49 protein-coding genes (1 of these 49 running past the window's edge) are annotated in these 57,671 nt (G+C 44.6%); 19 read left to right on the top strand and 30 right to left on the bottom strand.

Features of this window, described 5'->3' with window-relative positions; translation table 11 throughout:
• On the bottom strand, positions 1-460 hold the beginning of the coding sequence (hldE, locus tag CXF86_RS00275; protein ID WP_102038056.1) for a bifunctional D-glycero-beta-D-manno-heptose-7-phosphate kinase/D-glycero-beta-D-manno-heptose 1-phosphate adenylyltransferase HldE. 971 nt of this gene lie to the left of the window's left edge; 460 of the gene's 1,431 nt are visible here — the first part of the coding sequence; the start codon lies at positions 458-460; its stop codon lies off the left edge, out of view.
• A gap of 119 nt (positions 461-579) precedes the next feature.
• On the opposite strand from hldE, the gene CXF86_RS00270 reads away from it, so the two are divergent.
• The 6 genes from CXF86_RS00270 (at position 580) to zapE (ending at position 10,234) form a co-directional block, all read left to right on the top strand.
• A complete protein-coding gene (locus CXF86_RS00270; protein WP_102038055.1) occupies positions 580-1,506 on the top strand; it encodes an LpxL/LpxP family Kdo(2)-lipid IV(A) lauroyl/palmitoleoyl acyltransferase in 927 nt (308 codons plus the stop codon).
• 356 nt (positions 1,507-1,862) lie between these two features.
• On the top strand, positions 1,863-4,157 hold the full coding sequence (locus tag CXF86_RS00265; protein WP_101092490.1) for a nitric-oxide reductase large subunit: 2,295 nt from the start codon (positions 1,863-1,865) through the stop codon (positions 4,155-4,157).
• A 168-nt stretch (positions 4,158-4,325) separates the two neighbouring features.
• Positions 4,326-5,867 (top strand): nitric oxide reductase transcriptional regulator NorR, encoded by a 1,542-nt coding sequence (norR, locus tag CXF86_RS00260; protein WP_101092491.1) that lies wholly within the window; start codon positions 4,326-4,328, stop codon positions 5,865-5,867.
• A gap of 122 nt (positions 5,868-5,989) precedes the next feature.
• On the top strand, positions 5,990-7,453 hold the full coding sequence (locus tag CXF86_RS00255) for a M16 family metallopeptidase (RefSeq protein ID WP_257985230.1): 1,464 nt from the start codon (positions 5,990-5,992) through the stop codon (positions 7,451-7,453).
• Positions 7,453-9,003 carry a M16 family metallopeptidase gene (locus CXF86_RS00250; protein ID WP_257985229.1) on the top strand — a complete coding sequence of 517 codons (1,551 nt, stop codon included), beginning with the start codon at positions 7,453-7,455 and terminating at the stop codon, positions 9,001-9,003. Before CXF86_RS00255 ends, CXF86_RS00250 begins: the two co-directional genes overlap by 1 nt.
• A 34-nt stretch (positions 9,004-9,037) precedes the next feature.
• Positions 9,038-10,234, top strand: a complete 1,197-nt coding sequence (zapE, locus tag CXF86_RS00245) for a cell division protein ZapE (protein ID WP_102038053.1) — start codon at positions 9,038-9,040, stop codon at positions 10,232-10,234.
• 101 nt (positions 10,235-10,335) lie between these two features.
• On the opposite strand, the gene CXF86_RS00240 is transcribed toward zapE, so the two are convergent.
• The 7 genes from CXF86_RS00240 to glnE form a co-directional block, all read right to left on the bottom strand.
• A complete protein-coding gene (locus tag CXF86_RS00240; RefSeq protein WP_102038052.1) occupies positions 10,336-10,614 on the bottom strand; it encodes a putative quinol monooxygenase in 279 nt (92 codons plus the stop codon).
• Between the two features lie 38 nt (positions 10,615-10,652).
• Entirely contained in the window at positions 10,653-11,033 is a 381-nt protein-coding gene (locus CXF86_RS00235; RefSeq protein ID WP_101092494.1) for a DUF3224 domain-containing protein, read from the bottom strand.
• Positions 11,034-11,145: 112 nt separating this feature from the next.
• A complete protein-coding gene (locus tag CXF86_RS00230; protein WP_102038051.1) occupies positions 11,146-11,613 on the bottom strand; it encodes a nuclear transport factor 2 family protein in 468 nt (155 codons plus the stop codon).
• A 167-nt stretch (positions 11,614-11,780) separates the two neighbouring features.
• A complete protein-coding gene (locus CXF86_RS00225; RefSeq protein ID WP_102038050.1) occupies positions 11,781-12,485 on the bottom strand; it encodes a class I SAM-dependent DNA methyltransferase in 705 nt (234 codons plus the stop codon).
• Between the two features lie 391 nt (positions 12,486-12,876).
• Positions 12,877-13,251, bottom strand: coding sequence for a hypothetical protein (locus CXF86_RS00220; protein WP_101092497.1), 375 nt, complete (start codon positions 13,249-13,251; stop codon positions 12,877-12,879).
• A gap of 123 nt (positions 13,252-13,374) precedes the next feature.
• A complete protein-coding gene (locus CXF86_RS00215; protein WP_101092498.1) occupies positions 13,375-14,064 on the bottom strand; it encodes a DUF4347 domain-containing protein in 690 nt (229 codons plus the stop codon).
• Positions 14,065-14,297: 233 nt separating this feature from the next.
• On the bottom strand, positions 14,298-17,105 hold the full coding sequence (gene glnE / locus CXF86_RS00210) for a bifunctional [glutamate--ammonia ligase]-adenylyl-L-tyrosine phosphorylase/[glutamate--ammonia-ligase] adenylyltransferase (RefSeq protein WP_257985255.1): 2,808 nt from the start codon (positions 17,103-17,105) through the stop codon (positions 14,298-14,300).
• 372 nt (positions 17,106-17,477) lie between these two features.
• On the opposite strand from glnE, the gene CXF86_RS00205 reads away from it, so the two are divergent.
• The 8 genes from CXF86_RS00205 (at position 17,478) to CXF86_RS00170 (ending at position 24,312) form a co-directional block, all read left to right on the top strand.
• Positions 17,478-18,437: a hypothetical protein gene (locus CXF86_RS00205; protein ID WP_101092500.1), complete on the top strand. Its 960-nt coding sequence runs from the start codon at positions 17,478-17,480 to the stop codon at positions 18,435-18,437.
• 13 nt (positions 18,438-18,450) lie between these two features.
• Entirely contained in the window at positions 18,451-19,350 is a 900-nt protein-coding gene (locus tag CXF86_RS00200) for a DUF350 domain-containing protein (protein WP_101092501.1), read from the top strand.
• A gap of 71 nt (positions 19,351-19,421) precedes the next feature.
• Positions 19,422-21,143 (top strand): polyamine aminopropyltransferase, encoded by a 1,722-nt coding sequence (locus CXF86_RS00195; RefSeq protein ID WP_102038048.1) that lies wholly within the window; start codon positions 19,422-19,424, stop codon positions 21,141-21,143.
• Positions 21,144-21,235: 92 nt separating this feature from the next.
• A complete protein-coding gene (locus CXF86_RS00190) occupies positions 21,236-21,649 on the top strand; it encodes a YjfI family protein (RefSeq protein ID WP_101092503.1) in 414 nt (137 codons plus the stop codon).
• Positions 21,650-21,661: 12 nt separating this feature from the next.
• Entirely contained in the window at positions 21,662-22,351 is a 690-nt protein-coding gene (locus tag CXF86_RS00185) for a PspA/IM30 family protein (protein WP_101092504.1), read from the top strand.
• An 11-nt stretch (positions 22,352-22,362) separates the two neighbouring features.
• On the top strand, positions 22,363-23,016 hold the full coding sequence (locus tag CXF86_RS00180; RefSeq protein ID WP_101092505.1) for a DUF4178 domain-containing protein: 654 nt from the start codon (positions 22,363-22,365) through the stop codon (positions 23,014-23,016).
• Between the two features lie 107 nt (positions 23,017-23,123).
• Positions 23,124-23,453 (top strand): hypothetical protein, encoded by a 330-nt coding sequence (locus tag CXF86_RS00175; RefSeq protein ID WP_101092506.1) that lies wholly within the window; start codon positions 23,124-23,126, stop codon positions 23,451-23,453.
• A 64-nt stretch (positions 23,454-23,517) separates the two neighbouring features.
• Positions 23,518-24,312, top strand: a complete 795-nt coding sequence (locus tag CXF86_RS00170; RefSeq protein WP_102038047.1) for a potassium channel family protein — start codon at positions 23,518-23,520, stop codon at positions 24,310-24,312.
• A gap of 47 nt (positions 24,313-24,359) precedes the next feature.
• On the opposite strand, the gene CXF86_RS00165 is transcribed toward CXF86_RS00170, so the two are convergent.
• The gene (locus CXF86_RS00165; RefSeq protein WP_101092508.1) at positions 24,360-25,847 is read right to left on the bottom strand and encodes a CYTH domain-containing protein; all 1,488 of its coding nucleotides are present in this window, start codon (positions 25,845-25,847) and stop codon (positions 24,360-24,362) included.
• Positions 25,848-26,079: 232 nt separating this feature from the next.
• On the opposite strand from CXF86_RS00165, the gene CXF86_RS00160 reads away from it, so the two are divergent.
• From CXF86_RS00160 to putA, 4 genes are all read left to right on the top strand, one after another.
• Positions 26,080-26,760 carry a TIGR00153 family protein gene (locus CXF86_RS00160; protein ID WP_101092509.1) on the top strand — a complete coding sequence of 227 codons (681 nt, stop codon included), beginning with the start codon at positions 26,080-26,082 and terminating at the stop codon, positions 26,758-26,760.
• Between the two features lie 24 nt (positions 26,761-26,784).
• The gene (locus CXF86_RS00155; RefSeq protein WP_101092510.1) at positions 26,785-28,053 is read left to right on the top strand and encodes an inorganic phosphate transporter; all 1,269 of its coding nucleotides are present in this window, start codon (positions 26,785-26,787) and stop codon (positions 28,051-28,053) included.
• Between the two features lie 163 nt (positions 28,054-28,216).
• A complete protein-coding gene (locus CXF86_RS00150) occupies positions 28,217-28,792 on the top strand; it encodes a TIGR04211 family SH3 domain-containing protein (protein WP_101092618.1) in 576 nt (191 codons plus the stop codon).
• 265 nt (positions 28,793-29,057) lie between these two features.
• The gene (gene putA, locus CXF86_RS00145) at positions 29,058-32,252 is read left to right on the top strand and encodes a bifunctional proline dehydrogenase/L-glutamate gamma-semialdehyde dehydrogenase PutA (protein ID WP_180960971.1); all 3,195 of its coding nucleotides are present in this window, start codon (positions 29,058-29,060) and stop codon (positions 32,250-32,252) included.
• 192 nt (positions 32,253-32,444) lie between these two features.
• On the opposite strand, the gene cydC is transcribed toward putA, so the two are convergent.
• The 4 genes from cydC to CXF86_RS00125 all read right to left on the bottom strand — a co-directional run bounded on the left by cydC (position 32,445) and on the right by CXF86_RS00125 (position 37,139).
• Positions 32,445-34,184, bottom strand: a complete 1,740-nt coding sequence (gene cydC / locus CXF86_RS00140) for a heme ABC transporter ATP-binding protein/permease CydC (protein WP_101092512.1) — start codon at positions 34,182-34,184, stop codon at positions 32,445-32,447.
• Entirely contained in the window at positions 34,184-35,998 is a 1,815-nt protein-coding gene (cydD, locus tag CXF86_RS00135; protein WP_102038046.1) for a heme ABC transporter permease/ATP-binding protein CydD, read from the bottom strand. The genes cydC and cydD overlap by 1 nt, the downstream gene beginning before the upstream one ends.
• Positions 35,999-36,385: 387 nt before the next feature.
• Positions 36,386-36,736 (bottom strand): DUF3622 domain-containing protein, encoded by a 351-nt coding sequence (locus tag CXF86_RS00130; RefSeq protein WP_101092514.1) that lies wholly within the window; start codon positions 36,734-36,736, stop codon positions 36,386-36,388.
• 196 nt (positions 36,737-36,932) lie between these two features.
• A complete protein-coding gene (locus CXF86_RS00125; protein WP_101092515.1) occupies positions 36,933-37,139 on the bottom strand; it encodes a DUF3565 domain-containing protein in 207 nt (68 codons plus the stop codon).
• A 380-nt stretch (positions 37,140-37,519) separates the two neighbouring features.
• Here CXF86_RS00125 and CXF86_RS00120 point away from each other — a divergent pair, with 380 nt between their 5' ends.
• Complete coding sequence (locus tag CXF86_RS00120; protein WP_101092516.1) at positions 37,520-38,953, top strand: DEAD/DEAH box helicase; 1,434 nt, start codon at positions 37,520-37,522, stop codon at positions 38,951-38,953.
• 72 nt (positions 38,954-39,025) lie between these two features.
• On the opposite strand, the gene CXF86_RS00115 is transcribed toward CXF86_RS00120, so the two are convergent.
• From CXF86_RS00115 to CXF86_RS00035, 17 genes are all read right to left on the bottom strand, one after another.
• On the bottom strand, positions 39,026-41,503 hold the full coding sequence (locus tag CXF86_RS00115; protein WP_102038045.1) for a S9 family peptidase: 2,478 nt from the start codon (positions 41,501-41,503) through the stop codon (positions 39,026-39,028).
• A 103-nt stretch (positions 41,504-41,606) separates the two neighbouring features.
• Positions 41,607-42,179, bottom strand: coding sequence for an anthranilate synthase component II (locus CXF86_RS00110; RefSeq protein ID WP_101092518.1), 573 nt, complete (start codon positions 42,177-42,179; stop codon positions 41,607-41,609).
• A gap of 248 nt (positions 42,180-42,427) precedes the next feature.
• Positions 42,428-42,883 (bottom strand): ClpXP protease specificity-enhancing factor, encoded by a 456-nt coding sequence (locus CXF86_RS00105; RefSeq protein ID WP_101092519.1) that lies wholly within the window; start codon positions 42,881-42,883, stop codon positions 42,428-42,430.
• Positions 42,883-43,512 carry a stringent starvation protein SspA gene (gene sspA, locus CXF86_RS00100; RefSeq protein ID WP_101092520.1) on the bottom strand — a complete coding sequence of 210 codons (630 nt, stop codon included), beginning with the start codon at positions 43,510-43,512 and terminating at the stop codon, positions 42,883-42,885. Before sspA ends, CXF86_RS00105 begins: the two co-directional genes overlap by 1 nt.
• Positions 43,513-43,621: 109 nt before the next feature.
• Positions 43,622-44,317 (bottom strand): cytochrome c1, encoded by a 696-nt coding sequence (locus CXF86_RS00095; RefSeq protein ID WP_102038044.1) that lies wholly within the window; start codon positions 44,315-44,317, stop codon positions 43,622-43,624.
• The gene (locus CXF86_RS00090; protein ID WP_101092522.1) at positions 44,317-45,531 is read right to left on the bottom strand and encodes a cytochrome b; all 1,215 of its coding nucleotides are present in this window, start codon (positions 45,529-45,531) and stop codon (positions 44,317-44,319) included. Before CXF86_RS00090 ends, CXF86_RS00095 begins: the two co-directional genes overlap by 1 nt.
• The gene (gene petA, locus CXF86_RS00085; RefSeq protein ID WP_101092523.1) at positions 45,531-46,121 is read right to left on the bottom strand and encodes a ubiquinol-cytochrome c reductase iron-sulfur subunit; all 591 of its coding nucleotides are present in this window, start codon (positions 46,119-46,121) and stop codon (positions 45,531-45,533) included. The genes CXF86_RS00090 and petA overlap by 1 nt, the downstream gene beginning before the upstream one ends.
• Before the next feature lie 416 nt (positions 46,122-46,537).
• Positions 46,538-47,416, bottom strand: a complete 879-nt coding sequence (gene hflC / locus CXF86_RS00080) for a protease modulator HflC (protein ID WP_102038043.1) — start codon at positions 47,414-47,416, stop codon at positions 46,538-46,540.
• A 3-nt stretch (positions 47,417-47,419) separates the two neighbouring features.
• A complete protein-coding gene (gene hflK / locus CXF86_RS00075; RefSeq protein WP_101092525.1) occupies positions 47,420-48,559 on the bottom strand; it encodes an FtsH protease activity modulator HflK in 1,140 nt (379 codons plus the stop codon).
• 48 nt (positions 48,560-48,607) lie between these two features.
• Positions 48,608-49,903, bottom strand: coding sequence for a ribosome rescue GTPase HflX (gene hflX / locus CXF86_RS00070; RefSeq protein ID WP_101092526.1), 1,296 nt, complete (start codon positions 49,901-49,903; stop codon positions 48,608-48,610).
• Positions 49,904-49,923: 20 nt separating this feature from the next.
• Positions 49,924-50,202: an RNA chaperone Hfq gene (gene hfq / locus CXF86_RS00065; RefSeq protein ID WP_101092527.1), complete on the bottom strand. Its 279-nt coding sequence runs from the start codon at positions 50,200-50,202 to the stop codon at positions 49,924-49,926.
• Between the two features lie 95 nt (positions 50,203-50,297).
• On the bottom strand, positions 50,298-51,224 hold the full coding sequence (gene miaA, locus CXF86_RS00060; RefSeq protein ID WP_101092528.1) for a tRNA (adenosine(37)-N6)-dimethylallyltransferase MiaA: 927 nt from the start codon (positions 51,222-51,224) through the stop codon (positions 50,298-50,300).
• Entirely contained in the window at positions 51,217-53,073 is a 1,857-nt protein-coding gene (mutL, locus tag CXF86_RS00055; RefSeq protein ID WP_102038042.1) for a DNA mismatch repair endonuclease MutL, read from the bottom strand. The genes miaA and mutL overlap by 8 nt, the downstream gene beginning before the upstream one ends.
• Positions 53,074-53,098: 25 nt before the next feature.
• The gene (locus CXF86_RS00050; RefSeq protein ID WP_101092530.1) at positions 53,099-54,418 is read right to left on the bottom strand and encodes an N-acetylmuramoyl-L-alanine amidase; all 1,320 of its coding nucleotides are present in this window, start codon (positions 54,416-54,418) and stop codon (positions 53,099-53,101) included.
• Positions 54,402-54,878 (bottom strand): tRNA (adenosine(37)-N6)-threonylcarbamoyltransferase complex ATPase subunit type 1 TsaE, encoded by a 477-nt coding sequence (gene tsaE, locus CXF86_RS00045; RefSeq protein ID WP_232775159.1) that lies wholly within the window; start codon positions 54,876-54,878, stop codon positions 54,402-54,404. The genes CXF86_RS00050 and tsaE overlap by 17 nt, the downstream gene beginning before the upstream one ends.
• 81 nt (positions 54,879-54,959) lie before the next feature.
• Positions 54,960-56,441 (bottom strand): NAD(P)H-hydrate dehydratase, encoded by a 1,482-nt coding sequence (locus tag CXF86_RS00040; RefSeq protein ID WP_101092532.1) that lies wholly within the window; start codon positions 56,439-56,441, stop codon positions 54,960-54,962.
• A 189-nt stretch (positions 56,442-56,630) separates the two neighbouring features.
• Positions 56,631-57,086: a hypothetical protein gene (locus tag CXF86_RS00035; protein ID WP_101092533.1), complete on the bottom strand. Its 456-nt coding sequence runs from the start codon at positions 57,084-57,086 to the stop codon at positions 56,631-56,633.
• Positions 57,087-57,671: the final 585 nt, after the last annotated feature.

Genomic DNA, 57,671 nt, shown 5'->3' with positions numbered 1-57,671 from the left:
TAGCGTAATCAGACAGCACTGCCACATCGACATTGTCTAACTGTGAAATGGTTTTTGCTAGCAGCGCATCACTTTCTACTTTCGAGTAACTCTCTTCAAAATCCAAACGCAGCAATTGCTGATTGCGCGACATCACTCGTAGTTTAGTGATCGTCGGCTTGCCAGCAACTCGATGCCAATTAGGCTCAACGCCGAATGCTTGCACACCAATGGTCAATGCGTCAGCCGTTTCATCAACACCGACGATGCCAGCAAGACTCGCTGCGCCGCCTAGCGTGGCAATGTTAATCGCCACATTCGCCGCGCCGCCAGGTCGATCTTCAATCTGTTCGACTTTAACAACGGGGACGGGTGCTTCAGGAGAGATACGCGCAGTCGTGCCCGCCCAGTAGCGATCTAACATTACATCACCAACGACGAGTACCTTGGCGTTTTCAAATGCTGGCAGAGAAATCTTCATAATGGCCGTGTGTTTTGCAAATTTACTGATGATTGTACCTAATTTTTAATGATTTTGAGTGAGTTTGAGTGAGTTTGCGTTAGAATAATGAGTAATTTTTCAATGTATTCGAGTTTTCCGTGGTAGAAAAAGCCCAGTTGTCATCTCATCTTTATCATCCTAAGTACTGGCCCCTGTGGCTAGGCGTTGCGATGATGCGCTTAACACAAGTGTTGCCATTACCTCTCCAAATGAAGATTGGCGCGGCTATTGGCAGAATTGCCATGAAGTTTGCCCGCAAACGGGTTAACACTGCCAAGCGTAATTTGCAGCTGTGCTTTCCTGATATGGGCGAAGCAGAACAGCAAACGCTATTACGCGAAAACTTTGAACAAACAGGCAAAGCGATCTTCGATACCATCAATGCATGGTGGTGGTCGGATGAAAAAATTCAACAACATATGAGTATTAAAGGTCAAGAGCATGTCGAGCAAACCCTGAACAGTGGCCAAGGGGTCATACTGTACGCCGTTCACTGCCTGCCTTTAGAGATGGGTGCTCGTATCTTTGGCCAGTTCCAGCCAGGAGTGGGCGTTTACCGACCGCATAATAATGCCGTAATTGAGTATCTGCAGGTCAAAGGTCGATTACGATCTAATAAAGCGCTAGTGCCCAAAAGAGATTTACGCCAAATGGTGCGTAGCTTAAGAGCCCCCAACGTCATTTGGTACACTGCCGATCAAGATTTTGGTCGTTCGAGTGCCACATTCATCCCTTTTTTCGCGGTTAAAGAAGCCGCCACCATTACCGGTGCCACCACACTGGCACGGCTGGGTAAAGCCAAGGTTCTGCCCTTTTTTGTTGAACGAAACAGTACAGACACAGGCTATAACATCGAAGTCCAAGCGCCGTTAGAAGACTTTCCAGGCGAAAACGAGATTGAAGATGCCAAGCGGGGTAATCGAATTATTGAAGACATTATTTGCCGTAATAAAGGTCAATATATGTGGCTGCATCGACGTTTTAAGACCCGCCCAAAACCTGAAGACCCGTCCTTATATAAATAACCCCCTAGCCCTTTGCAGCATTTGCAAAGGGCTTTGTTTAGCTCACTTTCGTTCAACAAGTAGCCCTTTCTACATTCTCATACTCCAATGTCCTCATGCTTAGCCATACTCGACATTCTCAGCCCGATAAGTATTTATTTCCACACGATTTCCTACGTCGATTACTTTTCGAACGCCACGCTAATGTCAAAAAGACAATTAGGTGTCATAAGGACACTTAAGGCGCTGTCCTTATGACATCGCTACTATAAATAAAAACAACAATATCCTTTTAAAACAGCAGCTTCAACTATTGGCATGCTATCTGCTATAGCAAGCTACGCCTGAATAATAATACCGTTGCGCTAAGAGGACTTATGAGCAAACAAAGACTAACGGCAATTGCACTACTACTGGTGCTAATTGCTTCATTTACTGTACTACTGAGTATTGGTAGTGAAATCTATCGAGAAAAGCCGCCAATACCGACAGCTTTTGTTGATAGCCAAGGACAAACACTATTTAGTCAAAATGACATCGAACAAGGACAATTGGTTTGGCGCTCTATGGGGGGGCATCAACTGGGTTCTATATGGGGACATGGTTCATATGTTGCTCCAGACTGGACTGCAGACTGGTTACATAAAGAAGCTCAGGCTTGGCTAGATATCACCGCAAAGCAGCGTTTCAAGATCCCGTTTACGCAACTAAATACCCAGCAACAAGCAGGACTAGAGCAAGGCTTGCGCGAAGATATTCGCCGTAATACGGTTGTTGAGCAAGCTAATGGTGATACCTATATCACTCTTTCAGACACGCGTATTGCAGCCATTAAACAGGTAGAGCAACATTATTTAGCGCTATTTGGTGATGACCCAGAGTTATCATCTCTTAGAGAACAATATGCAATGAAAGAGGGTACCGTTCCGAGCTTAGATCGCCGTGAAAAGCTCAATGGTTTTCTATTTTGGGGCGCTTGGGCTGCAATAACAGAACGTCCAGATGCCGATTATACCTACACCAATAACTGGCCATTCGATCCACAAATTGGTAATACGCCAACATCAGACAACGTGGTTTGGTCAATCTTAAGTTTTGTGACTCTTATTGCGGGTATCGGTGCATTAGTCTGGCATCACGCGAGCTGTAAACATGACAGTTTGCCAAAGCCTGCCGAACAAGACCCACTCTTCTTCACTAAACCCACTAAATCACAACGCGCTGTAGGGAAGTACTTCGTTACTGCGATAGGCTTGTTTCTATTGCAAATATTACTCGGAGGGATCACCGCACACTACGCGGTTGAAGGGCAAAATTTTTACGGTATTCCACTGTCAGAAATTCTCCCTTACTCCGTCACGCGTACTTGGCATACACAACTTGCCGTATTCTGGATTGCAACGGTTTGGTTAGGTACAGGTCTTTATATTGCCCCTGCATTATCGGGCTATGAACCTAAGTTCCAACGCATCGGTGTAAACGTACTTTGGGTTGCACTTCTGGTAGTTGTGCTCGGCTCTATGGCAGGGGAATGGATTGGTGTTCAGCAGTATTTTGACCTAGACATGAATTTCTTATTCGGTCATCAAGGTTATGAATATATCGATTTAGGCCGAGTGTGGCAGATATTACTGCTGGTAGGATTATTGATCTGGCTTGCCCTTGTGACAGCAGCAATGCGCCCTGCGTTAAAAGTTAAAGGCGAGATGCGCCCGGTTATTTGGGTACTGTACGCCTCGTGTGTAGCGATTGGTTTATTCTATGGTGCAGGCCTATTTATGGGTAAGCATACCAACCTTGCGATTGCTGAATACTGGCGCTGGTGGGTGGTTCACTTATGGGTAGAGGGGTTCTTCGAAACCTTCGCTACCTCTGTGGTCGCCTTAATGCTTGTACGCCTTGGACTTATCCGTGCTCGCAGCGCAAATGCAGCGGTACTCTTCACCACGGTTATTTTCTTAACAGGTGGTTTAATCGGCACCTTGCATCACTTGTACTTTACCGGTACACCAACCTCAGTGATTGCATGGGGCGCGATTTTCTCGGCTCTAGAAGTGGTACCACTGGCACTGATTGGTTTTGAAGCGGTTGAAAGTTATCGCTTACGTGCAGCAAGCCCTTGGATGATCCGTTACAAGTGGGCGATTATGTTTTTCGTTGCAACCGCATTTTGGAACTTAGTCGGCGCTGGGATCTTGGGTTTCCTCATCAATCCACCTATCGCGTTGTACTTTATCCAAGGTCTAAATACTACCGCAACTCACGCCCACGCAGCGTTCATGGGGGTATATGGAATGCTAGGTATGGGACTGATGTTATTCTGCTTACGTGGATTAACAGGACAAATGCAGTGGAATGAGAAGCTTCTAAAAGGCGCCTTCTGGACCATGAATATTGGCTTAGCCGCCATGGTATTTATGTCTCTACTGCCCGTTGGCATAGTGCAGTTCTTTGCCGTTATCGACAATGGTTACTGGTTTGCTCGTTCACCAGAAGTGATCCATAGTCCACTGGTTGAAACACTGGTTTGGATGCGTATGCCTGGTGATATTCTATTTGGCTTTGGTGGCTTATTTATGGGCTACTTCTTCTTTGATATTATCAAAAAAGCCATTGTTAAGAAGAAAACAGCGAGCGCACTAGATGACAGTCAAGCATCAGCTAACGCTTAACAACGTTAAATGATACAGACTCAAGGGCGCTATTTGTAGCGCCCTTTTCTTTATCTAATACACGGTACATTTGACACTGTTCATCATTCGCATTAATGTCAAAAAGACAAACACCTCCCATCACTCAGAAAGTATGAGTTTTGTTGTAATACTTTATGGAAATTCTCTATGTCTTTAAGCCAAACTGATCTTACCCGCATCGCCTTAGATATTACTGCTGGGCTTTCTGATCATGATAGATTCTCGCGCTTACTCGATACCATAAGGCAAACCTTGCATTGCGACGCTGCCGCACTACTGCAATTTACCGGACAACAATTTAACCCTCTGGCAATTGATGGCCTCAGCCCAGATGTACTCGGGCGACGATTTATTATCAGCGAACACCCAAGACTCGAAGCCATTGCACGCGCTGGCGATATCGTGCGCTTTCCAGCTGACAGTGAACTGCCTGATCCTTACGATGGCCTGATCCCTCACCAAGGTGATAACTTAGTGGTGCACGCTTGCATCGGACTCCCCTTGCTTGCTAATGGCGACCTGATTGGCGCTGTCACCATCGACGGTTTTGACCCTAAGCAATTTAACGATTTTAGTGACAATGAGCTGCGCACACTCAGTGCGCTTGCGGCAGCTTCGCTTAACAATGCCTTGATGATCGATAAACTCGAGAAACAGGCTGTCCAGTCACAGGAAATACCCTCTGCGAGCCGTATTAACGCTGATACTCGTGTAGAAATGATAGGCCACTCAATGGCGATAAATTCACTTAAAAATGAGCTTAACGTGGTCGCGAATACCGATCTAAACGTGCTTATTTTAGGGGAAACAGGTACAGGTAAAGAGTTGGTGGCAAAATCGGTGCATCAACTTTCGCATCGTGCAAAACAGCCTCTCGTCTACTTAAACTGCGCAGCGTTGCCAGAATCCGTTGCTGAGAGTGAGCTATTTGGTCATGTTAAAGGCGCGTTTACCGGTGCAATAAGTCATCGTAGTGGCAAGTTTGAAAAAGCTGACAACGGCACCTTGTTTTTAGATGAAATTGGCGAACTGCCATTAGGGTTACAAGCCAAGTTATTAAGAGTATTGCAGTACGGCGACCTACAGAAAGTAGGTTCTGATAAGAGCTTGAAAGTTGATGTGAGAATCATTGCCGCAACCAATAAAGACCTTAAAAAGGAGGTACTTGCAGGACGCTTTAGAGCCGACCTTTACCACCGACTCAGTGTATTCCCAATCGTCGTACCGCCCCTAAGAGAACGTGATGGTGATGTCACTTTATTAAGCGGTTTTTTTGTAGAACGCTGTCGCCAAAAACTAGGCCTTAAAAGCCTTAGATTAGATGCAAGCAGCCTTGCCATTCTCAATGGCTACGACTGGCCCGGCAACATCCGAGAGTTAGAACATGTGCTGCACCGAGCATCGGTGCTATCTCGCGCCCAATCATCATCGGACAGCTGCCTTATCTCGCAGCAACATTTTGACTTCCATGTGGAGCCGCAAACCAGCGTCACTAACACTAAAATAGTCCCTAGCCATACTGCGCACCCCAGCCATCAAACGTTAAAGCAAGCTACCGCAACTTTTCAATCACAGTATATTCAGCAAGTATTAACTGAAAACGAAGGTAACTGGGCGGCAACAGCGAGATCCCTTGCACTCGACTCTGGCAACCTCCACCGACTCGCTAAACGCATTGGGATAAAATAATAAGTTAAACCACATCAAAATGCCCATTGGGGTTAATGACAATAACTGCTATAAATGAGTGTAAGAGATAAATCCGCCGTTGCTTTAATGGGTTATGTTACGTTGCAAAAGGATGAAGCACATTGAGAAAATCGGCAAATAAACACCTTTTCATCGGCCTATTTTTTGCCGTAGGTTTTATCTCAAACAGCGCTATTGCTGCAGAGCAACAACCTTTAACTGCCATTGAGCACAGTTGCGATCTAACCACCCAAGCAGCTCCGCTTTATCAAACCGAAAAGCGTATTCAGTATCGTCAATTAAGCAACGGCTTACAGGTGAGAACCTTAGCGATCGCTGACTCATCATCAATTTCAATCGCCAGCCAGTTTGATGTTGGCTCTCGAAACGAAATCAAGGGGCAAACGGGTTATGCGCACCTGTTTGAGCATATGCTCTTTAAAGGCAGTCAGCATGCCCCCGGTGACCGTTACACTCAAACTATGAGTGAACTCAGCGGCCAGTTTAATGCCAGTACCTTTTTTGATTTCACTAATTATTACTTAACCATTCCCGCCCCAGCACTGGAGCTAAGTTTATGGTTAGAAGCCGATCGTTTTAGGTATCCAGCACTAACGCCTGCCACCGTTGCTAACCAGCAAGGCGCAGTGCTCGAGGAGATGGCCACCAGCATTGATAACCAACCTTATGTGCGTAAAGCAATGGAGTTTTTGCTAGCACAAGTTCAAGGTACGCCCTATGGACATGCGGTTATTGGTAGCATTGCTGACGTAAAAGCTGCGACACCTGAATCGCTCAATCAGTTTCATCAGCGTTTTTATCGCCCCGATGCAATGCAGTTAAGCTTAGTGGGTAACCTCCCCGCAAACACCAATACCTGGATAGATAATAGTTTTGCCAGCTGGCAACAGCCGCTTGCCGCTAAAGTCGCCATGTCAGATCTCATCATTGACACAAAGGCGGTTCACGGTGAAATAGTTGATGAACGCGGCCCGTGGCCAGCGGTGTTACTCGCTTGGCATACAGCAGGAACTGATTCGCCAGATGCCGCTGCACTGGCGTTACTCGAAGCGTACCTGTTTCAAAATAAAAGTAGCTTGATTGAACGCACCAGTCTCAGCGATCCCGACCAACTCCTTAGTTATTCAATTCCACTCAAAATGCAGCATCATGGCGTGACCAATCTGGTATTAGTCCCCCGAGCCCGCACTTCACTCGATACCTTAACCGAGAACGTTGAAAAGTTAATTGGATCGGTAACTGTAGAACCCATACCTGCGCAACAACTTTGCCAACTAAAGCAGATATGGCTAGATAAAAAGCTCTCAATATTAGATAGCCCATCGGTACTGGCTCGAACCCTTTCAGCGACGCTACCGCAGGATAGTTCAGCACCATTAACAGCCCAATGGCAGCGAATAAATGCTGTCACGGCTGCGGATCTACAGCGCGTAAGCGAGCATTATTTTAAGCACAAACGCGTCCGGCTCGACTTGCTCCCTCCTTGGCACATACGTGCTGCCAAAACGATTCTAGAGTGGTTGCCAAAGGGAACAGCGGACGATCTTGAAGAGAGTGTAATGTGATGAAACATCGGATACGCATTATCTATATAAGAGTTGCCAGTGTAAGTTTAATGGTTTACTTAAGCCTATACCTACTGGGCTGCCAACAGACTCAAATAGACTTTACTGCGACAGCTGCAACCAGTCTCCCAAAGTTTAACCCCATTCACGGGGCACCGAGCCTTGAGTCCATGCGTTTTGAGCAAACACAGAGCATTCAACAACAAATAATGCCTAACGGCAGTCAGTTATTTAGGGTTAACGATCCAAAATCAGGTTTAGATCACCTCACTCTCGTGGCTTATAGCGCTCGACAGCCGTTTAAAAATGTAGACGTGTTGATGAGAGCATTTGAAGAAAAGCGCCGTTGGCTGGTCGCGAGCCAAGCGCAGAGTTGCGCCGAGAGCCTAACGTTTAGCCCGTCACTCCACAGTATCGCGATTGGTATTAGTTGCCACCAACTTCCCACAGAGGCCACTGAGCTGCTAATGAGTTTTTGGCGCCCACACAGCTTTGATGACATCGACATTGCTAATGTTAGGCGGCAATTAAAGCTCGCTAAACATATCAATGCTTTTAGTGGCGCAGAGATCAATACCGTCTGGGCGAGAACCATTCTCGGCGAAGAACATATCTATAACCAAGCGCTCAACGATAGTTCACTTGCCGATAGCTTAACGCTTGATAGCCTTAATAACGTTAGAGAGCAGATATTATCTCAATCGAGTTGGGCTGTATTAGCTAACCAAAGACTAACTAATGCTAAAGGTAAGCCACCACAAGCATTACTCTCCCGCGCAGTGGCGTTAAATAGCACCACCAACATAACCCAAGATACCCATAATCATTCCAGCACACAGATAATGCAGAACATGCCTGTTGTTCCTTTAGGCAATAGCAGTAAAACGATCTACATTATTGACGCCCCTGGCAGTGTACAAACTCAAATCAGAGTAGGCTATCCAATGGTTAGAGACTTAAATGACACACAGGTAAATCAAGCATTATTACCCAGTGATGCAAGTGGCAATGCTCAAGATTGTCAGTTACTTGCAAGCTGGTTAGGGCGCAGTTTTTCGGGCCGATTATATTACGACTTACGTGAGGTTCGTGGTTTAACTTACGGTATTTACGGTCGCTGTTATGACAATCCTCTTTCGCGCTCTATCAAGTTTTATGGCAGTACTAAACTTGAGCACACTGGCGCCTTTATCGATGGTGTACTCAAGCACTTAGCACTGGCCGCTGAGAGTCCACCCAGTCAAGCAGAGTTAACCGCAGTAAAAACCTATAACACCAGTAAATTACTGCTGCGCCAAGATAACCCCATGGCGCTAGAGCTTGATACTATTAGGCAGCTCACCTCTGGGTACTCACCTTTATACCAGCAAGCATTCGCCGACAAAATCGAGGCGCTCACCGCGGAGCAACTGCAGTCCATTGCCGCCGATGTATTTAGTCGTCCACCCTATATTGTGATCCGTGGCGACGCAGAAAAAATCAATGCCGATCTTAAACAGAAGCTTCCTGACTGGCAGCTGATTGAAGTGTCTGCTAATGAGTCGTTATAATACGTGCAATTCTAATTAAGATACGATGACCTAGATGACATTGTTAAGCGCGCTAGCAGCAGACCCAAAAATAGAGCTTGAATCATTACAGGCTGGCCCACTTGCGCGCTACCAGCAGCAACTAGCACACACAGAATTTATCGATGACCCGAGCCAATACCAAGCGATTGAAGCCTTAGAGGCATTGTACCTTGCGCTCACATCCTCAAACTCAAGTCGCCCAGCTCATCAAGCGTTAACCGGGTTGTATTTATGGGGGGATGTCGGCCGTGGCAAAACGTTTTTAATGGACCTCTTTTATAACAGTATTGAAAATACCCCGAAATTGCGGCTGCACTTTCATCGTTTTATGGCTCGAATTCATCAAGAGATGATGGCGGAATCCGGTAACAGAGAACCGCTTGCCCGAATTGCTAAACGGATTGCTGGCGAATGTAAGCTACTGTGTTTTGATGAGTTCTTTGTATCTGACATTGGCGATGCGATGATCCTAGGTAAGCTATTTGAAGCCTTGTTTAATGAAGGGGTGACGCTGGTCACCACCTCAAATATCCCCATTAATGAGTTATACCGAAACGGCTTACAACGCCAACGATTTTTAGCCACTATCGACTTATTGAATCAGTTTACTCAAGAAATTCATCTCAACGGTGAAGCTGACCATAGGCTGCGTCACTCAGTTTATCAACAGCGCTATTTTATTAATCACACTGGCACTGCGCAAAGCCAACATCGTGCCTTCGCAGAGCGCTTTAGCACGATGACAGCATCGGCAAAGCCTTGCGCTGCCAAACTCGTGGTGCACAGCAGAGTGATTGATACTATAGAGTATACCGACAACATCGCTTGGTTTCGCTTTGATGCGCTATGCGATGGACCACGTTCTCAGCTAGATTATATTGAAATAGCCACGCGCTTTAACACCGTCATGGTATCAGAGGTGCCTATTTTAGGCGGTGAGCCAAGAAGCTGGATCCGTGCACGCGGCACAGAAGATGGCGTTATCGCCATCGAAACGGGTGAGCGACAGTTGTCGTATGCTGTAAATGATGATCCTGCGAGGCGTTTTATTAGCTTGGTCGATGAGTTATATGACCAAGGCGTAACACTCTATATCCAAGCTGATGTCGCGATGGAAGATTTATACACTGGCGGAGCGTTAAGCTTTGAATTTAGACGCACTTTAAGCCGACTAACCCAAATGCAATCCTTAGCTTACACGAACGATTAAGCTAGCAGCCGACACCCCCTAAGCCACCAAACCGTCGTAAAAGCTGATTAAAAAAGAGCTAGACTACTGGATTGTTCTCGGCTCATAGCCCGCTATGAATATTACTGGGGACTAATCTGATAATACCTTTCTACATTCACCGTCACCTCGCCCCACGTTGAATTTGCGACTCTAGATTGATGAGCAGCAAATGAAGCATGATCAACAAACTCCTCATAGACATTAAAACGACAGCTATCCTGACTATCTTGGGTCACTTCAAATATCAAGCAGCCGAGTTCCTGCTTTGTTAGCTCTGTATGCTGCAATAGCGCATCTTTTACCGTCGCTAACTCGGATATAGCCACCAAGATATAACCCGATAAAATAACCTTAGCCAATCGTTGTTCCTTACCGTACAAAGCCTGTTTACTGGGCGTTAAGCGTTAATGACATAATCAAAATGATAATGGTGCACTCCAGCTTCTATTTTTATCGTCATAGAGCCTGAAATTCCCGTTAACTCACCCGTTCCAGAATCAGGTACCACTAAAACTGACAAAGTATCAGCCCCTCGATTCATCACCCCAGTATGATGAAATGAGACCTCTCCCTTGAGACCGTTAATAACACCCGAGAAGGACTCCATGGCCACATAAGCCGCGGAGTTAGCGACAGAGGTACGCTTACTTAGCATTTGCCCTTGGCTAACACCGCTTATGTCGCCTTCAAATGTTTTAGTAAACGACATTCGTCCAGCATCAATAACGTCATCAGTTGCAGGTGTAAACGCTATTGAAAATTGTCCACTCACCATCATGTATTTCTCCAATCTTTAATTGAACCATTACTGATTAACCCGGTGTATTTACGCGACCGTTTCTATTGCTGCAATAACAACAATCCAGAAAATTACGCCATAGTGTTAAGGCCTACTCATGATATTTACGTATTACAGCCACTTTGCCATGTTCAATCTCTAACACTTCCATCATGGTTGATGTATATGTGATCGCTTGATTACTTTGTGGGTGGATCCCTTTCGCACTATGGCTGTAGCGGATCGCTATTGCGCTGTCATTAAAGGTAAATAGGTTAAGCAGTTCAGCTTTATATTCAGTATGCGCCCCAAGGTAGAATGTCATTCCTTTGCGCATACTTTGCTTACCATCAGCTGAACGAGAGTCGTCTGTTTCATAAGGAAGATGTTGATGGCCAACGTCATCCGTCAGCAGAGCTAGGTAATTTTCTAACTCTTTTTCTGTGGCATCAGGCGCTTGTGACGCAACCATCACCTCGAAATAGTTTTGAGCAATCTGCTCCATCTCACTTTGGTTGCTCTGTGCTTGTATTGAACAGACAACCAATAAACTTAATGCGATAACAACCAAACGTTTCATAACAAACTCCCTTTTGATGACGATTGAACCTCATAGCAGACAAATGCTTTAAGCTACAAACAAGCCATATGGCCTGTTGTAGTACCTTCAAAAGGTAGGTTCACCAGCCTTGGAGGCCTACCATAACACCCCTTTTATTTGTTATTCAATTGTTACATAAACAGTGATTATCGCGATGGATGGCACTTAATAAAGATGAAGTTGGGTCGATTGCTGAGCTTTTGATAAGTAACGGCGGAAATGCCTTTGACTTTTTCTAACACTTTCCCTTCGCAGATTTGGCTAATGACTAAGCCGTTGGATGTTATCGCATCGCTGATCTCAGTGAGTGAGCGACGGTAAAAGCTCACCGCAACAGGCTTACCTATGGTATTCCACTCTTGCTTAACTAACTCTCGTTCAAAATAATTGCCAGATTGCGAACATTCAAAATCAGCAAAGGGATGATGAGTTGAAAAGACCATATAGCCAGCTGGCTTTAAGACCCGGTGGATCTCTTTAAAAACAACGGTTAAATCTTCAACATAGTGCAGTACTAGTGGACACACAATAACATCGGCACTGGCAGACTTTTGCTGCGGCAACCCTAATGATAAATCTTGTACGTAAGCGGTGACTCGTTCTCCTAACTTGGCACGCACTATCTCAACCATAGATTCAGACACATCGACGCAGGTAAGTGACCTAACCCCTTGAGCGATAAAATACTGCGCATAAATTCCTGTACCACAACCCAAGTCAACGACATCGAGCCCTGAAAGGTCATCAAGTAACGCTTGTAAGGACGGCCGTTCTAAACACGCATTGTGAATATTGTCTTGTATTGCTGCATCATATTGCTCAGCATATTTTGAATACAATTCTGATTTCATAAGAGTCTCATCAAATGCAGTTAAACGGGGGCAAGTTTATCATTTACAATGACGATGAGTGGCTAAAGTAGCCGGGGAAATATCTAGATTAAAAGCCTATAGGAAATTTAAAGCTTATATTGGCAGGTTTTCCAGCACTTTCCATTACAGATTATAGCGGTTGTTGAACGCATTAAAACGAGCATCAACACCGCCACGAAGAACAACCAAAAATGGCTAATGCTCAGTTGAAGCTGTGCGTGTTAGCGAATACTATCAGGATATGATGCAGCTAAATAAATAAGAGATGAGGACGGTCATTACCCGTTCTAAAGCATAGGGTTAAACATATAGCTTTCAAATGTGGATATCAGAGTGCTATATGACAGAATCATGTACGACAAACGCGAGCTTAAACAAACATCGCAATCATGCCACCGATCGTCGCAGCGGCTTTTACATATTGGCCTACAGTGTACGAAGAGTCTTCCTTATCTTCTACTTGATCTGGATGATCTAAGCCTAACGCTCCAAAAGCAAAAGACTTTAAATCGGTTATCTCATCAGTATCCGCTGTAGCAGCCGTTTGTTGCTCAAGCATTAGCTTGTCTTTCGCCGCCTCTGAAAGCGTCACTGATGTATCAGGTGCATTCGATTGAGCCGCAGGCTCCACTCGCGGTTGCTTGGTCGTTTCGGTCATATTTGCGGCCGACAATCGGCTGTTAACGCTCGCGAGAGCATCTAAGTTATTAGCCAAATTACTGCTTACACCGCTGACGTATGTCATCAAATAGTCCTTTAAACAACTGCAGGTTATATTGGTGTGTATAGTAGCAGCAAAACGATCAAACCCTCGTTAATGAAAAGTAAAACATGATACAAAACGTATCCTTGTTACAGACTGATTTAACTAAAAAAAGCGTACAGTATGACGTGAAGACAGATAGTGGTGTTCAGTGTCACCATAGGCACTAATATCCAGCTGAGTCAGGCGCGTAATCAAGTGTAATAGTTGATCACCTTTTGGGTTGGCAATACTGTCGTTGGTCAAAATCATAAACTGACTGCTTGCGCTAAAGTGAGCCCCAAACTGGCTCACGCTGACGCGGTGATTAACCAGATACTGCTTATCAATCCAACGCCCGCCTAAATAAATTGCATCACTGGCCGCAGAAGCCACCATAACCACCCCAATATAACTCGGCTCGTTAGCGATAGCTTGATTGATTTGAGCAAATGGCTCTTGGCCCTCGTCAAGGATCAATAAGTGCACCTCTCCCCTAACGTTCTGCAATAACCCCTCTAGATCTTGCACTGTGTTGTCAACAATGACTAACACGGCTGAGTGCTCAACATTGAGCAAGGATGTTGTTGGGCGCTCATTCGCTGTAGCTTCATTAACAAAAAGGAGGCAACACAGCAAAATCAGCCACGTTAATGGGAACTGTCTAGGAAACTTAATCTCTGCAGATGCTGCTTTTATATCGAGTGCTGGATTGAGTTCAGAATCCAGTGTCGAGTCTGACGTATCAAATAAACTGAGATGGGTCAGGCTGTCATTGAAAGTGGAGTATGTTGAAATGTGCTTTAGGCTATCCATGTCAGGCCTCCTACATAGGCTTAGATTTCCTCGGTGTATGTAGGTAATGCATAGAACAAACCAGCTTTATAATTAGTTAAATTTCAGTTAGATAACTCAAGACCATCCAATGAATAGCAATACGTATCGCGATTTTTTCTATTTTGCAGTGCAATTTGCGATCAAAAAAAGACCAGACTAAGTCTGGTCTTTTTTTGTTTAATTAGCGCTATTAATACAGTGTTTTGATGTTATTAATTAAGAATTCCTTGGTAAATTTCTAGCACTTTTTCAGCATGCTGTTTCACTTCGCTGAAGGGTAAAGTCGTTGCTACCTGTTGCAAAGTTAATCGATGGCTTTCGTCACGAAGATGACAATAAGCCTGAGTTAACGATTGGGCGCTAGCGATAGGGATAAGTTCAAGCTCTGCAAGTTGTTCAAAAATACGCACATTGTCGGACCAAAAAGACAGCGACGGATACTCACTGGCATTAGCAAGCACAAGATATTGCGCAATAAACTCGATATCGGCGATACCACCGGGACTCTGTTTAAGATCAAACATGCCTTTACCCACCTTAAGCAGATGGTCACGCATTTTAAGTCGCATATCCCGCACATTTTTTGCCAGTACAGCATTATCACGATTCGACTCTAACACCTCAGATCTTAACTCATTAAAACGACTCGATAAGCTATTATCTCCAAACATAAAGCGGGCTCTTACCAGTGCTTGATGCTCCCAGGTCCACGCTTCTTTTCGTTGATAATCGCCAAAGTGCTCTATCTCGCTAACCAGTAAACCCGAAGCTCCAGAGGGACGTAGGCGCATATCGACTTCATACAACTCGCCCGATGTCGTGCGCGTCGAAAACAGGTGCAATATCCGCTGTGCCAGCTTTAAATAGAAGTGACCCACATCAATCGCTCTACCACCATTGGTTTGCCCACCCTGCTTAGCATTATGTAAGAACACTAAATCGAGATCAGAACCATAGCCAAGTTCTAAGCCACCAGCCTTACCGTAACCTATCACCGCAAAGCCCATCTCATTAGTCTTGAGGCCTTCGGGCACCCCATGACGAGTGCTCACCTGCAACCAAGCTTGCTGCACCACTTGTTCAATTATCGCCTCAGCTAGAAAAGTAAGATGGTCGCTCACTTGCATCACGGGTAAGACTCCCGTGACATCAGCCGCCGCAATTTTTAACTGTTGTGATAACTTAAATTGTCGCAACGCTTCCATCTGCTGCTCCATATCATCTTCAGGAACACGGAGCAGGTATTGCCTTAGCTCACTACTATAATCATCAAGCGAAGTGGTATCGTAGAGCTGCGCAGGATCAATAAGCTCATCAAGTAACATGGGAAATTTTGCTAACTGCTCTGCAATCCATGGGCTGGCACAGCAAAGACTGACGAGTTGTTGCCGCGCTCCTGGGTTTTCACAGAGTAACTCAAGGTATGTTGTGCGAGTTAAAATCTGATCTAGCACTTTAGAGACGGGTTCAAATGCTTTAGTGGGTTGCGAATGTAACGACAAGTCACACAATAATCTTGGCATCAGTTTGTCGAGTGTTTCTCTGCCGCGTGGCCCTATGGTCCTACGCACTACCGTGTCGTGCCAACGCTTTAACATGGGCCACAATTGCAACTCAACCTCTTGTTCATCTAAAATCGCGAATGCGGTTTCTTCCTCCTGCGCATCCCATAATTGCTGCGACCAAGTTTCACTTTTGTCATCTTGATTATCACCACCAACAGTCTCTTTGAAATGACGATGAATACAGGCCATTGCACCTTCAATTTGTTGCCTTAGATCCATCTCATTATCGGCATTTAAGGCCCAACATAAACGGTCCCAATCCAATTCTTTAACCGGCAGGGTTTGAGTCTGCTCATCATTAATGGCTTGCAGTAAATTTTCGACTCGGCGCAACATTAGATAGCTTTGCTTAAGTTCATCAAGCGCGAGATACTCAATTTGCCCAAGCTGATATAGCGTCTCAATAGCGGCGAATAAGCTTTGCTGCCTTAATGAAGGCTCTCGCCCCCCGCGAATAAGCTGAAAACTTTGTACCACAAACTCCACTTCGCGAATGCCACCAGCACCCAGTTTTATATTGTCAGTTAGCTTTCTACGTCGCACCTCTTGAGTGATAAGGCCTTTCATTTTTCGCAGTGATTCAATGGCAGAAAAATCAAGATAACGGCGATATACAAACGGTCTCAATAAATCATGCAGTTCATCGGAGTCGGCCGTCCAGGGGCCTAACGCACGCGCTTTTACCATCGCGTAACGCTCCCAATCCCGACCTTGCTCTTGGTAATAGTCTTCAAGGCCACTGAAACTAACCACTAAAGGTCCGCTTTCGCCATAGGGACGCAAACGCATATCGACCCGATAAACAAAGCCGTCAACCGTCACTTGATGCAACAGATTAACTAAACGTTGTCCCATACGGATAAAAAACTGTTGATTGTCAATTGAGCGTCGTCCGCCAATCGTTTCACCGTGTTCAGGAAAGGTGAATACCAGATCAATATCTGACGAAAAGTTTAGCTCACGGCCACCGAGCTTCCCCATGCCAAGGATCAATAGCTTTTGCGCCACCCCTTCGGGGCTTGTCGGTGTACCCAGCGTTGCGCACATATCGTGATATAGCCAATCACGCCCCGCAATAACCAATGCCTCAGCTAATACTGATAGATCTAATAAAGATTCTTCCAGCGAGGTGTATCCCATAAAATCTCGCCAGGCGATACCTACCATTTGGCGGTTACGATATTGACGCAAGATTTGCTTAATCTGCTCTTCGTCATTCACCGCACTTAACAATTCATGCAGATCGCTGGCGAAAGACTTTCGGTCAGTGCCATTAAGCTGAGATTCAAATAGCGCTGTTATCCATTGCGGGTATCGACATAGTTGCGCAGCAACAAAGTCACTTAACGCCATGATGGTCTTAAGCTCTTGTTGCTGCTCATTCGACAAGGAGGCTAGCGCCTCAGGAGAGGTATCGACGAATCTTTGCCAGTAGTTTTCAACGTTAGCAGCCATTTGAGTGGAAACTTCTTTTTTACCCCGTAAAGCCGCGCGCATAATAATCCCTAACAATTCTTACTATCGACATATTATGTCCACAGTGCTATAAAAATGTGATTGAGTTTTTTAAATGATGTTGGCTAGATGAGCAATTAAGTGCTTATAGCCCTTTGAAACATCAATCATTGTATTTTTGTGCTTTAATACAGAATACTATACCCAAAGCTGTAGTAATTGCAGTACAGCAAGGCTGTTTCTCTAGCAAATTCAATATTTCAGCACATGAAAGATTAATTTTATGTGCTTAAATATCAAGTTAAAAAGAGAATATAATCCCGAGTCGCTGCTAATCACTAGCGCTTACCTTAACTGATTTTTGGAGAAAGCATGGCAGGAATGCTAATTCGTGTTCTCACCGTTATATTGGCGTTATCACTCGCAGGATGCGGTGATGATAGACCAGAGCAAATAGCAAAGTACCAGCAGCTCAGTCAGCAACGCTTGGATACGCTTAGCACCATGCTCAATGACGGCCAAGTGCGTAATGCCAATTTATTGCAGCAATATACGCGTATTTTATCTCAGCAAAAACCTGATCTGGTGCCACTGCTTAATCAGCTCGCTACTGATGCGACAGCTCGAGGCCCGATGTTTACTTCGCTAACCCGCAGGTTAACTGAAGCTCAGAATGCAGCGAATTTTGTTGATCTCGATCAGCAACTCGCCGAAGTTGAAAACCTATATCAGGCAATGGACCCAAGTCTTTATAACGACATGCTGTCAGATCAACTCAATGTGGTTGCAGATATGTCTGATGGCGCGCTTGCCCGAGTCAATTCCATCAGTCGCGAAGCTGCTACTTTGGCGAATGGCTCTGAAGACTTTGGCGCTGGCAGCCAGTTAGTGGGCAACCCGTCTTACGGCAACTGGCAATCAGGCTCGAGTGGGATGTCAATTTGGGCTTGGTACGGCATGTACTCAATGTTCTCGAATCTAACCCGAGGTCCTATCGGATACGATCGCTGGTCAAGCCGTCGTAACTATAGCTATTACAATGATGTTGGCCGTTATCGTTATACCTCGCCTAAACAAGCCAGATCGCAAACTCAAACCTTTGAGCGCACCAAAAAGCAATTTAGTTCTCAAGGTAAGAAGTTTGATAGTCCATACGCCAAATCGCGTACGGGCTCTACCAGCTTGTCGAGACAAAGTACCAGCACGCCTAAAGCTAGTTCAACAGGACGCACTGCGAGTAGCAAGAGCAAGTTCCGCTCAAATTACTCTAAAGACAGTAGCTTTCGTAATTCAAGCAGTCGTACTACTCGCGGTGTTCGCCGAGGCAAATAATTAAGGGACTTTCATGACATTTTTTCAACACTACGGCATCACGCCAGAACTACTGATTATTTTGGCAATTGATCTAACCATTGCTGTGTTACTGCTGACATTAATGCGTTACCTGCAAGGCTGGACTATCAAGGTAAATAGTCGTAAAGAGCTTGCTGAAAACGACAACTTTGCTTTTGGTATCAGCACTGCTGGCGCGGTTGCGGCATTAGGTATTGTGCTGACTGGCGCCATCACCGGAGAGGCAGCTGAATCCTACCTAGTCGAAGCTATTGGCATGTCCGCTTACGGATTATTTGGGCTGATACTGATTAAACTAGGTCGATTTTTACATGACAAAGTGGCACTAAATGAGATTGATAAAAATGCCCTGATCATTAAAGGTAATGTCTCAGTCGCCATTGTTGATGCCACTGCAGCCATTGCAACCGCCATCATCATCCGCTCAGTGCTGATGTGGGCGGAAGACCTTACGGTTTATACCTTTATCGCTATATTTAGTGCTTTTGCTATCTCGCAGCTCATGCTAGTCGTACTGACGCGTGTGCGTGCCAAGCGCTATGCCGACCGTAATCAAAATGCTTCTATGCAAGCAGCACTGGCTCAAGGTCATATCGCTTTGGCTATTAGGCATAGTGGCTACATGCTAGCGATGGCATTTAGTTTTAATGCGGCAAGTCACTTTATTATTTTCAATCCAGAAGCTTATGTTGCCAATCTATTCGGTTGGTTAATGTTCTCTGTCATTATGCTGGTGTCCTTATCTATTTTGATAAAGATTGTCAAAAAGTTAGTCCTCGCCAACATTGATCTGTTTGATGAAGTAGAGAAGCAAAATAACATTGGTGTTGCTGCTGTTGAAATGGCAATCAGTGTTTCAATCGCGCTTATTCTCGCGGCGTTAATGGCCTAATGTAAGCCTAAAGATGGGAGCGGTTATCATCGCTCCCTTTTTCATACCATAGATAAACCAATAGACTCACCATGCCAAACACCTCTCACAGCGACACCTTAAATCCGAATACAATAAAGCCGGCAAAACTAGGCTGGTTTGATGATCTATTACTGCTAGGCATTATGGCCGTTTTGGCTGGCTGCGGCTTAATCTATGAGTATCTACTCTCACACTATGCTGGCCGCATACTCGGCGCGCTTGAAGCCGCTATTTACACCATGATCGGCCTGATGATCGTATCCATGGGTATTGGTGCCTTTGCCGCGCGGAAAATTCGCTGTGCCTTTACCGGCTTTGCCGTACTTGAGCTCAGCGTCGCGCTATGTGGCTCGTTAGCCATCTTGATCACCGCTAGTGTTATTGGCTTTGGCCAACAGCTACCGTTAATTGTGGCTCAAACACTCGGTCTTCCAAGCGATCAACTCCCTAATGGCGGGTTTATCGCAACCTTACAAAAACTCAGTGAGTACTTACCTTATTTTTGGGGAGTATTACTTGGATTAATGATTGGTATGGAGATCCCGTTAATCGCTAGAGTTCGCCAGGCTTTGTCTGACGAACACTTGATGCATAATGCGGGCACTATCTATGGCGCTGATTATATCGGCGCAGGCATTGGCGCAGCCATCTGGGTAGGCTTTATGCTTGCCATTGATATTCAGTTAGCCGCGTCGTTAACCGCCAGCTTTAATTTACTCGCTGGCTTTCTATTTATTTGGCGTTTTTGGACTAAAATCCGCCATGTAAAACTGCTGCTGGTCGGCCATATTGCTGCAACAGGTGTACTTCTCTTATTAGCACTGCATGGCCCTTCTTGGGAGCAAAGTTTTAATAACTTACTCTACAAGGACAATGTGGTTTACGCTAAAGCAACGCGTTTTCAGCAACTCACTTTCACTGAGCGCTTAAGAGGAAATGGACTCGGCCCAGTTCACTCGCTCTATATTAACGGTCGCCTGCAGTTTTCCAGTAGCGACGAACACATATATCACTCCTTTTTAGTCCACCCTACGCTTGCAGCCAGCGCGCGTCATGACAAAATTTTAATCATAGGCGGTGGAGATGGTTTAGGGCTTGCTCAAGTGCTTAAGTGGCAGCCTAAACAGGTCACATTAATGGACTTAGATAAAGAGCTGGTAAAGCTATTCAAAACGCCAAACACCGATATGCCTGCACATCTAACGAAAGCATTAATGGCACTCAATAAAGATGCACTGAATGACCCTAGAGTCAGACTGATATTTGACGATGCTTTCAATGGGGTAGACCAATTACTTAAAAATGAGGAAAAATTCGATGCCATTATCGTTGACCTTCCCGACCCAAGCCATCCCGATCTTAACAAGCTTTATTCAGATACTTTCTATCTGAAGCTAAAGGAACTTATGAGTGCGGATGCTGCCATAACAATACAGTCAACATCACCGTATCATGCGCCTAAAGCATTTATTTCAGTGGGTAATACTTTGGAGTTAGCTGGCTTTACGGTGGATCAATACCACCATAATGTGCCCAGTTTTGGCGAATGGGGTTGGACTATTGCGACATTAAGTGGCAAAAGTGCCAAATCTAGACTAGATGAAATACAGCAATTACCCATAGATGATGCTTGGTTTACGCCAGAATTAATGCATGCCGCTTTTGCATTCCCGGGTAATTTTTATATCGATAAACAAGCTATCAAACCAAATACCTTGGGTTCGAGTCAGTTATACCAGTACCACCAGCAAGCTTGGTTAGAAAATCAGTAAAGCTTATTTTTTACACCGCAAAGATAGCACTTGACATATTATGTCCTGATGTTATCTTTAATCGCAGACATAATATGTCAATAAGGACAAATATGAATATCCACAACATTGCCAACCATCTAAATGAACTTGGCGACAATGGCCATACTGGCTTTCAATTTGATTGTTATCCAATTGATGGCGACGTGGAAGTCTTGCAGGTTAACATCGTTGGCCGAGAAGAGATCCCGGTGTTCTTATCGGTTACGGACAACCAGATCCTTTGCATCAGCTATTTATGGGGCGAGGATGAAGTGAATCAAGAGCGTCGTAGTGAGATGTTTGAGACCATGTTAGAACTCAACATTCCAATGCCACTTTCATCGTTCGCCAAGATTGATGACAAGTATGTGGTATACGGCGCACTATCAGTACAATCAAGCATCGAAGAGATAGAACAAGAACTATCTGTTCTATCTGACAACTGTCTCGAAGTAATCGACGAACTCGCCGATTACCTTAAATAAAGGAGCCACATTATGGGCATTCTAAACAAGATTCTTACTGCTTTTCGCGGTGGCGCAACTGAAGTTGGCCAAGGTATTGTAGACGCAAACTCAACACGTATTTTTGAACAAGAGATCCGTGATGCAGCGAAACATCTGACTAAAGCTAAACGCGACTTAACTGAAGTGATGGCAAAAGAGATGCAAGCCAGCCGTGAAGTTGACCGCCTTAAGCGTGCAGTTGCTGAACATGAAGGTTACGTAGCACAAGCACTTGAAAAAGGTAACGAAGCATTAGCACTAGAAGTTGCTGAGAAAATCGCTGAACTGGATCAAGAACTTAATGACCAGCAATCTGCCAACGAAAGCTTCAGCGCACATGCGACTCGCCTAAAAGAGCTAGTACGTAAAACTGAACGTCAAGTCACTGATTACCAACGCCAACTGACGATGGTAAAGACGACAGAAAGCGTACAAAAAGCGACTGCAACAATTACCGATTCGTTTGCGGGCAGTAACTCAAAGTTACTTAACGCTAAAGATTCGCTAGAGCGCATCAAAGCTCGTCAGCAGTCATTTGATGATCGCCTTAAGGCATCTGAGACGCTAGCGGAAGAAAACAACGACAAAGCGCTGCATGATAAGCTAGCGGAAGCAGGTATTGGTGAGCAGAAGTCTAACGCTAACGCTGTACTTGATCGCATTAAAGCCCGTAAAGGCTAAAGGAGTATGACGTGGGATTTCTAAGTGGCCTATTTGGCAAGAAAGAGGAACCTAAACGTCAACTCGACCACCCATCAAAGCTAGATAAGGGGGATATGATCTCCCTTGATGATAGCTTTGCGCTGCCACCACAATTACGTGGGCAGCAGCTAAGAGTTGAAGCGGTTAATACTTATGAGTATGAGCGCAAACAGCAAACGGAATGGGTGCTAAAAGGGCACGGAAGTGACACCATCTTTCTCGGCTTAGATGAAGATGATGAAACTTACCTCGCGTTGTCGATAAAGGTTAATCGTGGTTTAGTCGAGCAGCTATTCAATCTAGAGCAATTTAGCGCTATTTTTGAAGAACCTGGCAAAGCAGAGCTAACCACCAGTGAATTGTCACCTGAGCTAGCAACTGAATTTGAACAGTGGTTGTCACCTCAATATCATCAGGTCACATTTGCAGGTTTTGGTTACTTTCACCGTCAGGATTATCGGGGCAATAAGCCACCTCAAGATGCCGATGGCCCTACAGGCGATCCTTTTGAATCATACCAATTACTGGATGACGATGAAGATAAGGCCATTGATATCGAAGTCTATGATGGGGGTGAAACAGATGTCATGTTGACACTTTACCGCCCTCTATCAGACATCCGGGACTATTGGCCTGGCGCATAATTTAAAGGTTCTAACGTGACTCACGTTAGAACCTTTTTTATTTCTAGCGCTATGAGTGATAGCATTAACCTATAAAGCCGTTTCTATGGATAGGTAATATCTTACGCATGAGCAAGCAAAAGAATCCGTTGCCGGAACAGTGGCAGCAAAATCAAAAAGCCGCTAAGGCCACTCAAATTGCCTTTGATTTGGATGAGAAATTTCAATATTCCATCCGTAAAGCCGCGCTTGATGCCGGTGTCAGTCCTTCAGATCAAATTAGAGACATTCTCGGGTTAAGTGTGACTAAACGTCCTAAACGCCCTCGCCTTACCGTATCCTTAAGCGCGGAAGACTATGCCCAGCTCGCTGAAAGGTACAACTTAAAAGCAGAGCAACAGTTAGAGATCAAAAAACACGTACTGGATGATCTCATTAAATTCAGTGCCGAAGACTAACGCCCCGAAGACTTATTTTGCTTCCCGGTTTAGGGAAAGTGCAGCAAGAACGATGGATCGATAAATGACTAACGAAAAGCGCTGGATCATACAACCTGAAACGCCGCCAACACCATTCCAGCTTGCGATGATGCTGTTGTCGTTGCTCTCTGTCGTTGTAGTGCTCGTGCTTACATTTGGCGGCCTTGATGGCGAGACTAGGCGCTTACTGTTCTTTATAGATACCTGTATTTGTCTTCTCTTCATGTCGAATTTTTTCTATGGCCTATTCAAAGCAGAGAGTAAAAGAACTTACTTTAAGCATCATTGGATAGATCTAGTTGCCAGTATCCCAGCAATTGAAGCACTGAGAATGGCACGACTTTTTCAGATCCTTCGTGTTGTCAGACTCATTCGTATGACCCGTTCCCTAATTGTCCCTATGGTCAAACAGCGTCGCCAAGCCACTCTGGCAAGCTTGTTAGTGGCTTTAGTGACGATTCTTACCTTTGCCTCTGTTTTGGTACTTATTGTCGAGAGCGGTGTTGAAGGGGCTAATATTGAGACTGCTGAAGATGCTATTTGGTGGGCTTTAGTCACAATATCGACTGTCGGTTACGGTGACTACTACCCAGTGACCACAGCTGGACATATTATCGGTGGTATGGTCATTGTGTGTGGCGTCAGCTTTTTTGGTATTATTTCTGGTTATATGGCCTCAGTATTTGTCGCCCCAGACGAAGCCGAAAAACTCGAGAGCCACAGTGAAGAGATCCGCTCAGAGCTGCAAATGAGTCTTGCTCGCATGGAAGCCAACCAACAACAGCTGCTTAAAGAGATAGAAGCGTTAAAATTAGAGATGAGAGACGCCAAAAAATAAGCCCGCACATTGGCGGGCTCAATCATTAAAAACGTGTCACCAAAGCGTTAACGCCAGTACGGTTCGTTCTGCATTGCGCTACGACGTGAAAGCTCCATTGCCTGCACTAAACTCAGCTCTTTATTTTCAAGCCAATCACTAATATCAATATACGCCAGTTCACTAATCACCTTAAGCTGCCGATAAGCCGCTAAAGTTCTAATACCTAACGCAAGGTCTTGCCAAGGAGCCCTAAATTGATCACGTGATTTGTTTGAATAAAGCTGACCATATGCCACACCAACAAACATGCTGTTATCTAACGCCTTTGCGACAGCAAGATAGTCGCTACTGCTTAAATCATTATTTAATGGCATAACATCCAATATCTTTTGCCATGATTTTTCTTGTAGCTCATCGGCAAATTGCTTCAAACTGAGTGTTTTATCAATAACAACGTTGCCAACACTTATTTGCATCAACAGATCAACAAGATGTACTTGCAGTCGGCCATAACAAATATCGTCTAACAGCGCGTCGAAATGGGCAGAAATATTCAGTTGCTGCAATTTAGCATTGGCTATATCTACCAGGGCATCCGACATCGACAACTTAGCGATAAGGGCGCCGTTTTTCTCCACAATAGAAAATAGACTCAGCGACTCTTCGATAAAGTTAAGCCGACGCTCAATACAGCCAAAGTCTTCTTCAAAAGAGTCACCTAACAAGGTAAATTGCGCCAGCGTGCTTTTTAGCAACCGAATACAAGCTCTGAGTCGATAACAGAGCATTGGCAGTTCATGGGGGTTCTGCGCGACATCAAGGATCATCGCTTCTAGCTGCTGCCATCTTTCTAGCCCAACTTCGAGCAAGTTTATGGCGACTTGTTTTAAGTTTTGTTCAGGCTTTAATGCTATAAAATCGAGCACTTCCAAATTAAACGGACTTGCTTGAGCCGCTAACTGATAGCCTCTTTTTGCTTTACTCGCGTTGCCTAATCGAACCGGTACTTCTCTGCTAACAATACCTGCTAAAACAAGTAGGGCAGCAGTATCACCAGCAAGTAATTCAAACTCTAATTCACAGATGGGTTCAGAGCGGTCATCAACACAAATATGACCGATATCAAGCGCCACTTCGACCAAACTATCATCAACAAAAATATGCCATTTTTGTCGTTCAAAATCAGTATTGAACAAACAACGCAACTGTAACTGCACTTGTTCAAGATCTGCGCCTTGTGGCCAAATTTTACTCGGGAATAAATTTAATTTTGGAAAATCGTGATCTATATCGACATTAAATTCAGGCCGAGAGTGGATCCCACCGACAACCTGTCCAGCAGTCTTAATTGTTTGCTCTCGGTGAGTATTTATCCCGCGAACCCGCAATCCCATGTCCCAATGACGCAAAGTAAGGTCAGGGGTTTCAAAATACCCATTAGTTAACTTTTCGCTGCCTTTACTATCGGAATTAGGAATGCTATCCAACAGGTTTATAAGGGTTTTTCTTTTATTTTCATTAAAGAAAAGTTTGAGTTCTATCTCTGCTTCCATCTGTGTACTATTCGCCTTGTAATCAAAATTTAATCAATCTGTCATTAATTCGACACAGTGTAATATTTTTGTAATAAAAACGCCGTAGGATTCGCTTTGCAGTTAAGATATAACTCGTTAGAATAAAAAACTGTTTAGTTAATTACAAAAACACAGTTTTCTTACGCGGCCGCTTGGGTTAACATGCGCCCGCTTTTTCCAATAGTGGAATAACCTAAATAGGTAAACGGCAATGCCAGTAAACTCTATTTTGGGCGTGTTTGCAAAATCGCCAATTAAGCCTCTCCAAGAGCATATAGACAAAGTATACGACTGCGCGTCATTACTTGTCCCATTTTTCGAAGCTACAGCCTCAGGTGACTGGGACAAAGCTGTTCAACTGCGTCAGCAAATAAGCTTGACCGAGCAAGAAGCAGATTCACTAAAACGTGAAATCCGCTTAACTCTGCCAGGTGGTTTGTTTATGCCCGTTGAGCGTACTGACTTACTGGAGCTACTCACCCAGCAAGATAAGATCGCTAACAAAGCGAAAGACATTTCCGGTCGAGTTATTGGCCGAGAGCTCGTCATCCCTCATGCAATCCAAGAATCCTTCATTGCTTATTTACAACGCTGTCTTGATGCAGTTGCGTTATCAAAGCAAGCAATTAACGAACTCGACGACCTACTAGAAACTGGTTTTAGAGGCCGTGAAGTGGATCTTGTGGCAAAAATGATCAGTGAACTTGACTCTATCGAAGATGACACTGATGTTTTACAAATTAAGATACGTAGACAACTTTTGGCTATCGAATCTGATTTTAACCCTGTAGATGTAATGTTCCTCTACAAGATAATTGAGTGGGTTGGTGACTTGGCAGATCTTGCCGAACGAGTCGGTTCCCGCCTAGAGCTGATGTTAGCTCGCGTCTAATCAAAAGATTATCAAGGTAATAACATGGTTGATGTATTAGTCACCAACGGCCCATGGCTTATTGGCATGGCAGCTCTATTTGGTTTTTTAATGGCTTGGGGTATTGGCGCAAATGATGTAGCCAATGCAATGGGAACCTCTGTAGGTTCCAATGCGATTACAATTAAACAAGCGATTATTATCGCTATGATTTTTGAGTTTGCAGGTGCGTATTTAGCCGGTGGCGAAGTCACCAGTACAATCCGTAAAGGCATTATTGACTCAACTTTCTTTATTGAACAACCTGAGCTTCTGGTATACGGCATGATAGCGTCTTTGCTAGCCGCTGGTATCTGGCTTATCGCTGCTTCAGCACTTGGTTGGCCAGTTTCGACCACTCACTCTATTATCGGCGCCATTGTTGGTTTCGCTGCAGTAGGCGTAAGTGCAGATGCGGTTGAATGGGGCAAAGTAGGTGGTATTGTAGGTTCTTGGGTTGTCACGCCGGCAATATCGGGCTTTATCGCCTTTATGATATTCCAAAGTGTCCAAAAGCTTATCTTTAATACCTCTAATCCACTTGAAAATGCTAAACGTTATGTTCCTTTCTATATGGCTCTTGCTGGTTTTGTAATGGCACTTGTCACCATCAAGAAAGGTCTTAAACATATTGGCTTGCACTTTGACAACCTAGAAGCTTATTCGTTAGCGCTCGCTATTGCAGCACTTGTAGGAATTGGTGGCATGATCGCTATCAAACGCCTAAAAATGGATAATAAAGCAGATCGTCAAACCCAGTTTGGTAACGTTGAAAAAGTCTTCGCTATCTTAATGGTTGTCACCGCATGTTGTATGGCATTTGCGCATGGCTCAAATGATGTTGCTAACGCTATTGGCCCACTAGCGGCGGTTGTTTCAATCGTTAACAGTGGTGGCGAGATCAGCAGTAATGCCGCTCTTGTTTGGTGGATTCTGCCATTGGGTGCTGTGGGTATTGTCTTAGGACTTGCTATCTTTGGTAAGCGTGTAATGCAAACCATTGGTAAGAATATTACTCACCTGACGCCAAGTCGTGGTTTTGCGGCAGAGCTTGCAGCAGCATCGACGGTGGTTATTGCATCGGGTACTGGTCTACCAATCTCAACGACACAAACCCTAGTGGGTGCGGTGTTAGGTGTCGGCATGGCTCGTGGTATCGCTGCAATCAATATTGGCGTAGTGCGTAATATTGTTGTGTCTTGGGTGGTAACCCTACCCGCTGGTGCCGCGCTATCAATCATGATCTTCTTCATGATTAAAGGTATTTTTAGCTAAATACTGAGCTTTATCGCACCAAAAAGTACTGCGATTCCTTAAGGGAGTTTGATAATATTTGTATCAAGCTCCCTTTTTGCGTTTTATCTCCCTTAATGCCACTTGCATTAAGTCCTCTAAATCCATAGCATGTTGGCTAAATTTCATTGATGAGAATAGATTGGTGTTAAAAATTCTAACTATTGTGGGAGCGTTATTACTTTCCCCCTCTTTATTTGCGGCAAACCAAACAAGTTACATCTCTGATGATGTTTTTATCTATCTCCATGGCGGACCGGGTACCCAGTTTCGGATATTGGGCAGCGTAGAAGCGGGTCAGAAGATAACTTTATTAGGTGAAACTCAAGGTGACTACAGCAAGATAATCGATCATAAGGATCGTGAAGGCTGGGTTCAAACTAAGCTACTCAGCTCAGCTGTAAGCTTGCGTGAACAATTACCGGCGGTGCAAGCAGAGCTAGCGCAAACTAAAGCTGACTTAACCAACGCACTCACGACAACAGATTCGAGTGTACAAGAGTTGAGCCAGATTAAGACGCAATTAGCTCAAGCACAAAAAGCACTTGCAAGTGCTAGCCAAGAACGCGATAGCGCTCAGGTAAAACTGGCAAGTATGCAAAGTAATGAGCGTTTTGAAATGTGGCAACAAGGTGGCTTTATCGCCGCTGGCGGCCTGTTATTGGGCATTATTTTAGTTTACTTACCACGACCACAGCGTAAACCTAAAAATCACTGGTAAATAGTAACCTGTTATTTTTAGTTCTTTAGCCAGTGTTTTTAAACGCTGGCTTTTTATTTTCTAGCCTTCCCCCCTTACCCAGTGGGGCCTAGCACACGCCCCACCACCCCCAAATCAAACAAAGATCACATTCCTTCACGCAAAGGTGTTCCTTATCACATTTTACAGGTACAATCACCCGCGCGGAGGCCTTAGATTGTATACAAAAAGATAACAACAAAGATCTTGTCGCATTAAACATCCCTGCAATATACCTTCGGCCAAGATGGAAGTTATTAATATGTTCAAAGCGAGTGAAGTACTAGCTGGTCGTTATGACTCAGCCGATCTCAACGAACTGTTCAAAGCGATCAGCAATAATTATATTGTTGATGAAGAACTATATTTATCAGAATTGATAAAACTGGTTCCGTCCAGCAAAGAAGAGATCGATCGTGTGACAAATCGTGCATACGAATTAGTGAATAAAGTACGTCAATACGACAAGAAAGGCCTTATGGTCGGTATTGACGCATTTTTACAGCAATATAGCTTAGAAACACAAGAGGGCATTATTTTAATGTGCCTTGCTGAAGCCTTATTGCGAATTCCTGATGCAGCAACCGCTGACGCCCTGATTGAAGACAAACTCTCTGGCGCTCAATGGGATGAACATCTGAGCAAGAGTAACTCACTCTTGGTCAACGCCTCAACTTGGGGGTTGATGCTTACCGGTAAAATCGTCAAACTCGACAAACAAGTCAACGGTAAACCAAGTAAGTTACTTAACCGCTTAGTCAATAAGATGGGTGAACCTGTTATCCGCCAAGCCATGCTTGGGGCGATGAAAATAATGGGTAAACAATTTGTACTTGGTCGCAACGTAAAAGAGGCGCTCAAAAATAGTGTCGACAAACGTAAGCTTGGTTATACCCATAGCTACGATATGTTAGGTGAAGCAGCTTTAACTAAAAAAGATGCGCAAAAATATTTCGATGAGTACTCTAGTGCTATCGCAACGATCGGCGGGCTAGAGTATGACGAAAGTAAATCTCCTCGCCCAACGATCTCAATTAAACTCTCAGCGCTACATCCTCGTTACGAGGTTGCCAACGAAGATAGAGTCTTAACAGAGCTATATGACACGCTGATATTACTTATCAAGCAAGCTCGCTCTCTTAGAGTCGGCATCTCTATTGATGCAGAAGAGATGGATCGCCTTGAGCTTTCATTAAAACTATTCCAACGCCTTTATAATTCAGACGCAGCCAAAGGCTGGGGTCTACTGGGTATTGTCGTTCAAGCTTATTCTAAGCGTGCGCTGCCAGTATTGTGCTGGTTAACTCGTCTGTCCAAAGATCAAGGCGATGAAATTCCACTACGTTTAGTTAAAGGCGCCTACTGGGATAGCGAGCTTAAATGGTCGCAGGAAAATGGTGAAGCGGGTTACCCTCTTTATACCCGCAAAGCGAGTACCGACGTGTCATATCTTGCCTGTGCAAGATACTTGTTGTCTGATGCCACACGCGGCGCTATCTACCCACAGTTTGCCAGTCATAACGCCCAAACGGTTGCTTCAATAACCGATATGGCAGGTGACCGAAATTATGAATTCCAACGCTTACATGGCATGGGCGAAGAGCTTTACGACACTCTGTTAGCAGAACGTGGCGTTAAGACGGTCCGTATCTATGCGCCAGTGGGTGCCCATAAAGACCTACTGCCTTATTTAGTGCGCCGCTTGCTTGAGAATGGCGCAAATACGTCGTTTGTACATAAACTTGTCGATCCTAAAACGCCGATTGAGTCACTGGTGATACATCCACTGTCGACGCTAAAGGGCTACAAAACACTAGCTAACAACAGAATTGCTTTACCTGCCAACATATTCGGTACTGAGCGTCAAAACTCGAAAGGCCTCAACCTGAACATAATGTCAGAATCGACTCCTTTTTTGGCGGCAATAGAAAAGTATAAAAACCACACTTGGTCTGCTGGTCCATTAGTCAACGGCGAAACCTTAAGTGGTGACATTAAAGAAATTGTTAGCCCATTTGACACCTCTAAGGTAGTTGGTAAGGTTGCCTTCGCTAACAAGCATGCTATTGAACAAGCCCTTGCCGGCGCTGCGGCTTCATTTCCAAGCTGGTGTTCTACCCCTGTCGAGGTGCGAGCCAGTGCACTGCAGAAGCTTGCCGACCTAATTGAAGATAACCGTGAAGAGCTGATTGCACTTTGTACCCGTGAAGCGGGTAAGAGTATTCAAGACGGTATCGATGAAGTGCGTGAAGCCGTTGATTTCTGTCGTTACTATGCAGTGCAAGCAAAGAGAATGATGGCTCAACCCGAGCGACTTCCTGGCCCAACGGGCGAGATTAACGAGTTATTCCTTCAGGGCCGCGGGATCTTTGTCTGTATTAGTCCATGGAACTTCCCATTGGCAATCTTCATAGGCCAAGCAGCAGCAGCGCTAGCGGCAGGTAACACTGTTGTCGCTAAACCTGCAGAGCAAACGTCTATCGTCGGTTACCGCGCGGTACAGCTCGCTCACGAAGCGGGCATTCCGAAAGATGTGCTGCAGTTTCTGCCGGGGACAGGGGCAACAGTAGGTTCAGCAATTACCAGTGATGACCGTATCGGTGGTGTTTGCTTTACCGGTTCTACAGGTACAGCAAAACTGATTAACCGCACGCTAGCCATGCGCGAAGGGGCAATTATTCCTTTGATTGCTGAAACCGGTGGGCAGAATGCTATGGTAGTGGATTCCACATCACAACCAGAACAAGTGGTTAACGACATAGTGTCGGCATCTTTCACCAGTGCGGGCCAACGTTGCTCTGCGTTGCGGGTGCTGTTCCTGCAAGCGGATGTTGCTGATCGCGTGCTTGATGTAATGAAAGGCGCGATGGAAGAGCTTACCATTGGTGACCCAAGCTCAGTCAAAACTGACGTTGGTCCAGTGATTGACGCCACGTCTGCTGCAAACCTTAACGCTCACATCGACCATATCAAACAAGTCGGTACGCTAATTAAGCAGATGGAGTTACCTGCAGGTACCGAAAATGGTTACTTTGTTGCGCCAACGGCCATTGAAATAGCGTCAATCAAGCAGCTTGATAAAGAGCACTTTGGGCCGATTTTGCACGTGATCCGTTACAAGGCATCCGAGCTAAATAAAGTTATCGATGAGATCAACTCAACTGGATTTGGCCTCACGTTAGGAATCCACAGCCGTAACGAAGGTCATGCGCTTGAATTAGCAGGTAAAGTTAATGTCGGTAACGTTTATATTAACCGTAACCAAATTGGTGCTGTAGTCGGTGTTCAACCCTTTGGTGGTCAAGGGTTGTCTGGCACCGGTCCTAAAGCAGGTGGTCCACACTACCTTACGCGCTTTATAACCGAGAAAACACGCACTAACAACATCACCGCGATAGGTGGTAATGCCACACTATTGTCTTTAGGTGATAGTGACGATTAATGACTAAAGGTATTGATACCTAAGCCAATAATCTTAAACTAAAAAAGCCAGGTTTTTAATCTGGCTTTTTTTATGCGGCACTGTGGCCATTAATGCGAGCGAGTCACTGAATCTAATGCCTTAATTAGTTCAAAATGCGTAAGGGTTATAGACTATTACCCTTACACTCGTTTAATCAAATGGCTCTGCAACCTAGGCTAACTTTTGGTATAGACTGGCGTAATAACTATCACTTTCAATTAGTTGTTGATGATTACCTGAGCAACGGATCTTACCTTGCTCCATCAAGTGAATCGTATCCATTCTCGCCATTGCCGTTAAACGATGGCTGATCATCAATACCGTTTTATCACTCGCAAACGCAAACAATAACGCTAAAATCTCTCGTTCTGTTTTCTTATCAAGCCCTTCGGTTGGCTCATCAAGCAGTAACATAGGGGCATCTCTAAGCAGTGCTCTAGCCACGCCAATTCTGCGCTGCTCGCCACCCGATAACTGCCGACCACCTTCACCAATCCAGTTGTCTAATGGCTTATCACCTTGCAATAATACCCCTAAGCCGACTTTTTCTAACACCGCAATCAACTTATCGTCATCTTTACGGCTAGCGTTATCCAATGCAATAGCTAAGTTTTCTCTTAAGGTGCCGCTAAATAGATAGATACGTTGGCTCACGACCGACATTGATTTGCGTAGAGCATCCTCAGAATAAGCATTCGCGTCACGCCCATCCAATATCACTTGGCCATGTTGTGGTAACCACTCGCGAGTAATCAATGACAATAAACTCGACTTCCCACAACCCGTTTGCCCCAGTAAAGCGACCTTGGACCCCGCTGGAATGACGAAGTTAAGTTGTTGCAATACGCTATGCTCAGGGTCATAGCCAAAATCGATATTGGTTAATTCAACACTGCCCTCACTGACTTGCAGATCATTATCTTCTGCAAAGGTAACCTCTGGGGTTTGCTCTACCACTTGATTAAGTCGAGTTGCTGCTGAGCTACAAGCGGAAAGGTGCTGAAATGCCCCCGCTAATGGCATCATCATCTCAATGGTCGCCATCGTTATAAATACAATCATTGCCAGTTTTGGCCCTGGCGGTACAGACTCGCCTACTCCCGCTGCAGCCATATACAGCATGACTAGCACAGCAAAACCATGACAGAAGATGAGACAGGCTTGACTAAGAGCCGTCACCCGATTCATTCGATTTTGACTGGCGATCATTAAGCTCTCTGCACCGTTTAAGCGCTGGCGATACAGCCCTTGTGCACCAAATAAGGTTAACTCGGCTTGGCCTTGCAAGTACTCGAGCAACTGCACCCGTAACTCACGCTTAGTTTCGAGCTGAGCGATACCCGGTTTACGACCGAGAAAGTAAAATACCGTTGGCAGAAGCAACCATACTGCCAATAATATGCTACAGAGTGTGGCTGCCAGTTTTGCGTCGAACCATGAAACAAAGAAATACAGCCCCACTAGCATCAATAATGAAGCTAGTAGCGGTGTAAGCAAGCGCAAGTAAAGATGATCTAACGTATCGATATCTGCCACTAGCCGATTAAGTAAGTCTCCTCGGCGGATCCCCTGCAGGTTTTTAGCGCTCAGCGGCATCAGCTTATTCCATACCCAACAACGCAGATCGGTTAATAAGCTAAATGTTGCCTCGTGAGTGGCTAAACGTTCGCCATAACGGCTCGCTGTGCGAACGATTGATAACAAACGAACACCACCAGCAGGCGTAAAATAGTTAAACATCTGCGCCGTAACTACGGTGAGCCCAGCAACCGCTGCGGCGGATAAGAACCAACCGGAAAGCGCTAATAAGCCAAGACCCGCCATCATGGTGGTCACGCTTAAAAATAGTCCGATAAACATCATGAACCATTGGCTTTTAAATCGTTTAATGTAAGGTAATAGCGCTTTCATTACAGCTCTCCCTCCGTCTTCGTCGCGAGCTCAATATCAACAGGCGCTGACTCAAGTAACATTCGCTTAAACACCCCTTCAGCCGCTGAAAGCTCAGCAAATGTACCTTGCTGTGCCAATAAGCCATTCTCCATCACTAATATTCTGTCCATCGAACTTAATGATTCCAACCGATGAGTCACCATTAAACAACCCGTTGCTTGCATCGCATCAGCTAATGTCGCTTGTACAGCTTGTTCGCTTAAGCTGTCTAGACTCGCGGTAGGTTCATCTAATATGTATAGTTTAGGTTGCTGCGCTAGCGCTCTAGCGAGTGCAATACGTTGGGCTTGCCCAACGGATAAGCCTGCCGTTTGTTCTTGTATAGGATGGTCTAACCCTAGCGGTTGCGATTCAATAAAATCGAGAATGTGTGCTTGGGCTAACAATGCCTTAATAGCATCATCTGACAGTGCTTGGTCTTGTGCTAACTGTCCTAGCGCAACATTTTCACGCACGGTGCCACAAAACAGTTGAGGCTCTTGCCCAAGCCATGCCAATTTTTTACGCCACTGCGACATCGGCAATTGGCGCAACTCAACACCATTAATCTTAAGCTGGCCTTGATACGGCAAAAAGCCTAATAAGGCACTAAGCAAACTTGTTTTACCCGCACCACTAGCCCCCACGACGGCCAAATGCTCACCTTGCTGCAACGTAAAACTAATCGGTCCAAGCAGCTCGGTGCCATCGACGCTATAAACTTTAAGATCAATGGCTTCAATACTAACCTCAGCCTCAAGTTCATCACCCGTGCCCATTTTTTGACCCGCGTTTTCTTCTGGATGGTCAAGCAGAGCCATTAGCTCTTCTGCAGCACCAATCGCCTGTGCTTTAGCATGGTAATGCGTGCCCATATCTCGTAGCGGTTGATAAAACTCTGGCGCGAGAATAAGAATAAACAGACCGGTAAATAAGCTGATTGAGGTACCGTAATGACCAAAATCCAAATGGCCTAAATAACTGAAACCAAAATACACTGCCAAGACCGCAATCGATACCGCGGCAAAGAACTCAAGCACTGCTGAACTGAGAAACGCCATTCGCAGCACCGACATGGTGCGTTCTCTGAACTCTTCTGACGCTTTCTCTATCGCCTTAGCTTCTTTGGCACCTTGATTAAACAGCTTCAAGGTCGACAAGCCTTTAAGCCTATCCATAAAGTGACCACTTAAACGAGCCAGGGCGCCAAAGTTTTTACGGTTAGCATCAGCAGCCCCCATTCCTACTAAAATCATGAACATTGGGATAAGCGGCGCGGTTGCGAGTAAAATAATCCCTGCCGCCCAGTTGACCGGGAATACAGCCATTAAAATAATCAGTGGAATAAAGCCTGCCAGAACAATCTGTGGCAAATAACGTGCGTAGAAATCTTGTAAGTCTTCCACTTGTTCAAGCACAATGCTCGCCCAACTGCCAGCAGGTTTACCCTGAATAAAAGCAGGCCCTAATGCGGCCAACTTATCCAAAACCGCAGCGCGCATATGCACTCGTAGCTGCGCACCCGCTTTAAAACTTGAACGCTCTCTAGCAAATGCCAATACACCTCTAACAATAGTGAGCAGCAACAGTAACCAGAAATGGTCACTAAAAGTAGCCTTAGGCAGTTCATCGATAATGATGCCTTGTAATATGGTAGCAATGAGCCATGCCTGACACATCAAACTAATGCCGGTTAGCACCCCAAAGAAAATCGATACATTGAGGTAATAACCACAGGCTGATTTTTGCTGTTTGAGCCAGTGAGTGAGTTTTTTCTCTACGGTTTTATCCATTGGATCCCAGATTTACTGTACTTGACAGATAAGCTTAATAAATTAACGGAGTAAGAGTAAGACGCCTGAAGGCCGTCACCAAGAAAGCAGTATTTAAGAGGACTGCATTTAAGTGTAAGTTCCGTAGCCTAAAAAAAATAATATTGAGGCATAAAGGAATGCTAGTATCGCAGGCATTAATCGCAGAATAAAACGCCAGTTGCGTATTTGCTATGAGACTCACATAAATTGAGCTAGATCAATAAAATGGCGACTATGACTCAACATCATTCGCCATAGCTGTTGACTTTTAAGCACAAAAAAACCGCGAAAGCTCAGCTTATCGCGGTTAATTTTATCTCTTGCCTAATAGATAGTGTAATAACACTTGGCAAGTTAGCGTCTCAATTAACGCTCGGCGTCTGAGCCGTAATCAAGGTTTTCATCTTCAGAATCACTCTCAGATGCTCTCTTTTCGTCACGAGCGCTGCGCCATACATCTGCTGCAAGCTCTTTAGCGTCAGCCGCTTTATTACGCTCGTCACGCGCTATAGCTTTACGTTCGTTACGCTTAACAAGGTTCTCTAAGAATGATTTCAGCTCAGTTTCGCCCCACGCTATCGCTTCAGCTTCAGTAGCAAAACCTTTTTGGGTTTTTGATACCACTATTTTTCTAGCTGATTGACGACGAGTGATCTGGCCAGTCCAAGTTGTTTTATCTTCAACAACGCGAAAATCATACTTCTTTGTTTGTGTCATGTTGCTTATTTTCCTAACAATAATCGTAATACTTTGAGCTTAATGCGTTAATGATTTAGCTCAATCAATAAGTAACAGCAATCGCCGTTGCTTTGCTGCTACCTTCAATATTCTTTCAGCGTAATAGCGCTTAATTGCCATGCCAAGTCATAGTCGTGAATAATATGTCTGACTGTTCAATTCGCCTATTAAGCTATCACTTCAGTTTATCTACCATGTCGAATTCACATAGTTGACATGTGAGTTGATACCCGAGCATAGATTTTCTCCCGCGAGTACTTGTCACCCAACCACGGTTTTCCCACGGTGGACGATGACGCACATGCTGGTTATGACCACAAGCTAACTCTGCAACCCAATGTTGTTCATCATCTTTATGATAATTAATAATGGCTTGTAGCAAGGCATACACCTTAAATAGACCAAAAGCGATTGGCTAAGTTTGAGTTGCAGTCGATAGATAAACTTTCAGGGGCGCGAGATTAACACGTGCAGACTTGAAACAACATCTTTTAAGCGACTAAAAATCACACAATTGAGAAATTTAACTCCATTAGGCTGTTTTCCCAGCAGCTAAGCGGGTAATCATTACCCCGTACTCCCGTTCAAAAGCTGCTATTCGCTGCCATACTCTAAACGATGAGATAATAGCGCTATTGTTTATTAAATGGCGCTTTTTGGGCAGATCCTGTAAGCTGCACGCCCGCCAGCATTAGCCGGCCCTCCTATAACAGCAGTCAGCGCGCTTTACGCCAGCTTGGCTGGCCGAAATGAGACCAATCTATGAGTTTTGCTTCACTGGGCTTATCAGCCCAAATTTTGAAAGCTGTCGCTAGCAAAGGCTATGACACTCCATCTCCAATTCAAGCACAGGCTATTCCAGCGGTACTTGAAGGTAAAGACGTTATGGCCGCCGCCCAAACTGGGACAGGCAAAACAGCAGGCTTTACATTGCCACTGTTAGAGATTCTTTCAAAAGGCACCAAAGCTCCAGCAAAACAAGTGCGAGCCTTAGTATTAACACCGACGCGCGAACTCGCGGCTCAAGTGGGTGAAAGTGTCGAAGTTTACGGTAAAAACCTGCCTCTAAAATCAGCGGTTATTTTTGGTGGTGTCGGCATTGGCCCACAAATCTCGAAACTTAGTCGTGGTGTTGACATCCTAGTCGCGACTCCAGGTCGCTTGCTTGATCTTTATAACCAACGCGCCGTCAACTTTAGCCAGCTTGAAGTGTTAGTACTAGATGAAGCTGACCGTATGCTAGATATGGGCTTTATTCACGATATTAAGAAGATTATTGCCGCGCTACCCGCTAAGCGTCAGAACTTAATGTTCTCTGCGACCTTCTCTGATGATATTCGAAAGCTCGCTAAAGGCTTAGTCAACAATCCGGTTGAAATTTCAGTAACACCTCGTAACGCCACAGCTAATACTGTAACCCAGTGGATCTGCCCGGTCGATAAAGGCCAAAAAGCAGCCGTACTGGTTCAGCTTATCAAGCAAAATGACTGGCAACAGGTCTTGGTTTTCAGCCGTACTAAACATGGTGCAAACCGTTTGGCTAAAAGTCTCGAGGCTAAAGGCATTACTGCAGCAGCCATCCATGGTAATAAAAGCCAAGGAGCACGTACTAAAGCACTGGCTGAATTTAAGAATGGCGATGTACGCATTTTAGTCGCAACCGATATTGCCGCTCGTGGCCTTGATATCGATCAGCTACCTCAAGTGGTCAACTTCGACCTACCAAATGTACCTGAGGATTATGTTCACCGTATCGGACGTACAGGCCGTGCAGGTGCTACTGGTCAGGCTGTATCACTGGTTAGCGATGATGAAGTTAAATTGTTGCGTGATATCGAACTACTGATCAAGCAAAATTTAGAACGTAGAGTTATTGAAGGTTTAGAACCTACTCATACTCTGCCAGAGACCGATTTGACGGGTAAATCTCACGGACAAAACAAAGGTCCGCGCAATAGTAGCCCTCGAGGCACCAACCAAAGACGTTCTAACTCAAGTGCCAAGCCAGCTAATCGCAGCCAACAAGATGGTGCGGGTAAAGTTGAGCATAAAGATGGACAACGCAGCGGAGAAGCGGCGCGTGGCCATAAGCCTACGGATAAAAACCCAAGACATAGCCGATCAAGCAAGCCTGGATCTGCGCCGTTATCAGGGCAGCGCCGCAGTCGTCGCAGCGAAAATAGCCCACAAGGCTAATATCACGCTATTACATTGAATACCAAATAAAAAAGGCTCCCATCGGGAGCCTTTTTATTGTCTGGAATAACGTTATTTAAGCTCTTGCTCAAACAGTTTATAAATACGGCGGTATTCGTCTAACCAGCTCGATGGCTGACGGAAACCATGAGGTTCAACCGGATAGATCGCAGTCTCAAACATCGGCTTTTCAAGCTCAATCAAACGTTGTACTAAACGAACGCTGTCTTGGAAGAATACGTTGTCATCTAACACTCCGCTCATAATCAATAATGGCTTTTGTAAACCTGCAGCATGCTCAATTGGCGAGCTACGCTCATAAGCAATGGGGTCGACATCTGGCGTATTTAAGATATTAGAGGTATACGGTGCGTTATAATGTGCCCAATCAGTCACTGGACGCAATGCAGCGCCTGCTTGGAACAGTTCAGGTTCATTAAATAGCGCCATAAACGTCAAGAAGCCACCGTAAGATCCACCGTAGGTGCCCACTTTACCAGCATCGACATTAGCATTAGCCGCCATCCAGCTGACACCGTCTTTAAGATCTTCAACTTCAGGGGTACCCATCTGACGGTATACCGCTGTACGCCAATCTCGGCCGTAGCCTTTTGAACCGCGATAATCCATATCCATGACTACGTAGCCCTGTTGGGCAAGCAAGTTGTGGAACATGAACTCTCTGAAGTAACCAGAGAAGCCGTAGTGAGCATTTTGCAGATAACCTGCACCATGGTTAAAAATAACTGCCGGATACTTGTCAGCGTTGTCTTTGCTATATCCTTGCGGCAAATAAACACGAGCATACACCTCGCCGGCACCATGGGTTGATGGAACAGTAACGACTTCTGGTGCTTGCCATGCATAGTTTTTAAATGCATCACTTGTATAATCAGTCAGCTGTTTTATCGCGCCGCCAACAGGTTGTACAAAAAGCTCTGCAGGTTTTGTACGAGTAGAAGCACTGAGCAGTAACTGCGTACCATCAGGGCTCAAACTATAATCGAGCTGACCTTGCCACTGCGTTAGTTGCTCATCTTTACCTGTTGCTATCTCTACCCGATAAACATTATCGATACCTGGGTGGCTTTTATTGGCTTTGTAATAGATAAACTGTGCTTTGGGGCCCAATGTAATATCACTTACCACATATTGACCTTGTGTCAGCGCTTTAGCTTTTTCGCCACTGGCTTTTAGGTACAGGTGTGAATAACCCGTCTCTTCAGAAAGGTAATACAGGCTATCGCTATTAGGCAACCAACCATACTGGTTAAAGTTGTAGTTAATCCACGCATCATCGTGCAGGCGATGTTCAGTTTTCAAACTGCCTTTACTTAAATCAACCGTCGCTATCCAACGATCTTTATTATCTATAGCTTCGAGCATCACCGCGACTTTATCGCCAGATGCTTGCCATTGGATAGCACTTTGTGACCATCCCCAATCTTGAATGAATTGAATTTTACGCGGTGATTTTTCGCTAATATAGCTTTCACCTTTAGCCTTGGCATTTTCTGCCTTAACTGACGCCAGTACGTCTTCATCAAAACCCGTCAGCCCTTCAATGGTAACGTCTTTTTTGGTGTGATTTTGCAGGTCAAGAATAACCATACGCTCACCTGGCGGGGTATCTTCGGCAACACGGGCGCGGGCAGGTACTGCATCGACATAACCGTCTTTACCTAAGTAGTTCGGCATGATGTCGTGCTCTGAACGCCAGCTGTAATCTTTGTCACGTAGTGACAACAATACATACCGTCCGTCAGGAGATAAGCTCAGCTCGGTGACCACTTCAGTATCACCTAAATACCATGTCTTGGCTGCCATAGTAGGATCTGCGTTAACTAAAGCTTCTTTATACTGCTGCTTAGACTTGGCGTTGCTTTGTTGCAGTGCAACATATTCAATAAGGCGATGTTGCTGCTTGGCGATATAGCTTGAAGGATCTTGCACACCTTTAGGGGCGGATGCCATTTTGATATTGGCTATCTGCTCGGATAAACCTGAATCGCGGTGAATTTTAAAAATATTATCACCTTGCCAATAGGCAATATCACCATTGTTCAAAAAGCGGACACCATCAACATTGGTATTTTGGCGGGTGAGTTGAGTGATGACTTTTGAACCGAGATCTTTTACAAACAAGTTACCTTGATAAAGATAGGCTTTACGCGTCTTATCATTATCCAGCACACCATATTCTTGATCGGCTGCATGAAGCTGATTTAACGCAAGCTCGTTGGCTGCAGAACCCTTGCTATCTTGTTGATAGTAATTTTTAGTTGGGTTGCCATGGGCTTGGCGAGAAAAATAGATTGATTGGCTATCGTCACTCCAGTAAGCCCCTTTTGCAAGTAATCCCATCCAATCTGGATTAGCCATAATCTGATTAAGTGTAAGTGCTTGGTCAACTTGTGGAGGCGCTGACAATGCTACAACATTTGTAGCGGAAGTTAGCTCAGGTGCAACAGTGGTGTTAGTCGATGAGCAACCCGCTAAAATAGCGACTGTTAGAGCACTCATTCCGATATGACGAATGACGCTTTTCATTATCCATCCCTTTTATTATTGGTATTTTTGCGGACTTTTATATCACACTTTACCAACGGGATTTGTTTAAAACGCAGTTAATTTTGTAACAGATAGTAGCAACTTAAGTAATTTCGATAAAATTGGCTAACAAGTTATGCCCCTGCTCTGTCAAAATTGATTCAGGATGAAACTGCACTGAATAGATTTTCTGCTCTGGACAACTCATTGCCATTATTTCACGGCCATGTAACGGATCATCGTACCAAGCATCTAATACAAAACCGGTAGGGACGGCATCAATTAATAAAGAGTGATATCGCGTTACTGTTAGCGGGTTATTCAGGCTCGAAAATAAACCTTTCCCTGAATGCGCTATTTTACTGGTCTTTCCATGCATGACTCGCTTCGCTTTCACCACGTTTGAGCCAAATACTTGGGCAATAGCTTGGTGGCCTAAGCACACACCAAAAATGGGTAATTCACCCGCGAAATGCTTAATAATGGCAAGGGATAACCCTGCATCATTTGGCGTGCAAGGACCTGGGGAGATAACGATATGACTAGGATTGAGTGACTCAATTTCCGCTAGGGTTATTTCATCATTGCGCCTAACCGTGATCTCTTGATCCAGTTGCTGGAAGTACTGCACCAAGTTATATGTAAAAGAATCGTAGTTATCGATCATTAAGATCATAAGAGCGCCGTGAGCCTGTATTTCACTTGCAATATCGATGGCGAAAGAGTTCCCATAACCCGCTGGAAAATCGCGCTAAACATCGCTTTGTATAGGGTTTAGTATAGTTGGCGCTGATGCTATCACAGCGTGCCTAAATCTTCACTTATAAGAGTGGAGTAGATTAACGTTACCGCTTGTTCGTTTTGTCGTTAATTTTATCCAATAAAAAAGCCAGTCAATGACTGGCTTTCTTGGCAGGTTACAACCTATTTCACTAAGGTCAAATGACCACGGCGTTTAGGTTCCTTAACCTCTTCTTTAGCCTCTTCAGGCTCGCTGATTTCAACCACAGGCTCTTTCACTACAGAAAGTCCTGTCTCTTCAGCATCATCTATTTGGTACGACTCTTCTAAATCGAAAACCGTACCAGCGCCATTTTCTCTGGCGTAGATAGCAACAATTGCAGCCATAGGCAGCAACACCTGCTGAGGTACACCACCAAAACGTGCACTGAACTCAATAAACTCATTAGTGATTTGTAGGTTACCTACAGCACTTTCAGTAATATTAAGTACAATTTGACCATCTTTAACATATTGTTGTGGTACTTGTGTGCCAGGCACATAGGCATCAACAACAACATGGGGCGTTAACTGGTTATCCATCAACCAGTCATAATAAGCCCGCAACAAGTATGGACGATTCGGAGTCAGCTCTTTCATTAGATACCCATGCGCATTTCGCGCTCAGTCTCTGTTAAAGAAGCTTTAAAGGATTCACGATCGAACAAACGAGTCATGTAACCTTTAATGTCTTTTGCTGCACGGCTATCAAGTTCGATACCCAACACAGGTAGACGCCACAATAGTGGACCTAAATAACAATCAGCTAAACCAAACTCTTCGCTCATGAAGTAAGGCACTTCACCGAAGATAGGGGCAATTGCCGTTAAGCTTTCAGTCAACTCTTTACGAGCAGCTTCAGCACGGTCGCCTTTTCTAATGCGCTCTACAAGTGCATACCAATCTTCTTCGATGCGGTGCATCCAAAGACGAGTTTGGCCACGAGAAACCGGATAAACAGGCATTAATGGAGGATGAGGAAAACGCTCATCTAGGTATTCCATAATGATGCGAGAGTTATAAAGTACTAGCTCTCTGTCGACCAATGTTGGCACAGTGTTGTACGGGTTAAGCTCGATCAAATCTTCAGGGATCTCATTTGGATCAACCTGCAGCACGTCAACCGTTACTCCTTTCTCAGCGAGAACGATACGTACTTGATGACTATAAAGGTCATCGGCGCCTGAATACAGGGTCATGATTGAGCGTTTGTTGGCAGCGACAGCCATTGATACCCTCCGGTTTCACAAATCAAAAAGCAAAAAATGCAAAAGCAAACGAGGAGCAAAGCTCCCCGTTTACAATATGCGGATAATACATTCTACCCTTTAATAGGGCTTAGTGTACATCTTTCCAGTATTCTTTCTTTAAGAGGTAAGCCACAATAAAGAAAATAAACAGGAAGCCCATCACCCACCAACCTAAGCTTTCACGCTCAAGTTTTACGGGGTCGCCAGAGTAAACTAAGAAGCCTGTGATATCACGGACGTATTGGTCATACTCTTCAGCAGAGAGTGTTCCGCCAGTCGCAACTAAGGTTCCATCTTCCTGCTCAACTGCTAGGCCCTGAAGTTCTTGCAGAACATGCGGCATACCAACAGAGGGGAAAACAGTATTATTCACACCAAACGGACGGCTTTCATCTTTATAAAAACCCTTAAGGTATGAGTAAACCCAATCTTCGCCGCGAACACGTGCAACCAAGGTTAGATCTGGCGGTGTAGCACCAAACCACTTAGCCGCATCAACTTCAGGAATCGCATTTTCCATAAGTTCGCCTACTTTGGCTTCACCATGGACATACTTAGCGCTCATAACATCTAGCGGAATAGCGAGATCTGTTGCCACTCGCTCATAACGCTGATACTGAGTGCTATGACAACCTGCACAGTTGTTTTGGAAGTGATCCAAACCACGCTGCAGCGACGCTTGATCATTTAGGTCAATGTTTGCGTCTTCAAGGTGAGCACCGCCACCAGAAGCCATCGCCAAAGTTGGGACCAATGCGACTAATGCAATCAATAATTTTTTCATTAGTGTGTCAACCTCTCTGGAACAGGCTTAGTCTTCTCGTTCTTACTGTAAATCCACAGTAGTAAGAAGAAGCCGAAGTAAGTCACCGTAAAGAAACGCGCCGCATAAGTCAGAATTTCCGTTGTAGGAACTGCACCTAAGTAACCCAATGCAATAAATGATACGGCAAACTGACCAATGTTCAGCTTGTGGATCATGCTGCGGTAACGAACTGACTTAACCTTACAACGATCTAACCAAGGTAGAATGAACAGAACCGCAATAGCAAGACCCATGCCGATAACCCCGATTAACTTGTCAGGAATCGCACGCAAAATCGCATAGAAAGGTGTGAAGTACCAAACTGGTGCAATATGTTCAGGTGTCTTCATCGGGTTAGCCGCTTCAAAATTCGGCCCCTCAAGGAAGTAACCACCACCTTCAGGCATAAAGAACAACACATAACAGAAGACAATCAAGAATCCTGCGACGCCCATAATATCTTTGACGGTATAGTATGGGTGGAATGGGATACCATCTTTAGGCCAACCATTCTCATCCTTATTCTTCTTAATCTCGATTCCGTCTGGGTTGTTTGACCCCACTTCATGTAGCGCGATTAGATGTAAGAACACCAAAACCACAAGTACAAGCGGCAGAGCGATAACATGCAGCGCAAAGAATCTGTTTAGGGTCGCACCAGAGACAACAAAGTCGCCCCGGATCCACAATGTGAGATCATCACCAATAAATGGGATAGCACCAAACAATGAGATAATAACCTGTGCTCCCCAGTAGGACATCTGTCCCCAAGGTAGTAGGTAACCCATAAATGCTTCAGCCATCAACACCAGGAAGATAAGCATACCAAATAGCCATAACAGCTCTCTAGGCTTCTGGTATGAACCGTAGATTAAACCACGGAACATATGAAGATAGATGACAACAAAGAAGGCGGATGCCCCGGTGGAATGCATATAACGCAGCAACCAACCGTACTCAACATCACGCATGATATATTCAATAGAAGCGAACGCACCTTCCGCTGTAGGCACGTAGTTCATCGTTAACCAGATACCGGTAAGCAGTTGGTTAACCAGTACGAGCATGGCTAATGAGCCAAAAAAGTACCAAAAGTTAAAGTTGGTTGGTGTCGCATATTGACCGACATGGCGATTATACGTCGCGGTCATAGGAATACGTTCGTCAATCCAATCAATGATATTCTTAACCATTACGCAGCTCCTTTATCGACACCGATAATCACGGTACCATCATCAATATACTGATGTGGAGGGATGACGAGGTTCAATGGCGCAGGTACACCCTGGAAAACGCGACCAGCCATATCAAACTTAGAACCGTGACAAGGGCAGAAGAAGCCAGATGCAACACCTTCTACCTGCTCACCAAATGTATCTGGTAAGTAAGTTGGAGAGCAACCTAGGTGAGTACACAAGCCAACGGCTATGAAGTACTCTTCCTTAATTGAACGCCATGTGTTCTGCGCGTATGCAGGCTGCTGTGGTTCCACAGAAGCTGGATCGCGAAGCTGATCGTCAATAGCAGGCAGACCCGCTAAGATCTCCTTGGTACGACGAACAACCCATACAGGCTTACCACGCCATTCAACTCGAATAAGTTGACCTGGCTCGACTTTACTTATGTTTACTTCAACCGGCGCACCTGCTGCTTTCGCTTTGGCACTCGGATTCCATGACTTTATAAACGGAACCGCTACAGCAGCGGCACCAGCACCACCTACTACGGCGGTTGCTGCGGTCAGAAATCTGCGACGTCCGGTATCGACTGGCGCATTGCTCATCCACTTATCTCCAGAGAGTGTTGGAATTTTTGTTATATCAAGTTTCTCAAAATCTGACTTACAGCCAGAGATTAAAAACCTAAATTAGAGGCGGAGCTCATTATAGCCAAAAATTAGAACCAGATCATAGTTAAAACACAGAACTAAGTTAACTATGTTGCTTTAAATGCCTATTATGTATAAAAAGAAAGCATCAAGGCTAATAACTTCCGCAATCAAGCTCTATAGAACATCAAAAAACATCTTGTTTAAACACTGCTAAATTAGACACTTACACTCTTAGATGTAGGCTTATTATTGCTATGAGTGAATAGTTGACTGAATAGGTAGGAATTGGCGGTAGGCTATAAAATTAAATATTCAAAGCAAAAAAAGGGCCTAACGTTTGTTAGGCCCTTTTTTATCGAGTGATAAGATTACTTACCAGTGGAACTCTTCATGTATCTAAAGAATTCACTGTTTGGTTCAAGCACCATCACATTGCTATCACCAGCGAAACTCGACTTATATGCATCTAAGCTACGCATAAAGCTAAAAAACTCAGGATCTTTCGTATAAGCTTTTGCATAGATCTTAGCCGCTTCAGCATCACCTTTACCACGAACGGTCAGGGCTTTACGTTCAGCTTCTGCAGTCTGAATAGTCACACTAGCATCGGTCTTAGCACGAATGATTTCAGCCTGCTCTCGCCCTTGAGCGCGATGCTCTTTGGCAACAGATTGACGTTCTGCACGCATACGTTGATAAATACTGGTGCTAACGTTATCAGGCAAGTTGATCTGCTTAACGCGAACATCAACGACTTCAATACCTAAGTCAGCAGCACTTTCTGATGCATTTCTTAGCGCATCAGATTGCAGTTCATCACGGCTACCAGAAACGATCTCTTTAATCGTACGGCGACCAAACTCAGTGCGAAGATCGTTATTTATTTTACGTTGCAACAGCGATTCAGCATTAGCTTTAATACCACCATTGGTCGACAAATAGTAACGTTCAAAATCCAAGATGCGCCACTTCACATAAGAATCAACCATAAGGTCTTTCTTCTCTGAAGTCACAAAACGGTCCGCTGCACCATCTAAGGTTTGTACTCGAGAATCCAAAAACTTGACCTTATCAAGCATCGGGATCTTTATATTCAAACCAGGAGTGTAAACTCGCGTAACGCCATCATCTTTTAAGACTTTACCAAATCGCGAAACAATTGCGCGCTCGCCTTCGTTAACCACTAAAAGTGACGATAGAGTGATTGCAATAAGTACAGCGATTAATACCGCAGTAAATTTACCCATTACTTAATTCCTCCCCGTACGATCTCCTCTTGATGGGCGACCATCAAGAGGCATGCTGCGATTATTTGTCGTGCTATTCACCGACGTTACAGGCTGTGCAGGTTTACTTTTAGGACTCACTGACGTTTGTGACTGAGTATTCTGCATCAGTTTGTCTAGCGGTAAATACATTAAATTGCCGCTACTTTTAGCGTCAATAAGCACTTTGCTAGTCCCACTCATCACTTGTTCCATAGTATCGAAATACATGCGTTCACGAGTGACATCAGGCGCCATTTGGTACTCTGGTAGTAACTGTTCAAAACGAGCAACTTTACCTTGAGCTTCAAGCGTAACTCTTTGCTGATAGGCTTTGGCTTGTTGATCCATTCTCTGCACAGTACCACGAACCTTAGGCTCTAACTGACGAGAGTAAGCTTCTGCTTCACGGATAAAACGTTGTTCATCCTCTTGTGCTGCAATCGCGTCATCAAAGGCATCTTTAACCTCTTCAGGTGGACGAGCAGGCAAGAAGTTAACGTCAACAACGACAATACCAAGCTTATAGCTTTCGATAATGCGCTCTATCTCATCCCACGTATCACGTCGGATCTTATCTCGACCAGTGGTCAAGATATCATCCATCGTATTGTGGCCAATAACGTAACGTAACGCACTGTCAGTCGCTTCACGCAGACTGGCATCGGCATTGACTACACTATAAAGATAATTCTTCGCATTATTCACTCGATATTGAACGTCAAGTTGAACCAATACTACGTTTTCATCCGCTGTTAGCATGCTACCAGAAGCTGGAATTGAACGAACAGTTTGCACATTCACTGGAGTGACTTCATCAATAAAGGTCGCTTTCCATTGAAGGCCAGGATCAACTTCACCAATATAGCCGCCAAAACGCAGTGCAACACCCTTCTCAGCTTCTTTAACTGTGTAGAAGCCTGATAGGCCCCAAACCACAATAGCAATAGCCAAAACGATAACCAAGCTGATTGCGCTTATGCCACCGCCAGAACCATTACCTTTGCCGCCAAAGCGCTTAGAAAGGTTACGAAAAACTTCATCTAAATCAGGTGGTCCTTTATCGTTACCACCTTTTTTCCCCCAAGGGTCTTGACCCTTGTTACCGGGCTCGTTCCAAGCCATTTAGTACTCCATAGTGTATGAATTAAGCGAGATTACTAAAATAACAATTTATGCGACGACATCGTCGACGATAAAAGTTTCTATTTCACCAAGGCTCTGCTTTACCAGTCGACGCCAATCGGCCTCTAACAAGCGCACAGAGATCATACAGTTCCCCAGATCGTCATACTCTTTCTGCTGTATTACATCCAGTTTATAAAACTGGCCAAGATAATGTCCTGCCGAAGCAGGAATTTGCAAGGTTAGTTCTTTAACCGCTTTACCAACTAAATCGTTGATAGCTTCCTGAACTAGCTCCAAGCCTTTTTGCTGCTGGGCAGATACCCAGACTCGAATTGGATTCCCCTCATCATCGTAATCGATGCGAGGTTTCACCTCATCCAATAGATCGATTTTATTACAAACAATCAATTGTGGAATTTCGTCAGCATCGATCTCTTTGAGCACTCTTTGAACTTGCTCAAAGTTATCCGCCATGTTTTCATCAGCGCTATCCACGACATGTAATAACAAATCAGCTTGTCGTGTTTCCTGCAATGTAGCTTTAAATGCTGCAACAAGATCATGAGGCAAATGCCTAATAAACCCAACAGTATCGGCTAAAATAACATGGCCATCTGGTAACTCTAATTTTCGCAACGTTGGATCTAACGTTGCGAAAAGTTGATCTGCTGCGTAAACATCCGAAGTTGTTAATGCATTGAATAATGTAGACTTTCCAGCATTGGTATAGCCTACCAATGCCACTGTCGACATATCACTTCGTTGTCTAGCTCTACGACTTTGATCACGCTGTTTATCGACTTTAATTAAACGTCGATTAATAGTGCGAATTCGCGCTCGTAACAAACGTCTATCTGTTTCTAGCTGGGTTTCACCTGGTCCACGAAGACCAATCCCGCCTTTCTGCCTTTCTAGATGCGTCCAACCTCTAATTAGGCGCGTTGACATGTGGCGCAATTGCGCTAGCTCCACTTGTAATTTGCCTTCAAAGGTTCTAGCTCTTTGAGCAAAAATATCAAGGATCAAAGTTGTTCTGTCGAGTACTCGACATTCACACAAATGCTCTACATTTCGCTCTTGAGCTGGGCTCAATGGGTGGTTAAAAATCACCACGTTAGCATCTGTAGCCGCAACCATCGCAGCTAACTCTTCGGCCTTGCCCGAACCAACAAAAAACTTACGGTCCGGAGCACGACGACTTCCTGTAATAACTCCGATTGATTGGGCCCCAGCAGATTCAACTAAAAGTTTAAGCTCTTCTAGATCCTCTCGGCTATCTTCATCGGAGAAATCAATGTGGACAAGTACTGCTCGATCTCCGGCCTCATAACGATCAAACAAAAAGCAATCTCCTCAAAAAATTACTTCTCATCAATTTCATCATGCTGAGCGTTAAAACCAGCTTGAGCATTTGTCGCTTGGTGGTTACTCACGTTAAATGGACGTGAAGGTACCACTGTCGAAATAGCATGCTTGTAAACCATCTGGCTTACCGTGTTTTTAAGCAAGATAACAAATTGATCAAAAGACTCAACTTGTCCTTGTAGCTTAATGCCGTTAACAAGATAAATAGATACTGGAACGCGTTCACGACGCAATGCGTTCAAAAACGGGTCTTGTAAAGATTGCCCCTTTGCCATTTTCTAATTTCCTTTTTTATGAAATATCAATAGTAATTCTAATACTATAAAACTTTATTATTTAGTTTTAGTATTATACAGCTACAGCCAATAAGCTAGCGACTATATCGCATTACTGTAGCAAGATTGCTTTCGGCTCCGCTTTCTAGCCAAATTAAGTCAGGCCAACCACGTAGCCATGTTAATTGGCGCTTAGCTAATTGCCTAGTAGCAACAATAGCTTTTTCAACCATGGTTTCATAGTCAAATTCACCATCTAAATGCTGCCAACATTGCCGATAACCAACACATCGCATTGATGGCAGGTCTAAATGTAAGTCACCGCGAGCTTTTAGATTTTTTACTTCTTCTACAAACCCTTGACCTAACATCGACATAAAGCGAGTTTCTATCGCTTTATGTAACACTTTTCTGTCGTTAGGTGCAATCGCAAATTGCACTGCTTCGTAAGGGAATGCATCTAATTTGGTTTTCGTTAACTCGGTTAACGACTTGCCACTGATCCGAAAAACTTCTAATGCCCTCGCTAATCGCTGTGGATCATTAGGGTGAATACGTTCAGCGGATACTGGATCAATACTTTTAAGTTGGTCATGTAATGCTTGCCAACCTTGAGTGTCAGCTTCTGCTGCTATTTGTGCTCGAATCGCTACATCTGCTGCAGGAAGAGGTGATAAGCCGTCAATCAAGGCTTTGAAATACATCATGGTGCCACCCACCAGCAAAGGTGTTTTACCACGACCAATAATTTCTTCGATTTGGATCAGCGCATCTTTTCTAAAATCAGCTGCTGAATAACTCTCAATCGGATCAATAAGATCAATCAGGCGATGCGGCGCTTCAGCTAACTCTGCGGCATCAGGTTTGGCACTACCAACATCCATCTGTTGATAGATCAATGCTGAGTCCACAGAAATAATTTCGCAGTCATGGTTTTTGACAAGCTCAATGGCCAGCGCAGTTTTACCTGAAGCTGTTGGGCCCATTAAGGTGATAACTTTATGTTTTTTCTTGTCAGTCACTCTGAGATTCTTTCATCCATTGCTGCCAAGGTAATACTTGGCTTTGATTATAAAGGTCGCTGATGACACTGTCATCGAGTGCATTAAAAGCTAACCACGCCTCGGCAGTGGCAGTAAAACGACCTGAGGATTGCTCTGCAAGCCAATTAACTAATGCTGCGTCACAGGGTAACTCAAATCGGATCCATTGTAATAATGCTGGGATCACCGAAGCCAATTGGCTATCTCTCAGATATGGGGGCACTTTTTTGATAATCAACTGCCCGAGTCGAATAGATAACTCAATTCCCAACTTTCTCAGCAATTGCTCTCTGTTTTCAATGACCTCGCTCCAGACCTTATCAACAGGAACAGCAACAGGCATCAGCAATGGTTGACCAACAAGCCCTTGTCCTAACTTAGCACTTATCTCTTCACGCACAGTTGCTTTAATCACATCAACAATGCTCAGTAAGCTCAACGTGTCTTGCTTAGCGATCACCCAATACTTATCGGCTAATACGGGAGGCATATTGACAGTTGCGCCAGCCACCGCAGTGGTGGAACTGGTGCTGACGACATTAGTCAATGTCGCTGAAGTGCTGGTACTGAGCAAGCTACCATAGGCGTCTAAACTACTTTGCGAAGGTAAATTGACTTCCGCTCGGTGAGTTGCAGGCCTTAACGGGGCTTTATAACTGGACGGCTCGTCGTTGTAACTTGATGATGCTACTGGTGGGCGCTCGCTGACGCTAAAAGAGGAAGATGGCTTACTACTGACTGGTGCATAACCTTGAGCAGATGCAGTTGCTCCACTATTGGTCGATGGAAGCTCCCCTGTTATATCATGCAGTGACTCAATTCCCTCCAGCTCAGCAGACTGTGCCATAGCAGATTGCAATGCCTGCAAAATATAATCATGCACGTAACGGCTTTGATGGAAACGGACCTCATGCTTTGCAGGATGAACATTAACGTCCACTTGATGCGGGTCTAGCTCGAGCATTAATACATAACCAGGTGACACCCCTGCGGCATACTCAGAGAATGCTTGCCTTACAGCGTGATTCACCAGTCTGTCTTTAATCAAGCGACCGTTAACGTAAAAGTACTGTGTTTCACAATAGCCGGACACAGTATTAGGTGCTTGAAGGTAACCGCTTAAGGTTAAGTCATTATGCTGGCAACTAATATGCAAACAGGTTTCTGCAAATACTTTGCCACACACGAGCCCCAAACGCTGTAAGTATTGGATTTCGGTATTGGCGGGCCGATAATTGCGGACACTTTTACCATTATGCTTAAGGGTAAAGTGAATATCGCGCCTGACTAACGCAATTCGCTTTAACCATTCATCAATATGGGTGAATTCCGTTTTATCACTTTTTAAAAAACGACGCCTAGCCGGAGTATTGAAAAACAGATCGATGGCTTCAATGGTGGTTCCAACAGGATGTGCTGCTGGCAATATTTGCACCGCCATCTCAGTCCCTTCGGCCTTGGCTTGCCATGCTTCGGTTTGCGCTGCCGTTCTTGACGTTAAAGTGAGGCGAGAAACAGAGCTAATACTGGCTAACGCTTCGCCTCGAAATCCAAAGCTCATAATCGCTTCGAGATCATCAAGTGATTTAAGTTTAGAAGTGGCGTGCCGAGATAACGCTAATTCAAGATCCTCTTTAGGGATCCCTAAGCCATTATCCCTAATACGAATAAGTTTACTGCCGCCTTTGTCGATTTCGATGTCAACTTTTGTTGCTCCGGCATCTAAGCTGTTCTCCACCAACTCCTTGATAACAGAAGCTGGACGCTCAACAACTTCTCCAGCGGCTATCTGGTTAGCAAGCTGGGGAGGTAACTTTTCTATGGCCATTATTTACTCTTTAACTGCAACATGATTACGCTCGCGGAATGATTAACGTTTGCCCAATTTTCAAAGTATTAGATTTAAGTCTATTCGCTTTTTTCAAGCGACTAATAGAGATCTGATAACGATGGGCAATAACCGATAATGATTCACCACTGCGCACTTTGTGCTTGGTGTTACTTCTACTGGCGAGTAGTGTATTAGCGGGAGGGTTAGCTTCAAAATACTTAACCACGCCTTTATGTACTGCTTTGGCGATATTGTTCTGATGCTCTCTTTGGGAGAGTAGGCGCTCTTCCCTATGATTTGAAATAAATCCAGTTTCTACCAATATTGAGGGAATATCGGGAGACTTAAGCACGGCAAAACTGGCCGACTCAGGCTTATGTTTGTGTAGTTTAGTCACCTTACCCAAATTAGATAACACATCATCTGCAATATTGTGACTAATCGCCATCGAGCGATCCATCGACATATCGAGTAAAGTCATCGCCAAATATTGTTCATTATCCGTATTTTGAATAATTTCACCTGCACCACCGAGCAGTTCAGAGTGTTTCTCTTTTTGCTCTAACCAACGACCTATCTCACTGTTGGCACGGCGCATCGATAATACCCAGACAGACGCACCTTGCGGTTGGGGCGAGGTAAATGCGTCGGCATGAATAGAGATCAACAGATCCGCTTTACTGTCTCTAGCAATCTCGGAACGGCGATTCAAATTGACAAAATAGTCGCCAGTACGCGTCATCACGGCTTTCATTCCAGGTGTTGCATTAATTTTTTTCGCGACTTTCTTCGCTATCTGTAATACGACTTTCTTTTCATACATCCCTGTAGGACCGATAGAGCCGGGATCGTCACCGCCGTGACCTGCATCAATCGCCACCACCACATCGCGCAAAGCACTCACGGGTTTAGCTGACTGGCTTTTAGGTTTAGCGCTGCCACTATCTAAATCAACGACTAATCGATTGCCGTAAGGCGCCGTTGGTGGAAGTGCAAACAAGCTAGCTCTCAGCGGCTTAACTAAATCAATGACAATCCTGAGCGTGCCTTTTTCTGGCGGGGTGCTCTTTCTAATTTTCTTAACCAGCTTACTGTTGTTAGCAATTTTAGCTAAGTCGACTTTGTTTGATGCATTTTTCAAATCAACCACTAATCGATAGGGATTGGTTAGGGTAAAGTGCGTATAACTCGGCGATTGACTTAAATCGAAAACGATACGGGTAGACTCGGGTGCAGCCCATACCCTTACGCCTTCGAGCTTATTAGCACTCTGCGCAAAAAAGGAGGCACCAAAGGTAAAGAGTAATACTACTAACTTAAATATATTATTGTTTATTATCATTATTATTCAAACACGCCAATATTTGCTCACCCTTAGTAGAAAGGGCCTGTAATTCTATTTGTCGTCCAGTATTAACATATTTAATGTAGATATGTATATCAGCTTGCGGTAATAGACCGTGACCACGATCGGGCCATTCAACGATACATAAGCTACGCTCGGTAAAATAATCTCTTATCCCCATAAATTCGAGCTCTTCGGGATCATATAACCGATACAAATCAAAATGAAAAACGTCCATACCATTTAGCTCGTATGGCTCAACCAGTGCGTATGTAGGACTTTTCACCGCTCCGTCGTGACCTAAACTTTGAATTAAACCACGGCTAAAAGTCGTCTTACCAGCGCCTAAATCACCACTAAGGTAGAGCGTCAAGGGCGGTGTGATTAAGGCCGATAACTTACTGCCTAAACTCACTGTTGCTTGCTCATCATTAAGATCTAAGATAATTGATTGCATATTCATATTGATTTAAAAAGATGTCCTAGTAACACATTGGCTAGAATGCGTTACTTTAACCTAATCATCTCGTTTTCCAAACTAGATTTCATTAACCAGCTGATGAATATAAGACATTAAATCACTGGCTAGCATGCCTCGCTCACCGTCTTTAGCCGCGAGATCGGCTGCATCACCATGAATGACAACGGCTATATAAGCCGCCTGCATGTTGCTGAAACCTTGCGCCATCAAGGCGCCAATGATCCCAGAGAGCACATCCCCACAGCCACCGCTGGCAAGGCCAGGGTTACCAACAGGGGCGACAAGGCAGTCATTACCGTCATAGATAAGGGTACCAGCACCTTTTAAAACGATAACTCCTCCATATTTTTTATGCAGTGTACGAACCGCCTTGAAACGGTCCTTCTCTACCTCTTCAGTGCTCACTCCAAGTAGTCGACCCGCTTCACCTGGGTGTGGGGTTAGCACCCAATTCTTATTCGACAATGGAAAATGACACAGCAAATTTAATGCATCAGCATCAATCACGCTGGGTTTTTCAGCTAAGTCGACCGCCTTAAGTAAATTGTAACCCCAATCAGTTGTTCCCAAACCGGGCCCAATCACTAGAACATTAGCCCAACCCAGTTTAAGGTAAACTTCCATATCGACTAACTCACAACCCCAAAACATCAGTTCAGGTCGAGTGGTACAAACCACCGCATGATGTTCAGGTCTTGAAATCACAGTGACAAGTCCAGCTCCCGCTCTCAAACATGACTCAGAAGCTAATCTGATCGCACCAGACATACCAAAATCACCACCGATAACAGTAACTTTACCGCTATCACCTTTGTGGGAATCCCTTCTTCTTGGCAAAAAAATGTTCGGCAGATCGTTACTCACCAACTTCTTCACTTCACTGAGAGGCAAGAAAGGAGTTAAACCAATATCTGCCAGTAGTAACTTGCCGCAAAAGTGCCGAGCTTGACTGGTTAACAATCCTTGCTTAATCCCTCCAAAGGTAAGGGTTATGCTCGCTTCTATCGCAACCTGTTTAGTGATTCCGGTATCAGACTCTATCCCTGATGGAACATCAAGTGACACTACCCAAGCACTACTGCGATTCACAGCGCTAATTATCGCAACAAGCTCATCACTGAGTTCACCTCTAGCCCCGGTACCCAATAAACCATCAACAATCACTTCAGCTTCAACGATTCTATCGATACAAAATGGACAAGTTTTGCCACCAACACGTTCAAAATGTGCAATAGCAAGCAACAGCTCAGCAGTGGGGTTATGAGCCGCAGAGGCTTGTAAATAGACCGTTCTTCCAGCCTTAATTAACAGTGATGCAGTAACATAAGCATCAGCAGCATTATTGCCATGCCCCGCTAAAACCAAAATAGTTTGAGAGTTACCACTTTGAGTTTGCAGCTGCTCAAAGGCAGCAGCTGCAGCCCGTTCAACGAGCTCATAAAGGCTTGTCTTGCCACAACGTACAGCGCTAGCCTCGGCCTCCCTCACTTGTTCGACTGAGTATAATGATACTAATGCTGACAGATGTTTCTCGTTCATTAAGGTGTCCCCACGACAGAATTACGACCAACTTAGAATGTTAGTAACTCAGACTTAAACACAAATGAATTGTTCATCCGTAAGGCATTTAAATCACCGTAAGTTGATCTAACACAAGTATAGGCTGCTACAGGCTGGATCAAAAAAGGCACCTGAAGGTGCCTTTAATCGATAGAGGAAAGCTGACTCTTAGATGTCATCCATGCGGATACTGCTATGAACCAAACGCTGTTGCTGAATTTTCTCAACCCTAACGAGATCTTCAAGTGCACCTTTTGTCTCGGCTGATGCTGAAGAGAGAGAGGTCTTTTCAATTAAGCCAATCAGCTTATTATCGAGCTCTAGGTGTAGCTCTAAAATATCTTCTTCGCTCATATTTGCTGGCAGAGTTTGCTTTAAGCACAAAGCCGAAAAATCTTCAAACACAATATCCTTGTACCAAGTGTCGAGTATTTTCTTAGGAGCAGCATCGATATAGTTCTCAAGTTTATCGGCGGTTTGACGCTCATGCTGTTGAAAATATTCAAGCATTAGCTTTACACGTGACGAGTCAGCTTGTGAGTGTAAACGGCTATATAGCTGTGCCATTTCAAGTCGACAAGTTGCTACATAATTTAAAAGCTCACTAAGTTGTTGAATACGCATTTACCGCTCTCCTATCGCTTGCGTTTTAGATCACAAGCTAAAAATCAATTTGACGATATTATGAGCTGAACGCACTACGCAATAGTTGACGCTAGTCATACTTTGCCAACTAGAAAGTGGCCAGCCTTAAAGATAGTTAAAAAAATGAGTACTTGATCACGCCATTCCCACCTTCGTTTAAGTAGAGAGGTTTAGGGATTGAGCGATATGGGCCTTAAAGGAAGTATTCTTATCAGATAAAAAGAGTGTAAAAAAAACTGGCTTCTTGCTTCTGATTTAACAATAGTGAATACCAACCTATGCTCTTTACCTTAGAAAAAAATATCAGCTATTTCTATGAACATGGCAGAGCTAATCTCATGTTCATATTACGGCAGTCTTTAAAAAGGGAAGCTTAAATTTTTTAGCTGCAAGGGGAAGATTGGAGCGAGTTTTTGATGTTACAGAGAGTAGGTTCGAACTAATGTGCTATACCTTGGCAAAAAAACGGTATCAACTATTTCTAAAAACACAACTGAGCTAAGTTTGGAGTTTGGAGTTTGGAGTTTGGAGTTTGGAGTTTGGAGTTTGGAGTTTGGAGTTTGG

This window comes from Shewanella sp. GutCb (assembly GCF_002836135.1).
GTDB lineage: Bacteria > Pseudomonadota > Gammaproteobacteria > Enterobacterales > Shewanellaceae > Shewanella.
Note: the sequence above shows the minus strand (reverse complement) of the source record. Positions and strands in the feature narration are given on the sequence as shown.

Coding starts and splice junctions, on each gene's coding strand:
- CXF86_RS00265 (WP_101092490.1), top strand. CDS start 1,863: ATGAGCAAACAAAGACTAACGGCAATTGCACTACTACTGGTGCTAATT.
- norR (WP_101092491.1), top strand. CDS start 4,326: ATGTCTTTAAGCCAAACTGATCTTACCCGCATCGCCTTAGATATTACT.
- CXF86_RS00250 (WP_257985229.1), top strand. CDS start 7,453: ATGAAACATCGGATACGCATTATCTATATAAGAGTTGCCAGTGTAAGT.
- zapE (WP_102038053.1), top strand. CDS start 9,038: ATGACATTGTTAAGCGCGCTAGCAGCAGACCCAAAAATAGAGCTTGAA.
- CXF86_RS00235 (WP_101092494.1), bottom strand. CDS start 11,033: ATGATGGTGAGTGGACAATTTTCAATAGCGTTTACACCTGCAACTGAT.
- CXF86_RS00230 (WP_102038051.1), bottom strand. CDS start 11,613: ATGAAACGTTTGGTTGTTATCGCATTAAGTTTATTGGTTGTCTGTTCA.
- CXF86_RS00225 (WP_102038050.1), bottom strand. CDS start 12,485: ATGAAATCAGAATTGTATTCAAAATATGCTGAGCAATATGATGCAGCA.
- CXF86_RS00220 (WP_101092497.1), bottom strand. CDS start 13,251: ATGACATACGTCAGCGGTGTAAGCAGTAATTTGGCTAATAACTTAGAT.
- CXF86_RS00215 (WP_101092498.1), bottom strand. CDS start 14,064: ATGGATAGCCTAAAGCACATTTCAACATACTCCACTTTCAATGACAGC.
- glnE (WP_257985255.1), bottom strand. CDS start 17,105: ATGGCTGCTAACGTTGAAAACTACTGGCAAAGATTCGTCGATACCTCT.
- CXF86_RS00205 (WP_101092500.1), top strand. CDS start 17,478: ATGGCAGGAATGCTAATTCGTGTTCTCACCGTTATATTGGCGTTATCA.
- CXF86_RS00200 (WP_101092501.1), top strand. CDS start 18,451: ATGACATTTTTTCAACACTACGGCATCACGCCAGAACTACTGATTATT.
- CXF86_RS00195 (WP_102038048.1), top strand. CDS start 19,422: ATGCCAAACACCTCTCACAGCGACACCTTAAATCCGAATACAATAAAG.
- CXF86_RS00190 (WP_101092503.1), top strand. CDS start 21,236: ATGAATATCCACAACATTGCCAACCATCTAAATGAACTTGGCGACAAT.
- CXF86_RS00185 (WP_101092504.1), top strand. CDS start 21,662: ATGGGCATTCTAAACAAGATTCTTACTGCTTTTCGCGGTGGCGCAACT.
- CXF86_RS00175 (WP_101092506.1), top strand. CDS start 23,124: ATGAGCAAGCAAAAGAATCCGTTGCCGGAACAGTGGCAGCAAAATCAA.
- CXF86_RS00170 (WP_102038047.1), top strand. CDS start 23,518: ATGACTAACGAAAAGCGCTGGATCATACAACCTGAAACGCCGCCAACA.
- CXF86_RS00165 (WP_101092508.1), bottom strand. CDS start 25,847: ATGGAAGCAGAGATAGAACTCAAACTTTTCTTTAATGAAAATAAAAGA.
- CXF86_RS00160 (WP_101092509.1), top strand. CDS start 26,080: ATGCCAGTAAACTCTATTTTGGGCGTGTTTGCAAAATCGCCAATTAAG.
- CXF86_RS00155 (WP_101092510.1), top strand. CDS start 26,785: ATGGTTGATGTATTAGTCACCAACGGCCCATGGCTTATTGGCATGGCA.
- putA (WP_180960971.1), top strand. CDS start 29,058: ATGGAAGTTATTAATATGTTCAAAGCGAGTGAAGTACTAGCTGGTCGT.
- cydC (WP_101092512.1), bottom strand. CDS start 34,184: ATGAAAGCGCTATTACCTTACATTAAACGATTTAAAAGCCAATGGTTC.
- cydD (WP_102038046.1), bottom strand. CDS start 35,998: ATGGATAAAACCGTAGAGAAAAAACTCACTCACTGGCTCAAACAGCAA.
- CXF86_RS00130 (WP_101092514.1), bottom strand. CDS start 36,736: ATGACACAAACAAAGAAGTATGATTTTCGCGTTGTTGAAGATAAAACA.
- CXF86_RS00120 (WP_101092516.1), top strand. CDS start 37,520: ATGAGTTTTGCTTCACTGGGCTTATCAGCCCAAATTTTGAAAGCTGTC.
- CXF86_RS00115 (WP_102038045.1), bottom strand. CDS start 41,503: ATGAAAAGCGTCATTCGTCATATCGGAATGAGTGCTCTAACAGTCGCT.
- CXF86_RS00110 (WP_101092518.1), bottom strand. CDS start 42,179: ATGATCTTAATGATCGATAACTACGATTCTTTTACATATAACTTGGTG.
- CXF86_RS00105 (WP_101092519.1), bottom strand. CDS start 42,883: ATGAAAGAGCTGACTCCGAATCGTCCATACTTGTTGCGGGCTTATTAT.
- sspA (WP_101092520.1), bottom strand. CDS start 43,512: ATGGCTGTCGCTGCCAACAAACGCTCAATCATGACCCTGTATTCAGGC.
- CXF86_RS00095 (WP_102038044.1), bottom strand. CDS start 44,317: ATGAAAAAATTATTGATTGCATTAGTCGCATTGGTCCCAACTTTGGCG.
- CXF86_RS00090 (WP_101092522.1), bottom strand. CDS start 45,531: ATGGTTAAGAATATCATTGATTGGATTGACGAACGTATTCCTATGACC.
- petA (WP_101092523.1), bottom strand. CDS start 46,121: ATGAGCAATGCGCCAGTCGATACCGGACGTCGCAGATTTCTGACCGCA.
- hflC (WP_102038043.1), bottom strand. CDS start 47,416: ATGGGTAAATTTACTGCGGTATTAATCGCTGTACTTATTGCAATCACT.
- hflK (WP_101092525.1), bottom strand. CDS start 48,559: ATGGCTTGGAACGAGCCCGGTAACAAGGGTCAAGACCCTTGGGGGAAA.
- hfq (WP_101092527.1), bottom strand. CDS start 50,202: ATGGCAAAGGGGCAATCTTTACAAGACCCGTTTTTGAACGCATTGCGT.
- mutL (WP_102038042.1), bottom strand. CDS start 53,073: ATGGCCATAGAAAAGTTACCTCCCCAGCTTGCTAACCAGATAGCCGCT.
- CXF86_RS00050 (WP_101092530.1), bottom strand. CDS start 54,418: ATGATAATAAACAATAATATATTTAAGTTAGTAGTATTACTCTTTACC.
- tsaE (WP_232775159.1), bottom strand. CDS start 54,878: ATGCAATCAATTATCTTAGATCTTAATGATGAGCAAGCAACAGTGAGT.
- CXF86_RS00040 (WP_101092532.1), bottom strand. CDS start 56,441: ATGAACGAGAAACATCTGTCAGCATTAGTATCATTATACTCAGTCGAA.
- CXF86_RS00035 (WP_101092533.1), bottom strand. CDS start 57,086: ATGCGTATTCAACAACTTAGTGAGCTTTTAAATTATGTAGCAACTTGT.